This is a genomic window from Arthrobacter sp. ISL-5 (genome assembly GCF_018613835.1).
Classification (GTDB): Bacteria; Actinomycetota; Actinomycetes; order Actinomycetales; family Micrococcaceae; genus Arthrobacter.
The window spans coordinates 1-44695 of the sequence record NZ_JAGGPM010000053.1 but is presented as its reverse complement, the minus strand read 5'-3'; the positions used below and the strand labels follow the sequence as shown (position 1 = coordinate 44695).

The 44695-nt window shown below is 64.0% G+C and carries 36 protein-coding genes and 1 pseudogene; 16 read left to right on the top strand and 21 right to left on the bottom strand.

What is annotated here, in order from left to right:
* Positions 1 to 443 (top strand): alpha/beta hydrolase (locus tag J7I89_RS23800; protein ID WP_214975649.1); only part of this gene is annotated, 443 nt, incomplete at its 5' end.
* Positions 444 to 723: 280 nt separating this feature from the next.
* Here the strand turns inward: J7I89_RS23800 and J7I89_RS23795 are convergent.
* Complete coding sequence (locus J7I89_RS23795; protein WP_214975648.1) at positions 724 to 2091, bottom strand: transposase; 1368 nt, start codon at positions 2089 to 2091, stop codon at positions 724 to 726.
* 341 nt (positions 2092 to 2432) lie between these two features.
* Here J7I89_RS23795 and J7I89_RS23790 point away from each other — a divergent pair.
* The 7 genes and pseudogenes from J7I89_RS23790 to J7I89_RS23760 form a co-directional block, all read left to right on the top strand.
* Positions 2433 to 2656: pseudogene (locus J7I89_RS23790) on the top strand (IS110 family transposase); the annotation flags it as partial.
* Between the two features lie 687 nt (positions 2657 to 3343).
* Complete coding sequence (locus tag J7I89_RS23785) at positions 3344 to 4597, top strand: GAF domain-containing protein (protein ID WP_251045788.1); 1254 nt, start codon at positions 3344 to 3346, stop codon at positions 4595 to 4597.
* 392 nt (positions 4598 to 4989) lie between these two features.
* Entirely contained in the window at positions 4990 to 6000 is a 1011-nt protein-coding gene (adhP, locus tag J7I89_RS23780; protein ID WP_214975651.1) for an alcohol dehydrogenase AdhP, read from the top strand.
* A 280-nt stretch (positions 6001 to 6280) separates the two neighbouring features.
* Positions 6281 to 7597 (top strand): isocitrate lyase, encoded by a 1317-nt coding sequence (aceA, locus tag J7I89_RS23775; protein WP_214975645.1) that lies wholly within the window; start codon positions 6281 to 6283, stop codon positions 7595 to 7597.
* Positions 7598 to 7680: 83 nt separating this feature from the next.
* Entirely contained in the window at positions 7681 to 9330 is a 1650-nt protein-coding gene (gene aceB, locus J7I89_RS23770) for a malate synthase A (RefSeq protein WP_214975643.1), read from the top strand.
* Positions 9331 to 9497: 167 nt separating this feature from the next.
* A complete protein-coding gene (acs, locus tag J7I89_RS23765) occupies positions 9498 to 11492 on the top strand; it encodes an acetate--CoA ligase (RefSeq protein WP_214975641.1) in 1995 nt (664 codons plus the stop codon).
* Positions 11493 to 11626: 134 nt separating this feature from the next.
* A complete protein-coding gene (locus tag J7I89_RS23760) occupies positions 11627 to 11830 on the top strand; it encodes a hypothetical protein (RefSeq protein WP_214975639.1) in 204 nt (67 codons plus the stop codon).
* A gap of 1224 nt (positions 11831 to 13054) precedes the next feature.
* Here the strand turns inward: J7I89_RS23760 and J7I89_RS23755 are convergent.
* The 9 genes from J7I89_RS23755 to J7I89_RS23715 form a co-directional block, all read right to left on the bottom strand.
* Positions 13055 to 13642: an adenylate kinase gene (locus J7I89_RS23755; protein ID WP_214975650.1), complete on the bottom strand. Its 588-nt coding sequence runs from the start codon at positions 13640 to 13642 to the stop codon at positions 13055 to 13057.
* 66 nt (positions 13643 to 13708) lie between these two features.
* Positions 13709 to 15232, bottom strand: a complete 1524-nt coding sequence (locus J7I89_RS23750) for an aldehyde dehydrogenase family protein (protein WP_214975636.1) — start codon at positions 15230 to 15232, stop codon at positions 13709 to 13711.
* A gap of 766 nt (positions 15233 to 15998) precedes the next feature.
* On the bottom strand, positions 15999 to 16430 hold the full coding sequence (locus J7I89_RS23745) for an aldo/keto reductase (protein ID WP_308160023.1): 432 nt from the start codon (positions 16428 to 16430) through the stop codon (positions 15999 to 16001).
* Positions 16431 to 16544: 114 nt separating this feature from the next.
* Positions 16545 to 18347, bottom strand: coding sequence for an FAD-dependent oxidoreductase (locus J7I89_RS23740; RefSeq protein ID WP_214975634.1), 1803 nt, complete (start codon positions 18345 to 18347; stop codon positions 16545 to 16547).
* Positions 18344 to 19198 carry a sugar phosphate isomerase/epimerase gene (locus tag J7I89_RS23735; protein ID WP_214975632.1) on the bottom strand — a complete coding sequence of 285 codons (855 nt, stop codon included), beginning with the start codon at positions 19196 to 19198 and terminating at the stop codon, positions 18344 to 18346. Before J7I89_RS23735 ends, J7I89_RS23740 begins: the two co-directional genes overlap by 4 nt.
* Positions 19195 to 21300 carry an FAD-dependent oxidoreductase gene (locus J7I89_RS23730; RefSeq protein WP_214975630.1) on the bottom strand — a complete coding sequence of 702 codons (2106 nt, stop codon included), beginning with the start codon at positions 21298 to 21300 and terminating at the stop codon, positions 19195 to 19197. The genes J7I89_RS23735 and J7I89_RS23730 overlap by 4 nt, the downstream gene beginning before the upstream one ends.
* Positions 21301 to 21302: 2 nt before the next feature.
* A complete protein-coding gene (locus J7I89_RS23725; RefSeq protein ID WP_214975628.1) occupies positions 21303 to 22442 on the bottom strand; it encodes a Gfo/Idh/MocA family protein in 1140 nt (379 codons plus the stop codon).
* 101 nt (positions 22443 to 22543) lie between these two features.
* Positions 22544 to 23896 carry an MFS transporter gene (locus tag J7I89_RS23720; protein ID WP_214975626.1) on the bottom strand — a complete coding sequence of 451 codons (1353 nt, stop codon included), beginning with the start codon at positions 23894 to 23896 and terminating at the stop codon, positions 22544 to 22546.
* Between the two features lie 239 nt (positions 23897 to 24135).
* Positions 24136 to 24942 carry an IclR family transcriptional regulator gene (locus tag J7I89_RS23715; RefSeq protein WP_214975624.1) on the bottom strand — a complete coding sequence of 269 codons (807 nt, stop codon included), beginning with the start codon at positions 24940 to 24942 and terminating at the stop codon, positions 24136 to 24138.
* A 90-nt stretch (positions 24943 to 25032) separates the two neighbouring features.
* On the opposite strand from J7I89_RS23715, the gene J7I89_RS23710 reads away from it, so the two are divergent.
* The 4 genes from J7I89_RS23710 (at position 25033) to J7I89_RS23695 (ending at position 29159) form a co-directional block, all read left to right on the top strand.
* Positions 25033 to 25941, top strand: a complete 909-nt coding sequence (locus J7I89_RS23710; protein ID WP_214975622.1) for a LysR family transcriptional regulator — start codon at positions 25033 to 25035, stop codon at positions 25939 to 25941.
* A 133-nt stretch (positions 25942 to 26074) separates the two neighbouring features.
* Complete coding sequence (locus J7I89_RS23705; RefSeq protein WP_214975620.1) at positions 26075 to 26401, top strand: YciI family protein; 327 nt, start codon at positions 26075 to 26077, stop codon at positions 26399 to 26401.
* Between the two features lie 8 nt (positions 26402 to 26409).
* Complete coding sequence (locus J7I89_RS23700; RefSeq protein WP_214975618.1) at positions 26410 to 27474, top strand: alcohol dehydrogenase catalytic domain-containing protein; 1065 nt, start codon at positions 26410 to 26412, stop codon at positions 27472 to 27474.
* A complete protein-coding gene (locus J7I89_RS23695; protein WP_214975616.1) occupies positions 27471 to 29159 on the top strand; it encodes an FAD-dependent oxidoreductase in 1689 nt (562 codons plus the stop codon). The genes J7I89_RS23700 and J7I89_RS23695 overlap by 4 nt, the downstream gene beginning before the upstream one ends.
* Positions 29160 to 29386: 227 nt before the next feature.
* Here the strand turns inward: J7I89_RS23695 and J7I89_RS23690 are convergent, their stop codons facing one another.
* The 6 genes from J7I89_RS23690 to J7I89_RS23660 all read right to left on the bottom strand — a co-directional run bounded on the left by J7I89_RS23690 (position 29387) and on the right by J7I89_RS23660 (position 35301).
* Positions 29387 to 30427 (bottom strand): Lrp/AsnC family transcriptional regulator, encoded by a 1041-nt coding sequence (locus J7I89_RS23690; protein WP_214975614.1) that lies wholly within the window; start codon positions 30425 to 30427, stop codon positions 29387 to 29389.
* Positions 30428 to 30503: 76 nt separating this feature from the next.
* Positions 30504 to 31751 carry an amidohydrolase gene (locus J7I89_RS23685; protein ID WP_214975612.1) on the bottom strand — a complete coding sequence of 416 codons (1248 nt, stop codon included), beginning with the start codon at positions 31749 to 31751 and terminating at the stop codon, positions 30504 to 30506.
* A gap of 14 nt (positions 31752 to 31765) precedes the next feature.
* A complete protein-coding gene (locus tag J7I89_RS23680; protein WP_308160020.1) occupies positions 31766 to 32527 on the bottom strand; it encodes a hypothetical protein in 762 nt (253 codons plus the stop codon).
* 27 nt (positions 32528 to 32554) lie between these two features.
* Positions 32555 to 33292, bottom strand: coding sequence for a DUF5058 family protein (locus J7I89_RS23675; protein ID WP_214975609.1), 738 nt, complete (start codon positions 33290 to 33292; stop codon positions 32555 to 32557).
* A gap of 791 nt (positions 33293 to 34083) precedes the next feature.
* Entirely contained in the window at positions 34084 to 34647 is a 564-nt protein-coding gene (locus J7I89_RS23665) for an SDR family oxidoreductase (protein WP_308160022.1), read from the bottom strand.
* A gap of 9 nt (positions 34648 to 34656) precedes the next feature.
* Positions 34657 to 35301: an IclR family transcriptional regulator gene (locus J7I89_RS23660; protein ID WP_214975603.1), complete on the bottom strand. Its 645-nt coding sequence runs from the start codon at positions 35299 to 35301 to the stop codon at positions 34657 to 34659.
* Positions 35302 to 36597: 1296 nt separating this feature from the next.
* On the opposite strand from J7I89_RS23660, the gene J7I89_RS23655 reads away from it, so the two are divergent.
* Both J7I89_RS23655 and J7I89_RS23650 read left to right on the top strand, forming a co-directional pair.
* The gene (locus J7I89_RS23655) at positions 36598 to 37095 is read left to right on the top strand and encodes a hypothetical protein (RefSeq protein WP_214975602.1); all 498 of its coding nucleotides are present in this window, start codon (positions 36598 to 36600) and stop codon (positions 37093 to 37095) included.
* Positions 37074 to 37682: a nucleotidyl transferase AbiEii/AbiGii toxin family protein gene (locus J7I89_RS23650; protein WP_214975600.1), complete on the top strand. Its 609-nt coding sequence runs from the start codon at positions 37074 to 37076 to the stop codon at positions 37680 to 37682. Before J7I89_RS23655 ends, J7I89_RS23650 begins: the two co-directional genes overlap by 22 nt.
* A gap of 268 nt (positions 37683 to 37950) precedes the next feature.
* Here the strand turns inward: J7I89_RS23650 and J7I89_RS26060 are convergent, their stop codons facing one another.
* Positions 37951 to 38280 carry a carboxypeptidase-like regulatory domain-containing protein gene (locus J7I89_RS26060; protein WP_374102044.1) on the bottom strand — a complete coding sequence of 110 codons (330 nt, stop codon included), beginning with the start codon at positions 38278 to 38280 and terminating at the stop codon, positions 37951 to 37953.
* Positions 38281 to 38652: 372 nt separating this feature from the next.
* Complete coding sequence (locus J7I89_RS23640; RefSeq protein ID WP_214975596.1) at positions 38653 to 40377, bottom strand: BTAD domain-containing putative transcriptional regulator; 1725 nt, start codon at positions 40375 to 40377, stop codon at positions 38653 to 38655.
* 109 nt (positions 40378 to 40486) lie between these two features.
* Here J7I89_RS23640 and J7I89_RS23635 point away from each other — a divergent pair, with 109 nt between their 5' ends.
* A complete protein-coding gene (locus J7I89_RS23635) occupies positions 40487 to 41143 on the top strand; it encodes a peroxiredoxin (protein ID WP_214975594.1) in 657 nt (218 codons plus the stop codon).
* A 737-nt stretch (positions 41144 to 41880) separates the two neighbouring features.
* A complete protein-coding gene (locus J7I89_RS25695; protein ID WP_285290273.1) occupies positions 41881 to 42009 on the top strand; it encodes a hypothetical protein in 129 nt (42 codons plus the stop codon).
* A 1345-nt stretch (positions 42010 to 43354) separates the two neighbouring features.
* On the opposite strand, the gene J7I89_RS23630 is transcribed toward J7I89_RS25695, so the two are convergent.
* The 3 genes from J7I89_RS23630 to J7I89_RS23620 all read right to left on the bottom strand — a co-directional run bounded on the left by J7I89_RS23630 (position 43355) and on the right by J7I89_RS23620 (position 44569).
* Entirely contained in the window at positions 43355 to 43660 is a 306-nt protein-coding gene (locus J7I89_RS23630; protein ID WP_137322211.1) for a helix-turn-helix domain-containing protein, read from the bottom strand.
* Positions 43660 to 44013, bottom strand: a complete 354-nt coding sequence (locus J7I89_RS23625) for a type II toxin-antitoxin system RelE/ParE family toxin (RefSeq protein ID WP_214975592.1) — start codon at positions 44011 to 44013, stop codon at positions 43660 to 43662. The genes J7I89_RS23630 and J7I89_RS23625 overlap by 1 nt, the downstream gene beginning before the upstream one ends.
* A gap of 235 nt (positions 44014 to 44248) precedes the next feature.
* Positions 44249 to 44569, bottom strand: coding sequence for a DEAD/DEAH box helicase (locus tag J7I89_RS23620; RefSeq protein ID WP_214975590.1), 321 nt, complete (start codon positions 44567 to 44569; stop codon positions 44249 to 44251).
* Between the last annotated feature and the right edge of the window lie 126 nt (positions 44570 to 44695).

Sequence of the window (44695 nt, the reverse complement as noted above, 5' to 3'; positions counted from 1 at the left end):
GCACCGCGCCCGGCATGCCGGCAATGCCGGAACGGGTCGCCACCATCATGACGAAGCCCGGATCGGGCCTCGAGGACCTTCTGTACCTGTTCTACCCCGAGACCGACGAAGCCCGCGCCAGGGGCCTCGACCACTTCGGACGCATCCAAGCCGAGATGCCCGAGGGCGCCCCGCAGGTCACCCAGGATGCCGCGATGGGTCAGCTCGAGGCCATCACAGCGACGCTGGCCGCGCCCTGGGACGACGTCGCGCGCGACCTGGCGACCATCACCGCCCCGGTGCTGTACGCCGGAGGGGCACACGACGTCATGATCGACGCCTACAGCTCCTACGCCGCGGTACAGGAACTCCCCAACGCAAAACTCGTCCTCTACAGCGACGCCGGCACGCGTTCCTGTTCCAGCACCTCGACGAGTTCGTCCGTGAGGTGCTGGTGTTCCTGACCGACTGAACTTCGTCTCAAACGAGCAAGAAGGGAACGGATCTCCTTCAGTAAGGCAACAGGGCGGTGGCACAACACGGAAGCCTTCGACCGTCCATTCGTGCCACCCCCTCATGCCCTACGCCAAAAACGGCGATCTCCATTCAACGAGTCGCCCCGCATCATCCACTAGGAGCGTGGGGCGGTAGTGGTTTCCGTCATCCAGGAGTGGTCCTGTCTACTGACCGGTGACACGTTGCCATCTTGATGGCCGGGCAGCCGTGGCCGCCTTGGCCCGTGGGTTAGGCTCCGGCCGGCGCGTTGAGACCGGCTTTCCCTTTGAAAGTGAACAATTTCAGCAGGTTATGACAGCCTGCCATCAGTTCCCACTCGTGTTTGGCCTGTTCGAGGCCGCGCAGGAGTACGTGTTTGCCCTGGCGGGTGTGGATTTGCCCGAAGACCGGTTCGATGATCGCCTTGCGCCGCGCGTAAACGGCCCGGCCCTTCTTGGTTTTGAGTTTCCTCGCCATGCGTTCCTTGGATGTGGCATTGACCGGGATCCGTCCCCGAGGCGTCTCGGGAACCTTTTCGCCGAGTTTGAGCCGGCCGGTCGCGATGAAGAACTCGGTCCCGCCCTCGCTGGAGGCCTCGATCTGCCGGACGTGTTCGAGGTTTTCCGCTGAGCAGTATCCGGCGTCGATGGTCCATTGGGCGGGCATCCGGCCCAGGGTTTCGGCGGTGCGTTCGGTCATCGGGACCAGTTGCTGCACGTCCACTGCCATGTTGTTCAGATCGGTGGCGACGATGACCTGATGGTCGGCATCGACCACGGCCTGGGCGTTGTAGCAATAGTGGTACGATCCGTCTGCAGTCTTCATGATCCGGGCATCGGGGTCCGTGAAATTGCGCTGGGCCCTCGGTCTGACCTCCGCTTTGGCCGCGGCTTCCTCACCCTTGGCCGCAGCAGTCCCGTCGTCATCGCCGCGGTCCCGGGCTTTCTGCTCCGCCTCCTTGCGTGCTTTGGCTGCTGCGTCCTCTTCGAGCTGTTTGCGGGCCGCGGCCATCTTCGCCAGCCGTGATTCACGGTCGGCCAGGTCCGGCGGGAGCTCATCGCCGCGCTTGTCCGCCCCGAACCGGGCATCCTCATCCTTGTCAACGGCCTCGGCGTCGGCGAGCATGTCCGAGACCTCCGCGGCGAGGATCCTCTGTTTTTCGGTCAGCCGTCCGTAGCTCATCGCCTTTCGCCGGGACGCGTTGGCCCGCACCTTCGTCCCGTCCAGGGCAACCCGGCCCAACGAGACCATGCCCGCGGCCCGGCAGAGTTCCAGCGCCTGCAGGAACACGTTCCCCAACGCCGCGAGATGGCGTTTGCGGAACCGGCCAATGGACCGGAAATCCGGTGCCTGCTGCCCGGCCAGCCAACGGAACGCGACCACGTCCACGCACGCCCGCTCCAACTCCCGGGACACCAGATCAGCGATGAACCGGGCCAGATGATTCTGCGGCAACCACTCATCCAGCGACGGCGGGACCAGCATCACCGCGTCCGGCTCAAAGGATTTGAACCGCTTGTTCACACCAGCGCCGGCCTCAACGATCCCGTCATCAAAACGCTCCACCCGCTCCACGAGAGCTTCATCAAAAAGGCCATCCTGGGAACCGGAATTCATACTCCCGATTCTTCCAGCCACCCCTCCCGCACCCCGGCAATTCACACGGCGTTTTAAGAACCCGGCCGACTACTGACCCGCGCTCCTAGAGAGCCGGCTAAACAAGATTCGACAATCCCCCTCGGACTCGCGACAGCGACCCCGATACTCCCCAGCCAACGCACGACACTTCAGAGGACACGCCACTTCATGCCGCGACTAACACGCCATCAAGCGTCGCGATCCAGCCATCGCTACCGGAAGCTGGAAGACCGGTTCTGTCGGTGCCGTCGCCAGCGTCATCGCCATGATTCCGCTGGGCCTGGTCCTCATGAAAAGTGTCGCCTTCGCCGTGGGCGCCCTCCGGCAGGATCACCGGCAACCACCACCGCCCCGCAGCTACGACCGCCGCCTCCTCCGGGTCTTCCACCTGGCTTCCCTGTCGGCCCTGAAAAGCTGCCCCTCATCCCGTACCTACTACGACCGCAAACGCGCCGAAGGCAAAACCCACATCCAGGCCATGCTCTCCTTGGCCCGGCGCCGCCTGAACGTCCTCTGGGCCATGCTCCGCGACAGCACCACCTTTACCAAGGTCCCCGCCACAGACAACACCAATTGCCGCATAAGCCAGACACGGGCGCGGTGCATGCGACTGTCCGACGTACCGAAAGCGCCCTGCACGGGACCCTACAGAGGGCGGCCATCCGGCCTGATCCAATGGACCGTCGGTCTCGTCAGGATCAACGTCGATAGGCTTTTTCTTCGAGATTAACTCCTGCATGTTCTTCTCATTTTGCGGGCCTGAGAACCACCCCATCGGACCGCAAAATGAGCGCCAACGGCGATTCCAACGACCAATAGGATGCCCGCCAAGAGGTCGCCGGAACCGGACAGTATCCAGACTGCCACGCCAAAAGGACCGCAGTGCGGGCTTCAAGAAAACAGCTAATGTGCAGGCAGTGCCCATATGGGGTCCGGAACAAGAACGAAAAGGGCCTCGCTGCCTGCACCGCCCTTCCAAACAGAAGGCCGAGAGTCTGAGTGGTGTGCCGTGTGCCCGGCCGGAGTCGGGGCGGGCAACTCATCAACTGGCGCTATGATTGTGAGCGGGGTCACTTTTGACCCTTTTTTGCCTTTCGACTATGGAGTCATCGTGCGTACTTCCCGGTCGCTGTCGCTCCGACTGGAGGCGGCGACAACTGCTCCTGTTGTCCGGCCTCTCCCGGCGTCGAAGCGGCCTGGGGTCAGGCCGGGGCAACGGCCTGTTCGCAGGATGATTGAGGAATCCTGGCAGCGTTCGCTGCATCTGCGGGCTGACCCTGACGCGCCGCCGTCTGGGCTGATCCTTGATGGTGGGGCTCTTGAGGAGTACCGCCGGGGACATCCGTTGGCAGTGATTATGCCCGTAATTCATAAGCTGCTGATTCAGCCCAGTTCCGAGCACGGGCTGCTAGTCGCTGTCGGGGATGAACTGGGCAGGCTGCTGTGGGTCGATGGTGATACTGCCCTTCGGCGCCGCGCCGAGCGCATGATGTTCGTTGAGGGCGCGGTCTGGTCCGAGGCCAGCGTCGGCACGAGCGCACCTGGGACCGCCCTGGCGCTGGGCCGCAGCGTCCAGATTTCCGGTGCAGAACATTTCAACCGGGCTGTTCACCCGTGGAGCTGCACGGCAGTGCCCTTCCACGATCCGGACACGGGGGCCGTGATCGGTGTCCTGGACATCACCGGCACCGAGATGGCTGTCGCTCCGCATACGCTGGCTCTCGTTGAGGCCACCGTGGCAGCGGCACAGGCGCACCTGCGCGTGGAGCGGCTTCAGCTGGCCGCTGCGAAGCGGGACCGCCTCGCGGAGCGGCGAAGACCTGCATCCGCCACTCTCCACAGGACTGTCCGCCGGAGCAGCTCACCGGTCCGGAGTCTGTATCGCAATAGCCTGCAGTTGCTTGGCCGGGACCAGGCGCTGCTAAGCATCGAGGGTAGGACGGTATCGCTGTCTCCAAGGCACAGCGAGATGCTGGCCCTGTTGAGCATTCATCCGGATGGCCTCAGCGCCGAGGAGCTGTGCAACCTGCTGTTCGGGGACGTACCGGCCCTGACGCTTCGGGCGGAGATGGTCCGGCTGCGAAAAGTCCTTCAGCAGTTCAATCCTGTTGCCGTGCCGGAATCCCGGCCCTACAGGCTCACCGTGGATGTCCTGCCGGACGCTGGCCAGGTGCTCAGCTGTCTCCACCGCGGGGCACACCGGGTGGCCTTGAACATCTATCGTGGTCCGGTGCTGCCGCACTCGGAGGCTCCAGGTGTGGTGAGCCTGCGGGAGCGCGTCTCCACCCTCCTGCGGGAAGCTCTCCTCGCGGACGGCAGCGCAGAGGCCCTGCTCCAGTACGCGGACCTTCCTGAAGCGAGTGATGACATGGTCGTCCGCATGGCGGCGCTGAAGTTACTGCCCCTGCGCTCCCCCAAGCGGGCGGCCGTGGTTGCTGACCTGGAGCGTCTGGAATCCGAATTCGGAACACACCAGCGTCCGTGAGCTGACTCACAGGACTGCAACCCTATCGCAACCCTCCCGTCCCTAAGCTGAGGACAACGGCCGTCGTTCCCGCTCACACCAACAGTGGAACGATGCTCGTGTTTCACACGGCAGACCAAGACGGTCCAGGTGACATTGCACGACAAGACGGGACTGGCACGCTGACGGGGTTATCCACGCCCTAACAAATCCGTTCGCCGCACCCGTTTACCCGGCCCTTGAGGTGCCGCTGCAGTCACTGTCCTCCGGCAGGGCGCCCGCTCCGTCCAGGACGTTGAACTACCTGCCCCCGCATGCCAAGGGACATCCGGCTTGGTTACCGCTCCACTTCCTGTCCGTGCAGTCCTTTTCTGCCGGTACAAACGACGAAGGAAAAATCGACAATGACGACGATGCAAGCAGCTGTAGTAACTGAATTCGGCAAGGATCTTCAGATCCAGGCCCTTCCCGTTCCCACCCCGGGGCGCGGCGAGGCACTGGTCAAAGTATTCACCACCGGTGTGTGCCACACCGATCTGCATGCCGCGGAAGGAGATTGGCCGGTCAAGCCGTCGCCGCCCTTCGTCCCCGGCCACGAGGGTGTCGGCGAGGTGGTGGCGCTCGGTGAGGGTGTGACGGACCTGGCCGTGGGCGATCTGGTGGGTAATGCCTGGCTCTGGTCCGCCTGCGGCGACTGCCAGTACTGTCGGACAGGTTGGGAAACGCTGTGTGAAGCGCAAAGGAACGCCGGCTACAGCGTTGACGGTTCCTTCGGCGAGTACATGCTGGTGGACTCGCGCTTCGCCGCCAGGATCCCGGCCGGTTCGGACCCCGTGGAAGTCGCGCCCGTGCTCTGTGCCGGCGTGACGGTCTACAAGGGACTCAAGATGACCGAGGCCCGGCCGGGCCAGTGGGTAACAATCTCTGGGATCGGCGGCCTGGGCCATATTGCCGTCCAGTACGCCGTCGCGATGGGCCTTCGAGTCGCAGCGGTGGATATTGCGGATGACAAGCTGGCCCTCGCGAAGCAGCACGGCGCCGAACTGACCGTCAACGCCCTGCATGAAGACCCGGTCGAGGTCATACAGCGCGAAACGGGCGGCTGCCACGGCGTGTTGGTGACCGCAGTCCATCCCTCCGCGTTCGGGCAGGCGATCGGGATGGCCCGGCGTGGCGGCACCATCGTCTTCAACGGACTGCCGCCGGGGGATTTCCCGGCGCCGATCTTCGAGATCGTGCTCAAGGGCCTGACCGTCCGAGGGTCCATCGTGGGAACCCGGCAGGATCTGGAGGAGGCACTGGACTTCTATGCCCAGGGCAAGATCCACCCCACCGTCTCCACCCGGAAGCTTTCCGAGGTGAACGCCGTCCTTGACGAGATGAAGCACGCCAAGATCGACGGTCGCGTCGTCATCAAGTACTGACCCCATCAAATACTGATCAGTCCCTACAGCAGCAGCCGGCGACCGTGGTGTCTCACCAGGCGCTTTGTGGTATCGCCGCTGTCGGGAGCTGATTGTCCAGCGAAACGAACAGATCAAGAACCACTGGAGTTCGGGCCGGCGGATGCGTCCCGGACGGCCCGCCGGCCCGAACTCAGAACGCCTTGCGGCTGCAAAGCGGTGCAACACAGCCCCGGATCCGCTGACCAGAACTGCCACGAGGCAGGAAGACGCGGTCCGGGGCACAATCAAGGAGACAATGATGACTGCAGCATATGAGCCCACCCAGCAGACGCCCGAACAGCAGGCCGCCGCCCTGGAGAGCGAGTGGGCTGCCAACCCGCGCTGGGAAGGCGTGACCCGGGACTACCAGGCTTCGGATGTCGTCCGCCTCCGGGGCCGTGTCTCCGAAGAACACACGCTGGCACGCCGCGGCTCCGAGAAGCTGTGGAAGCAGCTCACCGAGGAGCACAAGACCGGCGGGTACACCAACGCCCTGGGCGCCCTCACCGGCAACCAGGCGGTGCAGCAGGTCAAGGCCGGTCTCCGCGCCATCTACCTTTCCGGCTGGCAGGTTGCCGCTGACGCGAACAACTCCGGCCACACCTACCCGGACCAGTCGCTCTACCCGGCCAACTCGGTTCCCACGGTGGTCCGCCGCATCAACAACGCCCTGCTCCGCGCAGACCAGATCGAATTCTCCGAGGGCATCCAGACCGTTGAAGACTGGCTGGTGCCGATCGTCGCCGACGCCGAGGCAGGCTTCGGCGGCCCGCTCAACGCCTACGAGCTGATGAAGTCCATGATCCAGGCTGGCGCGTCGGGCGTTCACTGGGAGGACCAGCTCGCCTCGGAGAAGAAGTGCGGCCACCTCGGCGGCAAGGTGCTCATCCCCACCCAGCAGCACGTCCGCACCCTGAACGCCGCCCGCCTGGCCGCCGACGTCGCCGGCACCCCGTCGGTGGTCATCGCCCGCACCGACGCCGAGGCAGCAACCCTGATCACCTCAGACGTGGACGAGCGGGATCAGGAATTCGTTACCGGTGAACGTACGGCGGAAGGCTTCTACAAGGTCCGCAACGGCATCGAACCCTGCATCGCCCGCGCCAAGGCCTACGCCCCGTACTCCGACCTCATCTGGATGGAAACGGGCACCCCGGACCTCGAACTGGCCCGCAAGTTCGCCGAGTCCGTCAAGGCCGAGTTCCCGGACCAGATGCTCTCCTACAACTGCTCGCCGTCGTTCAACTGGCGCAAGCACCTGGACGACGCCACCATCGCCAAGTTCCAGCGTGAACTCGGCGCCATGGGCTTCACGTTCCAGTTCATCACCCTGGCCGGCTTCCACGCCCTGAACTACTCGATGTTCGACCTCGCCCACGGCTACGCCCGTGAAGGCATGAGCGCCTACGTCGAGCTGCAGGAAAAGGAATTCGCCTCCGAGTCCCGCGGCTACACCGCGACCAAGCACCAGCGCGAAGTCGGCACCGGCTACTTCGACGACATCGCCACTGCGCTCAACCCGAACGCATCCACCCTGGCCCTGGTGGGATCCACCGAAGAAGGCCAGTTCCACTAACACCCCGGCGGAAGAGCAGCGGGCCAGGTCCTCCCCAGGACCCGGCCCGCTGCACCCCGCCACTCCCTGAGGAGAATTTTCCAATGAACAGCTTCCCTGACAACTTTTCGATCAACGGGATCACCCTGACCGCCCGGCCGATCCAGCGTCAGAACGAGGTCCTGACCCCTGATGCGCTGGAGTTTGTGGCGCGGCTGCATGCGGCAATGGCGCCGCGCCTCCAGGAGCTGATGCAGATCCGCCGTGACCGGAGGATCCAAATCGGTCAGGGCCAGGATCCGGGCTTCCTTCCCGAGACCGAGTCCGTTCGGGAAGATCCGAACTGGCGTGTCGCTCCCCCCGCCCCGGGCCTGGAGGACCGCCGCGTCGAAATCACCGGTCCGGTGGACAAGAAGATGACCATCAACGCGCTGAACTCCGGTGCCAAGGTGTGGCTCGCGGACATGGAGGACTCCTCCACGCCGTCGTGGCGCAACGTCATCCAGGGCCAGCTGAACCTGACCGATGCCCTGGAGCGCCGGATCGACTTCAGCTCAACCGCCGACGGACGCAGCAAGGAGTACAAGCTCCGCCCCGCAGAGGAGCTGCCCACCATCGTGGTCCGTCCCCGCGGCTGGCACCTGCCCGAGAAGCACATGCTCATCAACGCGACACCGGTCGCGGGCGGCATCGTGGACTTCGGCCTGTACTTCTTCCACAACGCCCGCCGCCTGCTGGCCCAGGGCAAAGGCCCCTACTTCTACCTGCCGAAGATCGAAAACCACCTCGAAGCACGCCTGTGGAACGACATCTTCATCCTCGCCCAGGACCTGCTCGGCATCCCGCAGGGCACCATCCGCGCCACGGTGCTGATCGAGACCATCACGGCCTCCTTCGAGATGGAAGAGATCCTCTACGAACTCCGCGACCACGCCTCGGGCCTGAACGCCGGACGCTGGGACTACATCTTCTCCATGATCAAGAACTTCCGTACCCGCGGCCCCCGCTTCGTCCTCCCGGACCGTGTACAGGTGACCATGACCCAGCCCTTCATGCGCGCCTACACCGAGCAGCTGGTCCGTGCCTGCCACAAGCGCGGCGCCATGGCGATCGGCGGCATGGCCGCAGCCGTCCCCAACCGCAGGGACGAAACCGCCAACCGGACTGCGTTCCAGAAGGTCCGCGCCGACAAGACCCGCGAAGCCAACGACGGCTTCGACGGCTCCTGGGTGGCCCACCCGGACCTGGTTCCGGTCTGCCGCGAAGTGTTCGACGGCGTCCTCGGCGACCGCCCGAACCAGCTGGACCGCCTCCGCGAAGATGTGACGCCGGATGCCCGTGCGCTGCTGGACATCGCCGCCACCACCGGCACCATCACCGAACAGGGCATCCGGAACAACATCGAAGTGGGCATCCGCTACATCGAATCCTGGCTGCGCGGCAACGGCGCGGTGGCCATCCACAATCTGATGGAGGACGCCGCCACCGCGGAGATCTCCCGCTCGCAGCTGTGGCAGTGGATCTACTCCCACGCCATCACCGACCACGGCGAAATCATCACCCGCGAGTGGGTGGAGGACCTGCTGGACAAGGAGTTCACCCGGCTGGAACGCTTCGAAGGGGACCGCTTCGCCGATGCCCGGGACATCTTCGAAGAAGTCACCCTGGACCCTGCCTTCCAGGCCTTCCTGACGGTTCCCGCCTACGCCCGTTACATCAACGGGTCCCGGGAATCGGAGATCCTCGCCGTTTGAACGACCGTCCGTGCTCCATGATGCTCCCGCCCATGGCGGGCCCGCGGACGTGAGTATTCCCGGCCCGGCTGTGCAGGTCCGGAAGTGGCTGTCGTGCCGGCGGGGCGCGGCGGCCGCAAAGCCCGCTTTTTCACTACAGAGCACATTTAGAGGAAGGACAGTCATTCATGTCCAACGCACCCACCTCGGCATCATTCGGGCCGATCCAGCAGGGCGATGCCCTTGAGAACCTGCTGCATGAGAACCGCAGGTTCGTTCCCTCGGAAGTCTTCGCCGCGAACGCGGTTGTCACCGCCGGGGATTACGCGGAGGCCGACGCCGACCGGCCGGCCTTCTGGGCCAGGCAGGCCCGTGAACTGCTCACCTGGAGCAAAGACTTCACGGAAACCCTGGACTGGTCCAACCCTCCCTTCGCCAAATGGTTCGTTGGCGGCGAGGTCAACGCCGCATACAACGCCCTGGACCGCCACGTCGAGGCCGGCAACGGGGACCGGGTGGCCATCTACTTCGAAGGCGAACCCGGTGACAGCCGCAGCTACACGTACGCGCAGCTCACCGAAGAGGTCAAGAAGGCTGCCAACGCCTTCGAGTCACTCGGCGTGGCCAAGGGCGACCGCGTCGCCGTATACCTGCCCATGATTCCCGAGGCCGTCATCACGCTGCTTGCCTGCGCCCGGATCGGCGCCGTGCACTCCGTGGTGTTCGGCGGCTTCTCCGCCGATGCCCTCCGCTCCCGGATCGACGATGCCGAAGCCAAACTGGTGGTCACTGCCGACGGCACCTACCGCCGCGGCAAGCCCAGCGCCCTGAAGCCCGCCGTGGACCAGGCCCTTGCCACGGACGGGCACAGCGTGCAGAACGTTGTGGTGGTCAAGCGCAACGGCCAGGACGTCGACTGGCACGAGGGCCGGGACCACTGGTGGGCCGACACCGTTGGCGCCGCATCCCCGGAGCACACGGCCGTGGGCCACGACTCCGAACACCCGCTGTTCATCCTCTACACCTCCGGCACCACCGGCAAGCCCAAGGGGATCCTGCACACCACCGGCGGCTACCTGGCCCAAGGCGCCTACACCCACAAGGCGGTCTTCGATCTCCACCCCGAGACCGACGTGTACTGGTGCACGGCCGACGTCGGCTGGGTCACCGGCCACTCCTACGTCGCCTACGCCCCGCTCATCAACGGCGCCACCCAGGTCATGTACGAAGGCACCCCGGACTCCCCGCACCAGGGCCGCTGGTGGGAGATCGTTGAGAAGTACAAGGTCTCCATCCTCTACACAGCGCCCACCGCGATCCGGACGTTCATGAAGTGGGGCAAGGACATCCCGGACAAGTACGATCTGTCCTCGATCCGGGTCCTCGGTTCGGTGGGCGAACCCATCAACCCGGAAGCCTGGATGTGGTACCGGGAAGTCATCGGCGGCGGCAAGGCACCCATCGTGGACACGTGGTGGCAGACCGAAACCGGCGCCCAGATGATCGCCCCGCTGCCCGGCGTCACTGCCACGAAGCCGGGTTCAGCCCAGGTTCCCCTGCCCGGCATCGCCGTGGACGTCGTGGATGAACTCGGCGAGTCAGTGCCCAACGGACACGGCGGCTTCCTGGTGATCCGCGAACCCTGGCCCGCGATGCTGCGCGGCATCTGGGGCGACCCGGAACGGTTCAAGGAAACCTACTGGTCCCGGTTCGAGACCATGTACTTCGCCGGTGACGGCGCCAAGAAGGACGAGGACGGCGACATCTGGCTCCTGGGCCGCGTGGACGACGTCATGAACATCTCCGGGCACCGGCTCTCCACCACGGAGATCGAGTCCGCCCTGGTGAGCCACCCGGCGGTGGCGGAAGCCGCCGTCGTGGGTGCCGCGGACGAAACCACCGGCCAGGCCGTGGTGGCGTTCGTGATCCTTCGCGGCGGCGCAGTGGACTCCGGCGACGAGATCGTCCAGGACCTCCGCAACCATGTGAGCAGGGAGATCGGGCCCATTGCCAAGCCCAAGACCATCCTGGTGGTGCCCGAACTGCCCAAGACCCGCTCCGGGAAGATCATGCGCCGCCTGCTCAAGGACGTCGCGGAAGGCCGCGAAGTGGGCGACGCGACCACCCTGGCCGACAACACCATCATGCAAACCATCACCGATTCCCTTCAGGTGCGCAAGTGAGGCCAGCCGCCCGGAGCGCGGCAGGGGCTTCGCTGCTCTCACCGGAGACGATCCGCGCAGCGGCGGTACCTGCCAAATTCAGACCGACCTACCCGGAGGTATTTGTGAGTGAAGGACACGCCTCAGATCCAGGAATGGTCTGCACCGGAGAGTTCGTTGGTCTCGCCGGAGCGCTCGTGGACGTCTATCTCCACGATGACTTTCACCGGCGGGGCATCGTTGAAGACGTCATGCCCGACTCTTCCGGCCTGTGGATCGCCGCCCAGAGTCCCTATTCCCGCGAGTTCATCGACAAGGCGAGCGGATATACCGTGTGGACCGGTCACTGGACCTGCTGAATCCTGCCGCTATGGCAGCGCCCGGGTGAACTATCAGGAGATACCCCGCGCGACCCTTGCCGCGTCAACATGAGGCCAGCCTGAAGAAGCACCGGCAGGCTCTGTTCGCCGCCGTGGGTGGGCGCCCGCGACAGCCTTTCGCGGAAGCTGCACCCAACCCCGAGCTTCTGTGGATGGCGGCCGGGCGTCCGGCGGCCAGGTGGGGGCGTGTTCGGACAATCCCACGCTGTCCGCCCGCCCTGCCGATGCCTGCGCCACTCGCGCCGTTCTCGCGTCTGCCCGTGGAGGACATAGCCGCTGGCGGCGACGGTATAGCTGGCATGGCCGTGTTGGGTGACCAGGATGCCGTGGCGGCGTTCCGTCATGGAGTGTTCGCGGGCGATCTCCACCGCAGTGTTCAGGTCGTTTTCGACGGTGGTCGGGTCGTGGGCGGGCGGTGATTTCCAGGACGAGGTCCGAGTGGCGCTTGATCATCGTGGTCTCTTCCCGATGGGATCTACCGGGCCTCTCAGCGGCACGGGCTTCCAGAGCCCGGGCAAACCCGGAGGGCGGAAAGCGGTGGTTCGTGCCCGGCATTCTCTGATGGGGCGGGTGGCCGGCCGTAGTGATCGGTGGGCTGATCGGCTGAACCATTCTCCTGCGGATCTATAGCCAGAGTGTGGATGATCGGTGCCCGGGAGGCAAGAGGACGAAGTCCGAAAAAGTCGGTTGTATTGGCGACACGCGGTTGTTCGCAGCATCGGTGGATCAGGCCCGGGGGCGGGCAACAGTAACAGCCCGCCGGCCGCGGCGGGCGCGGATTTCCCGGGCCGCCCGGTATGCTACGTTGCCGGACACCGAAGTCGAGGACTTACCGGAGTCATTGGCCATGATGCTGACGGCGTCGTGTTACCCGCTGAACCCTGCTACGGGACCACGCGGCCGAAGATTTCCGCCTGGAAGATCCGCATTCTGTTATAGCCTTCAACAATGGTCGACTGGAGGCAGAGGTCGCCGGCGAAGACTGGGGCGCCCTGCCTTGAAGGACTGCGGTGGACACCGATTCCTCTCGATTCGAACTCAGGGGATCCTTGTTTGAAGAACAGGCGCTGTTCAGGCTGTGGCCGGTGCGCACTGTGGCGCCGGAAGTAGGGGCCGCCAGTAGTCGAGCCTGTCGGATTCCTCTGGTGATATCCGACAGGCTCGATCACCGTTGCCTGATCACCGGTGCAGGCGGCTGAAGTACTACCGTCCGTTTACGACGGGGACCTTGAGGAGCTCTTCTAGGATGCTCATCACTCTGTCGGTGACCTCGCCGATCCCGCCGATCCCATCAACCCTGACCAGGATTCCGCGCTCTGCGTACTTGGCAACCACGGTTTCGGTCTGCCCGTGGTAGAGGTCCAGGCGGTGGCGGATGACAGCTTCGTTGTCATCGCTGCGCCTGGTCTCCTTGGCACGTCCCAGAAGGCGGGCCACGAGTTCCTCGTCGTCGGCCGTGAGCTGCAGGACGACGTCGAGCTTGTCATCCTTGCCGGCGATGATGTAGTCCAGGTAATCGACCTGGCCGGTGGTGCGCGGGTAACCATCGAGCAGGAAGCCGTCTTGGACGTCGGCTTCGCTGAGGCGGTCCCGGACCATTTTGTTGGTCACGCTGTCCGGAACGAAGTCCCCGGCGTCCATGTACTTCTTGGCTTCGATTCCCAGCGGGGTCTCGCCTTTGACGTTGGCACGGAAGATGTCGCCGGTGGAAATCGCGGCAACGTCGAGGCGCTCCGAGATCCGTTCGGCCTGCGTTCCCTTGCCCGAACCGGGAGGTCCGATAATCAACATTCTCGTCATTCAAAAGCCCCTTCGTGGTACCTGGTTGTTGAACTCTTTCGGTGGTCCTCGACCGGGCTAGAAGAAGCCGAGTTTGTTTTCGGAGTGACTGACCAGGAGGTTTTTGGTCTGCTGGTAGTGGTCCAGCATCATGGCGTGGTTTTCACGTCCGATGCCTGAGGACTTGTAACCGCCGAACGCGGCGCCGGCGGGGTAGGCGTGGTAGTTGTTGACCCAGACACGGCCTGCCTGGATTTCGCGTCCGGCGCGGTAGGCGACGTTGCCGTTGCGGGACCAGACGCCGGCGCCGAGGCCGTAGAGGGTGTCGTTGGCGATGCTGATGGCGTCGTTGTAGTCCGTGAACCGTGCAACGGAGACCACGGGGCCGAAGATTTCCTCCTGGAAGATCCGCATCCTGTTCTGGCCTTCAAAAATGGTCGGCTGGACGTAGAAGCCCCCGGCTAGGTCACCGGGCAGTTCGGCGCGGGCGCCGCCGGCAAGGAGCGTGGCGCCTTCCTGCTTGCCGATGTCGATGTAGGAAAGGATCTTTTCCAGCTGGTCGTTGGATGCCTGGGCGCCGATCTGGGTTTCCGTGTCCAGCGGGTTGCCCTGCATAATCTTCTCGGTACGGGCCACGGCGTCGGCCATGAAGGAATCGTAGATCCCGTCCTGGACCAGGGCACGGGACGGGCTGCTGCAGACCTCGCCTTGGTTGAAGGCATAAAGGGTGAAGCCCTCGAGTGCCTTGTCATAGAACGCGTCGTTGGCGTCGGCAACATCGTTGAAGAAGATGTTCGGGCTCTTGCCGCCAAGTTCCAGGGTGACCGGAATCAGGTTCTGGCTGGCATACTGGCTGATCAGCCTTCCGGTGGTGGTTTCCCCGGTGAAGGCGATCTTTCGGATCCGCGGGCTGGAGGCCAACGGCTTTCCGACCTCCGCACCGAATCCGTTTACGATGTTCAACAGTCCCGGCGGCAGCAGGTCCGCGATGAGTTCGGCCAGGACAAGGATGGAGGCCGGGGTGTTGGAAGCCGGTTTGAGCACTACGGCGTTACCGGCGGCCAGTGCCGGGGCGAGCTTCCAGACGGCCATCAGGATCGGGAAGTTCCACGGGATGATCTGGCCCACCACGCCCAGCGGCTCATGGAAGTGGTAGGCGGTGGTGTCCTCATCGAGCTGTGACAGCCGACCCTCCTGGGCGCGGATAGCGGAGGCGAAGTACCGGAAGTGGTCCGCTGCCAGCGGGATGTCGGCGTTGAGGGTCTCGCGGATCGGCTTGCCGTTATCCCACGATTCGGCGACAGCCAGCATCTCGAGGTTCGCATCGATCCGGTCTGCGATCTTGTTCAACACCGCAGCCCGCTCTGTGACCGAAGCCTTGCCCCAGGACGGCGCCGCCCTGTGGGCAGCATCCAATGCCAACTCAACATCCGCAGCGGCGCCACGGGCCACCTCCGTGAACTGCTTACCATTTACTGGCGATACATTCTCAATGTATTGGCCGGTTGTCGGGGCCACCCATTCGCCGCCGATCCAGTTCTCGTAGCGGTCCTTGAACTGGACCTTCGATCCTTCTTGGCCGGGCTGTACATAAACAGTCATGGTTACTCCTCTGGAAAACAGACGTCTTCGTCCTGGCCCCATGCTAGAACTTCAAAGGTTGCGACCAGGCTGCAACGGAACCGACAGCTGCTGACCTCGGGAACGGGGAACTGTTCGGCTACGGCACCTACGTCGACGGCGACACAACGACCTACTGGGTCCGGTCCCAGGACGCCTGCTTTGAAGCGATCACCGCCGAGGTGTTCTTCCACCGCGCCTCCGGGCAGTCCTACGGCCCCGACAACCTCCCCGCCACCGCCGCCGGGCTGCCCGACCAGGACCGCAAACGCTACCCCGGCTGGACCAGCTAAGAGCTGCTGGGGTGTCCCGGCCGGGACACGGGATGGCACCCAAGAATCCTAAGGGGCCCGTACGTGAACATTTGTCCACGCTCAGAGGCCCACAAGCCCCTGACCAGGGAAAACACGTGCCCGAGGTGGGACTCGAACCGGACTCCAGCCCTTGAAAATACTGGGAAGTCCCGAAAACCTGGCCAATCCGAAGCAGTCCGGCACCGGTGCGACCGAGTCCGACGACCGGGGTGTGCACATTGTGCACACCCACTTCATGTCCATTTTGCTGCCGCTACCCGTGCGACTGCCGCGGTCCTCCGAAAGCGCGGCAGTTCTGTGTTGTGCCGAACACGATTCCGGTCCGGATCGCCGGTCACGCCGGTCTGGAGCGAGAGCCTCCGAGCTGGAGGTCGGCCGGGCACCGCGCAACACAGACGTGGACTCAAAATCTCTCACGGAGGTTCCTTCTCGATTCAGCCTCTTTCGGGGTCAATCTGCACTTGGTTGACGGGAATCTCGAGTCCGGCGGCCCGGACTTGGCGGAGGTGCTCTGGTTTGAAGTTGGAGACGCACCAGGAACGGATGGCACCTTCATCGGCTAACTGCTGCAGCCCCTCGCAGTCCACGAATTTCGCCTGCCCCGGGTTGGGCCAGCGCATCAGGAACAGGTCCACATAGTCGGCACCCAACCGTTTCAGCGCACCACCCAGCGCGGTGGGGACGCCGTCGTTGCTGTGCCGTTCCTTCGCGAAGTTGGTGGTCAGGAAAAAGTCTTCGCGGTCAATACGACTGCGCCGGATCCCTTCGCCCACGGCTCCCTCGTTGCCGTACGCCTCCGCCGTGTCGATGTGTCGGTAGCCGTTGCCGATGGCATGGGCCACCGCGTCCGTGGTGGCCCCGTCCACCAGGGCCAAGTGCCGCCCAAACCGATGAGCAGGATCTGCACGCCCGAGGCGAGATCCGCGGTCGTACTGGACGCTTTAGTGCTGGCCGCCAGCGCGCCACCACCATGAAGCACCTCACTCATGACCGGCTCCCGTGGTCGCTCCCGCAGATGATTCGGCGGAGGCGGGCACGATGCTGACAGAGTCGTCATCCTCATACCTCTCCGCGCCGGCGAGGTCGCGGCCGGCGATGTAACCGAACGTCAGGGCGGGTCCAAGGTTGATGCCCCCTGCCGGATAGTGGCCACCCATGACACTGGCTTGGTCATTGCCGGCGACGTACAAGCCTTGGATGGGGCCGCCGTCGTTGTTCAGCGCCCGGCCGCGGCCGTCCGTGTCCACGCCGGCGAACGTCCCGAAACTGCCCGGCACCAGACGGACCGCGTAGAACGGACCTTTCTGGATCGGACCCAGCGATGGGTTGCGCTGGTTCCCGGCGTCCCCGCCGTAGCGGTTGAAGGCCGTCCCTCCCCTGCCGAAATCAGGGTCGACGCCGGCCCTTGCGTTCGCGTTGAACCGCGCCACTGTCCGGCAGAGCCCCGCGGGATCAATGCCGCACTTCTCCGCCAGTTCCTCCAGCGTCCGCCCCTTGATGAGGTATCCGGACCGCAGAAACGGGAACAGCGGCACCGGCAGCGGCTTGGCCATTCCCAGCGGATACCTCCGGACGAACCGGCTGTCCGCAATCTGCCAGGACTGCACGGTTTCACCCTCCGGCGTTGCAGCCAGGAGTGCCTCGACGTAGTCGTAGTAGCCGTTCGCCTCGTTGACGAAGCGCTTCCCGTCCGCGCGAACGCCGATACTCCCCGGCTTGGCGCGGTCCATGATGTGCGGGAAAACGCCGGTCCGGCCATTGCGGTACGGCACCAGCGAAACCGGGCACCACGCTGCGGGCGACTTCACGTCTGTCTTGAAGCGGGCGCCCACGGACTCCGCCAAGTTGATGCCGTCGCCTGTGGTTTCACCCGGCGCCAGCGTCCAGTGCTCCCGGCCGGTGGGCGTCTTGGGGAACAGCTCCTTGCGCCGCTGGACGTCGTTAGGGAACCGGCCGGAGGCCAGGACGACGCCGCGTGTCGCGTTGATCTGAAGCTCACCTTCCGGAGAACGTACGACGGCGCCTGTCACCCTGCCGCTGTTGTCGCTAAGGAGCGCTGTGGCCGGTGTGGAGACGCGGAGGTCCACTCCCAGGTCGTCAGCGGATTTCATGAGCCTGCCGGTCAGGGCCGTGCCGTTGACCAACTGCATGTTGCGGCGATGCGTGAGTAGGTCCAGGAGGTGGAAACCGAACCGCCAGCCCGCGTGGAACAGGCCCTTCGGACTGCCGTGGGAAGCGGAGAGGAACTTGCTCAGGTCAGGGCCCGCCATGATTCCCATGCCCAGGAACGAGGTTTCGTAGAGTTGGTGGCGCATCTTGGCCCGGAGGCAGGGCTTGATGTTCCGGGCGTTGAAGGGCTTGGGTCCTACTGAGCGGTTGCCAGTGCCGGCACCGGGCAGCGTGCCGTAGATGTCGTTGATCCTGCTGCCGGGGACAAATTGCAGGGACGTTTTTTCGTGGAAGAAGCCGACCATGTGCGGGGACGCTTCGAGGAAGGAGTCTACTTTCCCGCTTTGGTAGTGATCGCCAAGTACCTCCCGCAGGTAGGTACGGAAGGTTTCCTTGTCCTCGTTCACGCGCTCGGCTTTCGCCAGCGGGTTCCCGGGCGCCCAGGCCCAGCCTCCTGACCATGACGTTGCCCCTCCGCAGACTCCGGCCTTTTCCACCACAACGACTTTGAGTCCGTGGTATGCGGCTGTCACAGCTGCGGACAGCCCTCCGGCGCCTGATCCGATGACAAGGACGTCGCAGTCCAAGGTGCCTGCTTCATGGCTGGTGTTCATTTCTTGCTCCGAGTAAGTGCTGTGGTGTCGAGGGGTGCCAGGACGGAATCGGCGGCCGCTTTGAGGGTTTTAGCCCATGCGAGTTCTCCCTGTGCGGCGACCCTGCTGTCCGAGGGGGTTTCCACGCTGACGGGGACAGTCTCCGGCAGTGCTGAGAGCATTGCCGCGAGGTCAAAGTCGCCCTCCCCCGGAACTCCTCGCTCGGAGCGGGATTCGGTCACCAGGCCCGCGCGGTCCGCCGCCCCAACCGCGGGTCCATCACACAGTTGCACCAAGGGAACTGTGTCCGCCGCTGCGGCGAGTTCATCCAGGGTGCCGCCGAAGCGGTTGAAGTGGAGTGCATCCACGACGATCTGGCAGCCCGCCCGGCGTGCAAGTCCGGCAGCCTGCGGGATCGAACGAACGGCTTGGTACGCGATGGGCTCCAGGGTGGGCACGATTCCATAGGCCCTGCCGTCGTGCGTCATCTGCGCGAGGTGGTCGCCGAAACGGTCCACATCCGGATCCGCGCAGGCAACGGTCAGGCTGGAAGCGCCCAATGCCTGCCCGGCCTCCATCATCTGCAGCCAGGCTTCGCGTTGATCCATGCCGTTCTGCAGTCCTGTGCCGTCCAGGAGCAGGAACTCAATGTCTTCTACGGTGACGCCTGTGTCCGCCATCCGGGCCAGTGTCTCCTTGAGCATCGGAGATCCTGGTTGGAGGTTGTAGGGGCGCTCCGTTGCCGTGACGGGCCGGACGCGTGCTCCGATGAAATCGAATCCTGCCTGGGCTGCGATCGTCACCAGATCCGGTGGTGCGGTGCCCACCAGTGATAGCTGGGCGAGTCCAAGTCGGCGGGCTTGTCCTTTCACGAGTGGGCTCCATTCAGGCTGAGGTGGTTCCTTGTGCTTGCGTTGCGCTGAGCTGACAGTGCGGCGGCAACCCGGTGGGCTGCGTCGTAGCCGCTCTTGACGGCGTTGGAAACGATGGCCGGGGTCTTGTCCACGACGGTTCCGGCGATCGCCACCGGGACACCGGCTGTCAACGACAAGGAAGTTTCAAGCTCCTCCGCAGGCGTCTCCAACGGCACAACCGACCGCGAAACCAACAGATCACCGGGAGCATCGATCCACTCGTCCGGAGCGCCCGGCCTGCTGATGCGTACCCGACTGCCATCGAATTCTTCGATGCTGCTGGACAGGAAGATGCGTACCCGTGGGTTGGCCTCCAGGCGCGGCACGGCCAGGATCTTGGCGCGGCGCCCGGATTCCGGTGCCAGTGTTTCCTGCGGACCAACGATCAGCACAGCCGTGCCTTTTGACGCGAGCGTGTCGGCCACCGACATGGCGACGGAATCAGCACCCCAGATGGTCACGGCCGTCGGCATGGAACCGCCAGTTCCGCCGTCGGGGACAGTCCCGCCCTCGAGAACGCCCGGATGGGCGATCAGCCAATCACGGATGTCGGACACGCGAGGTGAGCCACCGCCGTCGAGGTCTGAAGAAGCGAACTCAGGCACCGCGAACTCCGCCACTGGCCGGCGGCCGCCGGTGGCGATGACGACGGCGTCGGCGCCGTACTCGCGCGCCAGCGTGCCGACGTCGGAAGTGTCAACGTGCGCTCCCAGGCGAACCTTCACGCCGAGGCGACGGTTCTCCTCACCCGACCACTCGGCGAACCGGTGGAAGTCCGGCGTGGACCTCATGCGTTCGGCAAGCGCGAACTGGCCGCCGGCCCTAGGGCCGTCGTCAACCAGCGTGACCTTGGCGCCAGCCTCGGCGAGTTCGCGTGCGGCGGTGAGCCCGGCCGGACCCGCGCCGACTACCAGCACACTGGAGGCGTCGCGGAAAGCAGGAGTGGGGACGGGCACGCGGGAACGGCCGACGGCCGGGTTGACCGTGCAGGTGACCTGCCCGAGGCCGAGGTTGTCGATGCAGACGTTGCACGCGATGCAGGGCCGGTACCGTTGGCCGCGCAGCACACCGCCAACGAACGCGGGGTCCGCGTGGATGGCGCGGGCCAGGCTGACGAAATCGCAGGTTCCTTCGGCGAGGACTTCCTCGATGATCTCCGGCGAATTCAGGCGGCCGGCCATGCCCAGTGGCAGGCCGAAGCGCCGGTAGGCGTTGGCGTAGTCGCCGAGTACACCCGGCTTCCACTCCCCCGATTGCACAATCCATTCGCCGGCGTCGTAGCTGCCTGCTGAAATGTCCAGGAAGTCCAGCTTGTCCAGGTGGGCCTTGCCGATGATGGCGACCTGCCGCTCGGCACTGATGCCGTCGGCCGGGCCTTCCACCACGGAGACGCGGCTGCCGACGATGGTGTCCGGGACTGCCTGGCGAACGGCGTCGATCACCAGGTTCATGAAGCGCTCCGGTGCTGCGAACTCGTCCGTGCGGTGGTTTGAAATCGGTGACATGAACTGGTGGATCAGGTATCCGTGGGCACCGTGGAGGTTGATGACGTCGAAGCCGGCCGCGACGGCGCGGCGGGCCGCCTCCGCATAAGCATCCACCAGTTCGTAGCACTCGGCAGCGGTGAGTTCGCGCGGAACTTCACCACCCGCCGTCGGGCATGCCACCGGTGACGGCGCCACGTTCTTGAACCCGGACACCGCGGACTGCGCGGTGCGGCCGCCATGATTAAGTTCGACGGCGGCCAGCGTGCCTTCAGCGTGCAGGGCGTCGGTGAGGCGGCGCAATCCAGGGATCATGTCATCCGTGTGGAGGCCTAGTTGGTGGGTCCGGCCCTTGCCATCGGCGCGGACGTATGTTGCCTCGGTGGTCACCATGCCCAGGCCGGCCTTGGCGCGCGTCACCAGATAGTCGATGTACTGGTCCGTGATGTAGCCGTCGGTTGTGCCGTAGTTGCGTTCCATGGGCGCCGAAGCCAGGCGGTTGCGGAGGGTCTTGGGGGTGCGCCCGTTGCGTCCCAGGGTGAGGGGGCGGGCGGCGAGTCGATCAGTGGCAACCATGGCTAGCCCGCCACCTTCTCTGCCAGCCGTGCTGCCGGGATGCCGGCGTGAGCCGGGTGGACGGCTGCGAAGCGGACGGGTTCGCCGGTCCGCGAGGATTCGTAGACGGCCAAGAGGATCCGTAGGGATTTGAGGGCGTCCTTGCCAGTGATGGCGGGCTCGGTTCCCGTTTCCAGGGCGTGCACGAAGTCCCTGACCTGGAGTTTGTGGAACGGAATGAGCTGACCGTTGATGGCGGAAAGGTCGATGTTGGGTTCCGCACCTTCCGGGTGGACAGGCTCGACGACGATCTTCTCGCCCACCGCCCACAGGTCCAGGCGCCCGTCGCTGCCTTCCGGGAACTCGGTCAATGAAGCCGAAGCTCCCGTTTCACCCGTGATCCGCAGCTGGATACCCAGGTTGGGCGAGACCGCCGTCGACGCTTCCAGCGTTGCCATGGCCCCCGAGGTAAAGGTGATGACCGCCGTCGCGGAGTCTTCCACCTCGATGTAGTCGCCGTGCCGGTACGTGTTGACCTTGCCGTAGACCTCGGCGACATCGCCCAAATACCACTGCAGCAGGTCGATCTGATGGACAGCTTGGGACATCAGCACCCCGCCGCCATCGTTCTCCCACGTACCGCGCCAGGCATCGCGGGAATAGTACTCGGGTGCACGGTGGAGCATGACGGAACACTGGGCCATGATGGCCCGGCCCAGCGTTCCGTCATCGATAGCCGCCCGGATCTTCTGGGAAGCAGGCCAGAAGCGACGCTGGAACAGGACGCCGAGTTGAACCCCGGCTTCCCCGCAGGCCGCAACCATGCGTTCGGCCGACTCCAGCTTGGTGGCGATGGGCTTTTCGCACAGGGCGTGAACGCCGGCCGCGGCCGCCTTCAGCACCACGTCCTCGTGAGTGGGGTGGGGCGTGCACACCGAGATGATGTCCAGGCCCAGCCCCAACAGCTCCTCCACGCTGGTGACCGAGGCTGGAATTCCCCAGGCTTCAGCTGTGGCACGTGCCCGCTCCGGGTCTACGTCGCAAACGCCGACGATGTCCACGTTGTCCAGGGCCTTGAAGGCCTCCAGGTGGTTGCGGGAGATGGCGCCACAACCCGCGATTCCTACGCGGAAGGTGCGGGGGGCTGCTGCTGACGACGTCATTAGGGTATCCAACTTTCGAGGCTTGAGTCGTTGTTTCGTGTTGTAGCGGCTGGCGCCGGCCGGGCTCGAAGCCACGGCCGACGCCAGTCGGGTGGCTGCTGTTAGCGCCGCGGTTGTCCGAGCTCTTCGAGGGGTACTTTGTAGGTTTCGCGGGCCGTCATGATGGCGATGGACGAGGCGACCAGGCAGAGGATGGTGAAGCCTGCCACGGGCATCCAGCCGTTGTGCCCGGGCTGTGCCAGGAGCGTGGCGATGGTGGGTGCAAAACCAGCCAGGATCAGGCCTACCTGGCTTCCGATCGCCATGCCCGAGTAGCGGACCGCGGCCGGGAACATCTCGGGGAAGAAGACCGTCCAGACCCCGTTCCAGCAGGAGTAGAAGATGGTCATGTTCAGGAAGCCGAACAGGAAAACCAGTGCAATGTTGTGCTCGCTGATGGCCCAGAAGTAGCCGATAGTGGTGGCAGCGCAACCGAGGGCTCCCACCAGGAGGACCTTCTTGCGGCCGATGCGGTCGGAGATCACGCCGGCGATCGGAATGGTGATCATGGACAGGCCCACGGTCACGGCGTTGACGGTGAGCATCAGGGTGCGGTCAAGCCCAACGGCGGGGCCTGTGGCGTAGGCCAGTGCGTAGACGGTGAAGGTGGTCTGCATGACCGAGAACAACATCACGACGGCCACCCGCAGGACGTCGCGCCACTGCGTCTTGAGGACCACGGCGGCCGGGACGGACTTCGGCTGGTCGTGCTCCACGATTTCTTCGAAGACAGGAGGTTCGTCCAACCGGGTGCGGATCCAGTACGCGACTGCCAGGACCACAACCGACAACCAGAACGGGATGCGCCAGCCCCAGGTCAGCAGTTGCTCCTCGGGCAGGGCTGCAAGGGGGATGAACACGATGGTGGACAGCACCATGCCGGAGGCGTAACCGGTCATCACGAAGCTCGTGAAGAAGGCGCGGCGGCCGTCCGGTGAGTGCTCCATGGTGAGCGTTGATGCACCCGCGGCCTCGGCGCCGGCGGAGAACCCCTGGGCCAGGCGGCCGACGAGCAACAGTGCGGTGGCCCAGTAGCCAATCTGGCCGTAGGTGGGCAGGAACCCGATGCCGGTGGAAGCTACACCCATGATGACCAGCGTGATCAGGAGCGCCTGCTTGCGTCCGACCTTGTCTCCGAAGTGGCTCATCACCAGGCCACCCAAGGGCCTGGCCAGGTAGCCCACGCCGAACGTGGCCATGGCTCCCAGGAGAGCGACCACCGGGTCACCCGACGGGAAGAAGATCTTGGGGAATATCAGTGCGGCAGCGGTGCCGTAAATGAAGAAGTCGTAGTACTCCAGGGTGGAGCCCAGAAAGGAGGCGAGGGCCGCCTTCTTTGGCATTTTGATGTGTTCCACCGGCGCTGCCGGATGGTTGTGAACGTCTGAGGGCGAGTGCTGCTGCACGTGTCCCATGGTGTCTCCTCGTTGAGTGCCGCCGGCCGTGCCACCGCCATGGTGACCTGCCCGGCCAAGAATTGGGTGAGTCGCTCGTCGCCGGCTGCTGCTTTGGTGCGTAGCCCTTGCAGTGTCCGTTGATAACGGCACTGGAGTGTGTGCTCCAGATCACAAGCGTTTTGTTTCCTCTGGGTACGACTGTAGGACCGCGCTCACACGGCGTGGGGAAACTTCCCGTTCAACGGGACGGGCGTGCTTTAGCGGGGCGAGCTACTCTCCAGCCAAGGGCGGGAACCGTACGGACGCCGCTCCGCACCCATGGTGCGGGACAGGCCGCGCCCGGCCGCCACGAGTACAGGCAGGATTAGTCCGGGGTCCTCTTCAGTGGACGGTACGACGACGGAAATCGCACCGATGACTGCTTGCCCCTGGCCGAAGACCGGGACAGCGTAGGCGGTGTTCTCGGCGACGAGGACACCGGCCAAGCGTGCGTAGCCGCGTTCGCGGATCAACGCCAGATGGCTGCGGATGCGGGCGGGATCTGTCTCTGTGGCCACGGTCGTCTTTTCCAGTTTCCCGGCAAGGAATCTGTCCTGCACGTAGCCGGGCATGTGCGCCATCATCGCCAGTCCCGACGAGGTGCTGTGGATGTCCAGCCGTCCGGCCACCTCCGCGAGGTTCATGACGGTCCCGTGCCTGTCCAAGCGCTCCAGATAGAGCACACTGCCGGTTTCGACGTCCGGAATGGATAGGGAGACATGCTCCCTCACGGCTGCATGGACACCTTCAAGGAACGGCAGTCCGCGTCGCCTGAACTCTTCGAGCGGGTTGCTTCGGGAGGCCAGCTCCCACATCTTCATGCCAACTCCAAACTCACCGGCCTCGTTGCGCTCAAGCAACCCATTCGCGGCCAGGTCCACGGCAAGGCGATGGACGGTGCTGCTGGACATCCCCGTGATGCGGACCAACTCCCGCAGCGGAAGGTGCGGGTGCCCCTTGGAGAAGGCATCCATGATTTTTACAACGCGCTCGATGACGGATTCCCCGGATGACGAATTGGCCATCATGCCTCCTGCCAGCTTCCCGAACCAATATAGCCTTGCACTCACGAGCCCGGACCAACAGATCCGGACCCATACTTCCCAGGAGGCAATGTGGAATTGCGGCAGATCGAGGCGTTCCTGGCCGTGGCCGAGGAATTGCATTTCGGCAGGGCGGCCGAGCGGCTCCGGATGGCCCAGTCGCCCCTGAGCCAGACCATCCGGAAACTGGAGAAGAACCTTGGCGCACCGCTGTTCCAGCGCAACACGCGGTCCGTCACGTTGACCTCGGCGGGCCACTCGCTGCTTCCCCATGCGCGGAAGATCCTGGACGAAGTGGACCTGGCCCAGCGGGCTGTTCAGTCGGAAGGCGGGACGGTCTACGGCAAGCTCGCCATCGGCTTCTCCGGAGCCCTGAACCACACCACCCTTCCCCCGCTGACCCGTGCGCTGCGGCAGCGCCACCCCCAACTCGCTGTAACGCTGCACGGTGGGTTGCTGACCCAGGAAGCGCTGCAGCAACTGGTCAGCGGTTCGCTGGACCTTGCCTTCATCGGGCTCCCCATCGATGCGCCTTCGCTGGCCACCCGGAGGATTGCCACTGAACGCCTTGGCGCCACAGTGCCGTCGGACCATCGGCTCGCCGGGCGGGAGTCGGTGGGTGTGGCGGAGCTTGCCGCGGATGCATTCATCACCATGCCGGCGGCACAGGGTTCCACCCTCCGGGAGGTCACCATCGCTGCCTGCAGCGCAGCCGGGTTCCGGCCACGGATCAGCCAGGAAGTCGCGGATCCCTATACGGCGCTCTCCTTGGTTGCCGGCGGAGTTGGTATCAGTCTCATGCCCGAATCCATTGCGGGAATCATGCCCGTGGGCACAGTCTTCCTTCCACTTTCCGACGAGGACGTACTTCTCTACTCGGGCCTCGCCTGGAACCCCGGGGCAATGACACCGGCCCTGAGGACTGCCCTGGAACTCGCCGATGACGTGCTGCCAACGCCAGGGCCTGACCGGCCAGCCTAGGAAGCCGACCGAAGCAAGCATAAGACTATGTGCATCTGCTACTTAGTCCCTGACGTATTAAGTATTGGACACGGGCTAATCTGTCGCCGAGCATTGAGGAAGCCCACCACCAACTCAATGAAGAGGACAGCCCATGCCCACCTTTGCCGTGACCTACGCATACTCTGACTCCAGCTCGGCGGCGCGGGATGCTGCCCGCCCCAGGCACGTCGAATTCCTCAAGACACAGTTCGAGAGCGGCCGACTCATCAAAAGCGGTCCTTTCGGTCCGGAAGAAGCTCCCGGCGCCCTGCTGATCTTCGCCGGCGATTCCAAGGCCGATGTCGAAGCGCTCATGAACCAGGACCCGTTCCACCAGGCTGGCCTCATCGATGAACGCACGGTCCGCCTGTGGAACATCTTCTTTGGCGCTGAACAGACAGCCGATCAAGCCGCCGAACGAACCGCCGGACAGAACTGAGGCTCCGGATGCTGTCCGCCCGCACCACCGCACGCGAAACCATCAACTTCCAAGAATCGCCGGAACCGAACCTCGAACCCGGGCATGCCTTGGTTCGCGTCCACAACGTCACGCTCTGCGGCACCGACCTCCACATCTGGGAGGACGACTACCCCACGGAGCTTCCCATCGTCCAAGGCCACGAGTTCTCCGGGATCGTGCAAGCCGTTGCACCCAACGACGCGGTGGCACCTAACGGAGAAGGCATCCGCGTCGGCGACAAGGTTGCCGTCAATCCCATGATCTATTGCGGCGAGTGCAGGCCATGCCGTACAGGCCGATACAACGTGTGCCAGAACATCGGCTGCATGGGCTGCTACTCCGATGGTGCGCTGACGGAGGTTGTCAGTGTTCCCATAGAGAAGCTCTGCGTCGTCCCGGAAAGCCTGCCCTTGGAGCTGGCCGCCATGGGCGAACCAGTGTCCATTGCCATGCAGGCCGTCAATCGTGGCCGGCCGGTTGCCGGTGAAGTAGCACTGGTTTTGGGCAGCGGCCCCATAGGACTGCTGGCCACTCTTTATCTGACGGAGCTGGGTGTCCACGTAGTGTGCGCGGACACCGAGCAGCACCGCCTTGACCTTGCCGTCGGGTTCGGCGCGGTGGATACCCTGTTGGTAACGCCCGGCAGCGAGTTCCCCGACGAAGCGCAGGCCCTGCGCCTGGACGCGCTGACTGACGGGTTTGGCCCGGAACTGGTGATCGAAGCGACGGGTGTGCCCTCTTCCCTTGAGAACGCCATCCGGCTGGTTGCCAGTGCGGGCAGGATCGTCCAAGTGGGCATTTCCCCGCGGCAGGCCGCCATGTCCATGAAGGACCTTCCCTTCAAGGAACTGGACCTGTTGGGCAGCCGCATGAGCCTCAACCTGATCCCAGATGGCCTGGCAATGCTGGCCCGCCACCAGGATCAAGCCCGTGCGTTGATGACCCACCGCTTCGACTTCCATGATCTGCAGCAGGCGTACCGGCTCATGCAGGGCCGCACGGAAAAGATCGGCAAAATCCTGATTCAGATGCCGGCAGGGGTTGCAGCATGAGCACCATCCTTACCGCACCGGAAAAACTCGCCCGCAGCTACGACGTCGTGGTTATTGGCAGCGGCGCCGCCGGCCTGGTTGCAGCTGTTCGCGCAGCCGACGCAGGCCTCAGCGTCCTGGTGGTTGAGAAGGCCGCCCTGTTGGGCGGAACCACGGCCGCCGGGGGCGGTGTGATGTGGGCCCCGAACAACCATCTCGCCCAGGCTGCGGGCTACCAGGACAGCCATGCCGACGGCGTCGCTTACCTTTCCGAGGCAGCTGGCCACGTGATGACGGCTGGGGAAATTGACTGGTACGTCAATACCGCGCCCCGGGCCGTCGCCTACCTTAACAATCAAACCCGGGTGTCCATGACGCCGATTGCCCGGCCGGACTATCACATGGAGTGGAAGGGTGCAGCAAACGGCGGGCGCGGCCTGGACAACAACGCGTTCGATCCCCAGGATTATCCGGGCTTGTCGAGCCTGATTCGCCCGTCGTCCTACTTCCCGCTGCTCACCATGACTGAACGTGACGAGCTCAACGGCCGCGCCGCAGATCCCGCCCTCCTTGAACATCGCGCATCCACAGGAGTCCGGACCATGGGTGGCGCTTTGGTGGGAAGCCTGCTGGCGAGCGCCCTCGACCGTGGCGTCGAGATCGTTGCCTCTGCCCCTGTGGAGGACCTGTCGCCGGTGAAGGACTCGTCTCCTGCGCAGGACTTGACGCATCAGCAGGGCTTGAAGTCACCGGCAACCGGCTGGTCGGTGACCCTGGGCGGGGCTGCCACCGGCGCGCAGATTGCGGCGACCGCCGTCGTACTGGCCTCCGGCGGGTTCGAATGGAACCCTCGGCTCCGCCAAGCGTTCCTGCCTTTCTCCGTGACGCCCATCAGCGCGCCGTCGAATGAGGGCGATGGTTTGGAGCTGGGGCTGAAGGCCGGCGCCGCTGTGGAGGACATGTCTGCTGTGTGGGGCGTTCCCGTTATCTCAACGGCGGCCCACCAGTACGACGGCCGGCAGTCCGGCCGTATGGGCAACGTCGAGATGACACTTCCCGGGTCCGTTACGGTGAACAGCGACGGCAAGCGCTTCGTGAACGAGGCCCTCAACTATCACGATGCCAGCAGGGTTTTCGCGTCGATCAATCCGCACACGGGCCGTCAGCAGAACAATCCGGCATGGCTGGTTTTCGATGCCAACTACCTGGCCAAATATCCGGTGGGCGGATCGACGCCGGGGCAGCCGGCTGAATGGATGGTGTCCGCACCGAGCCTGGAACTCTTGGCTGCGGAGCTCGGCATCGACCCCGCGGGCCTTGGCTCCACGGTCCACCGGTTCAATGCGGACGCGGCCCTTGGTGTGGACTCCGAATTTGGGCGGGGCGCCGCTCCCCAGGACCGCTTCCTGGGCGACGCCGGCCACACGCCCAACCCCTGCCTGGCACCCTTGGACAAGGCCCCGTTCTACGCGGTGCGCATCCATGCCGGGGTCTTGGGGACCTCTGGCGGGCTCGCCGCGGATTTCAACGGACGGGTTCTGGATCACCATCAACGTCCGATTCCGGGACTTTACGCCGCCGGCAACGTCTCGGCGGGTGTCTTCCGGAACAACTATCCGGGTGGCGGCGCCACCCTCGGGTCCGCCATCACCCGTGCTTTCGCGGTGGGTGAGGAACTGGCGGCGCGTCTGTCACAGTACAGCTAGAAAGTGCGGAGCCGTACCGCCATACGACGCTTTGCCAGCTGGGTCTGTCCTCGAAAGTCGACCCAGCTGCTCCGCCTTCTGGGCTGAAGTCAGTCGAGTGGTGCCGCGAGCACGCGGAATTCCCCAGGGTTCCGTGTGGATCCGCCACAGCGAGCTTGCAGACGACCAAGGTATCGCCGGCGCGAGATCTGTAGGGGCGAGCGGACGGTGCCGTAGTGTTCAAGCGGTTAGGCGCTGAGTACCGAGGGCGGATCAGCCGCCAACGGGGGCTTTTCCGGTTCACCGTTCCGGTAGATGACGGTGCTTCGTTTGAAGATTTCTGCGTAGATGGAAGGACGGACGGAGTGGATGTCCTTCCGTAGCCTCAGGTCGTCCAAGAGCACTCGCAGGTCGTTCAGTGTTGATAGTGCAACTTGTGCCAGCATCTGTTCACCCGAGGCGGCGGCCCAGCGGGTTACAGGAAGGTCGGCGAGGTGTTGCCCGAGCTGGTCTGCGGCCGTGTTGGCGCGGGTGAGGGACAGGATGGCCTCCACAGGAAATCCCAATGCGGCCGGATCTACCACTGCCCTGATGAACAGGACGCCGGACGTCATCATCGCTTCCAGGCGCCGGCTGACGGTGGCCTTGGAGATGGAGAGCTCAGAGGCCAAATCGTCCACGGTGGCCCGACCGTTGCGGTGGAGAAGTTCAGCCAGCGACGCGTTGATCTCGTCCAGTGGTTCGGCGGCGTGGCCGCTGCGGATGCCTGTGAGCCGTTCGTCCTCGCCCGGATGGAGCGCGGCATACTGGGCCCTGTCCAGGACGTCGGGCGTCCAGCCGGTAGGTGTCCGGAAATACTCCAGCAGCGGCGTCATCGTGAACGACTGCACTCCCTTCACCTCCGCGAGCCGGCGGTACAGGAAGTTGCCGAGTTCATCGGGCGAGAGGAACAGTTCCGCCACTGCCTCGTTCGCGCCGGAAAGCGCACTCACCCAGGACGATTCTTCCCGCTGGGCCAGCCAGGCGCAGACCGAACGAAGCTCCCTTGGGGCGGCCGTCACGCGCAACAGGAAGGCCGAGCGGGAGCTCACCGATGACGGGTTGACAAAGGAGTTTGTGCGCACGACCCCGGAATCAAGCAGCTTGTTCCCACGGCGTGCCACCGTCCGCTCCTGTTGTCCCAAGACCTCGGCGATCAGGCGCCAAGGTGCCCGGCCGTTGCGGATCAGGGCGGCCACGATCTGCCGGTCCAACGCATCAAGCTGCTCCACGTCCCGGGTCCTTTCCATGCCGCCGCCATTAACGATGCCGGGTCCGGCATCCCGGTAACCGAGGCCGGGGCGGTGACCCACCGCCCCGGCGATCTCAGTTCCGGCCCAGATAGGCTAGCACCCCGGAGAGAGCGGCCCCTGTTCCACCCAGCACGGCGGCCCGTGCGTCCGGTGCGAAGAACGGTGAGTGGTTGCCGGCCGGTGACGCGCCGTCCTCGAAGAACTCCGGATCGAAGGCGCCAAAGGCCCAGAACACGCCGGGAACACCGATGGCGTCGCTGAGCCACCCCGCATCCTCCGAGCCCATGCCGAGCGGTGCGTCGATCAGGGCATCCGCGCCGAAGTCCGCCGTGAACGCTTCGATCACGCGGTCTGCGGAGGCGGGATCGTTGTAGCAACGGGGAAAGTTGTTTAGCTCGGTGATGGTGGGTTCCGGCGCGGCGGATGCCGCCGCTTCGGCAGAAATGATCCGCCGGATGGCAGCGAGGACGGTGGTCCGGGTCTCCTCGTCGGGGGTGCGGACGTTGACGGAGAACTCTGCCGATTCCGGGATGATGTTTTCCTTCAGGCCCGCGTGGAAGGTGCCCACCGTGACAACGGCCGGTGTGGAGGGCGCCAGTTCCCGGGACACGATGGTCTGCAGGCGAAGCACCATGGAGGACGCGGCTACGATCGGGTCTATGGACTTTTCCGGCTGGGAGCCGTGTGCCTGCCGGCCGTGGACGGTGATCTTCCATGAGTCGGCCAGGCTGGCCATGTGGCCGCCGCGGATCAGCAGCCTGTCCCGGCCCAGCGGCATGACATGCTGGGCGAGCACTACCTCAGGCCGTGGCGCCCTGTCCCACAGTCCGTCGTTAATCATGGCTCTGGCGCCATAAGCCGTCTCTTCCCCGGGCTGGAAAATCAGGACGAGGGTTCCCGCCCAGAGGTCCGTGCGTTCCGTCAGCAGGGACGCGAGGGCCAGGGCTGCGGCAATGTGGGTGTCGTGCCCGCAGCCGTGCATCACCGGAGCGGTGCTCCCGTCCGGAAGGGTGCCGGTGGCTTCGCTCGCGTAATCCAGACCCGTCTGCTCGGCAATGGGCAGCCCGTCAGTGTCGGCACGGAACCCGATGACTGGACCGTCGCCATTCTTCAGGATGCCCACGACGCCCGTCCCGCCGCACCGGAAGGACTCAATGCCCAGCCCGGCAAGGTGGGCTTCGATGTACTCGGCGGTGCGGAATTCCCGGGCGGAGAGTTCCGGGTTGGCGTGCAGGTGCTTATAGACCGCGACGTAGTCGTCCACAAATGATTCAGGAACGTCTACGGCGGGAGTCAGGCGGATGCCTGTGGTGATGGTCATGTCCGGTTTTCCTTTCAGTGGGTGGCTGTGGCGGTCGGGGCGGGCGCGCTGGTTTCCTCGGACGGCGTACCGGCCGGCGGCGCCGCTTTGGCCCGCGCGAACCAGGAAACGGCGATGGTGAGGATGACGGCGAGGGCCGTGGCGAAGTAGGTCAGTCCCGGCGCCAGCGGGACTGCGACGAAGACAATGGCCGCGGCCACCACAATGGCAACGATGGTGGTGCGGCGGCTCTTCATGGCCAAGACACTTTGCAGCACCACGGCACCGAAAATTGCCGGCAGGATGTAGCTGCGCGCTGTCGCGATGAGGGGGGCGGGCAGCATTCCCACGAGCCAGGTCCCGAGGACGCCGACGAAGAGGATGAGCGTGGTGATGTGGACCAGTACGGCCCCGATGATCGCGCTGCCGGCAATCAGTTCGGCGCGGCGGGTTCCGGGCTTTTCCCCGAGGTTGGCCTGGGCCACGATGGCCGCCGGGAGCAGCTTGTTGGCGATGTTGCCGATCAGGAAGGCCTGGTACATGGCCGACCGCCCCAGGATGGGGAAATAGGAGACAGGTTCGATCACGGCGATGATGCCGAAGGTCGCCAGGACAGCTCCGACGGCGGTGACCAGTTCCAGCGGTGTCACTCCCATGCCGGTGCCGAAGGCTGCGTAGAGGGCGGCGGCCAGGGAAATGAGAAGTCCTGCACCGAGGGTGATAGGGCCCCAGATGGACGTGGTGCGGTCGAAGGCTGAGAACCCTCCGGAAATATCAGTGGATGGCTTAGTTGACATCGTCATTGGCTCCTTTCAAGGGTGGTTTCAGGCCGCGGAGGTCATGAAGTAGGCGCTGGCGAGGGCCACGATGATGGAGACGCCCAGCCCCCACTCGCGCAGCCAGGGGAGTCGGAGCCTGTGCGCAAACAGGAGGCAGGCGCCCATTGCTGCCGCCGAGGCAAGCATCGTGACCAGGTGCACCGGCGATTTGAGGACCTCCTGGAAGGCCAGGGTGAAGAAGGCTCCCAGCAGGGCCGCCGTCGGGACAATGGCCATAACGGCGGGATTGACCTTGCGGAGCTTAGCGTCGCCCTTGCTCAGGATGGGGGTAAGGATCAGGGCGGTCAGCATCCACGCGAGCCCGCCGATGGTCATCGCCGCGAAAGCGATGGCGAAGATTTTCTGGGTGTACGTCGGGCCGCCGAGCTGGGCGCCCTGGGTACCCGCCGAGATACCGGCTGCCGCGACGTCGAAAGCGGCCGATCCGACCAGGCCGATGCGGGTCAGCACGGCGGGCGTCCCGAAGAGCGGCAGCAGGGAGATGGCGATAAGCGCCACCGCGAGTGAGGGCCCGATCGCCGCTACCGCTCCGGAGCGGACCGAGCCGCTGACCTGCGCCGGGCTGAGGTCAGCGGCTGGAGCCGCCTTCCTGATGGCCTTGAAATAGATGGCGGACTGGAGGATGACCACGGCGAAAACGCCGACGGCGGAGGCCCAGAGGACAGGATGGTGGATCAGTGGGGTGATGTCCGTGGAACCAGGATCGACGGCTGCTTGGATCATTGGCGCTCCTATGAGGATGACTGGACCCACCTCGCTGTGTGTCCAAAAGCTGACTTTAATTACTATTCAATGCCGCTTTGTTTCATTTGTACCGCACCGAATGTCGATAAGTAAATACTCTCCAGGTTTCCAATGCGTCACGACCGTGACGCGGACAGGTAAACTCCGGGCATATTCCGCTTGCACTGCGACGCCGAAATCGCCGGGGTATCGCAGCTAGAACGTTCCCGAACAAGCTTTGCCTTCCGCTATGCATCGCGCTCGACGAGGCAGTGTCCGCGCCCAGAGCCCTTGGATGAGGCCTGCAATCAACTTCTTTGATGCGTCGGGCGGCGAGATGCAGGACGACAGTAGTCTTGCTGAGGATCATGGCCTGCGTGCCGCGCTCCGATCGCGTGGTGGCCGCATCACACGAGTGCTTGAAATCCCCGCCTCGTGTTCCGTCGCCAACGGGTGTGGACCGCCTTCGTCTGCGAGTTCAACGCGGAGGTTCCATATTTCCATAGGCGCCGCCGAGTCGGGCGTGTTCCCAGCCCGCGAGACGGCGTCCAGTCAGGCTGCTTCTTCTCTGCGTCGGAACCATTGACTACAACAGAGCTGTTCGCGCATGAAGCCGGCGCGTTTTGTTGCACGACGGAAGCCGAGTCGGCCACTCGTAGAGCCACGCCTCGACGTTCTTGTAGACAGAGGCCGATGGCTGCAGCGGGGGCTCCGGGTTCGATTACTCTCCGGGCTTGAACTGCTCGCGGACTGCCGCCATGGCTTCATCTTTCAGCGGTGCCAGCCCGGTGCTAGCTTGGCATGAATGCTCCGCCGTTGATGTGAATGACCTGGCCGGTGATGAAGCTCGCCCCGTCACTGCAGAGAAAGGACACGACGGCGGCGACTTCCCGGGGCTGTCCCATACGCTGCAGCGGTGTTTGGGCGATGGTTTTTCGGCCGCCTTCGGAGTCGCGATGTTCGGCGGTCATCGGTGTGTCGATCATGCCGGGAGCAACGGCATTGACGCGGATCCTGGGGGCCAATGATGTTGCCAGGCTTTTCGTAAGAGCGATGACGGCTCCCTTTGTGGCGGCATAATGCGGATATGTTGCCATACCCCTGCTGCCGGCGATGGAAGAGAGTACTGTACCGATTCGCGGACCGTAGTGAATGCGGCAGTGACGTTGACGGTGAAGGCGCGCTGCCAATTGTCGTCGGAGACCTCCATTCCGTCCCCTTCGCCCATGATCCCCGCGCAGGGGACAATGAAATCGATTCCTCCGAATTTTTCCGCGCCCTTTGCTGCTGTTTCGCGCAGGGCTTCCGTATGGGAGACGTCTATGGCGGTTGTGAGCACCCTTTCGGGCATGAATCCACGCCGCTCACATAGTGCTTGGAGGGAGGAGCCCGATTTGAACGCTGAGGCCGGTAACCCCCTCGTCAACCCACCCGTCGGCGCGAGCATACCCTTGGCGTCGAATTTCGGCGTACATTCGGCGAAAGTCTGACGTGCTGGTCGGGGTCAGGTCGGTATACTTTGGCGGAGTGGTGGACATAATCAAATCCTGGGCCTTCCGGTCGCCAAAGGCAGCCAGCACAAGGCCCGGAGATGTAATGAGCGCAGGCATCCGCCCCGCTACGCGGGTGATGTTGACAACGGCTTCCGGCGCAGAAAGCCGTTCGAGATAGAGGATCTCGGTCCCGTCAAGAATGGACAGCTGCGTGTGTTGCCGGATGACGTTCTGCAGGTCCTCCATGAAGGGCAAAGCCGTATTGCGAAGGCTCAGGGTTCTCGATTCACGGGACGCCAGCTCCCACAGACGCACGCCCGTCTGAACGCCCCCTTCGGTTCGATCGAGGAATCCTGCCTGCACCAGTTCGTTGATCAATCGATATGTACTCGCGTGCGGGAGCCCTGTCCGGCGAACGATCTCAGCAGGAGTCAGAACCGACTTTCCCAAGTCAAAGGACTCAAGGACCTTCACTATCCTGCTCAAACCCGTTTCACCGGGATGTACTCGCTTCATGGCCCCATAGTGGCACGGCCACAGCAGACACTCCCAGCAGCTGTGGCCGTTCGGCCCCGCCGCCGGGAAATCGGGGCCGGAAGACTCGTGGGAGGAGAACCGCCAGAGTCTCGCGGCAAGCGGAAACGCCACAACGGTATTCCCACAGGATTTCTGCGCGTCATGCCGCGCGCCTCCGTGGACTTCATGAATGACCATTAGCATCTTCGCTGTTTGTCATTCTGATCGTCCATCATCGCTGGGCGGGTCCTCCGCGCAACCAAGGCGCGATGCGCCGCTCACGACCCAAAATTTCGTTCGGCGCTCCTCCGTCACTTATTTCCTCGCAAAATTTTGGACCGCTCCCGGTTCCCCAAGTTGCACTGCGGCCCCTCAAACCCAGCGGTGACTCCGCTACCAGAACGACGCCGAAATCTGACAGACACACCCGGTGCCCGCCAGCCGCTAAAGGAGAAGGAACATGGAACCACTCACCATCAAAACCCCAGCCCGTCTTGCGGTGATCAAGCAGTAGACCCTACGTCCCACGCTTAACGCATTGCGCGCGTCCCGCCAGTCCATTCCTAAAGTCATGACACTACTGACACACGGCTGCATGAACTCGTGTCAGCAGAATCAGCCAAGCAGGAGCCCGCCGATGAGCCATGGAATCACCCATAGACGCCGTGGACACTGTCCACACCGCCTTTGGACGGACAAATGGACGGCTATCCATCCCCAAGGCCCGCGACGGACGCGGACCAAGGGGACAAATCATGAAGAAACTTTCCCCAAGTCATGTCATCACCACAACCCCAAGCCATGAATAAGTGAAAGACCAGCCAATGCCACAAGAACGATCCGAGAGGAGGTCCGGATGACCCCACATCCCAGCAGGAGGAGAGCCCACCAGCCAGGGCTCTGAACTCTCCACCCACACAACTTCACAGGCGACAGCGGCGCCAGGCACCAACCGCGGCGAGAGTCAGAGGGATCCGCGGAGGGTCAATGTCCACACATTAAAGCAAAAAGCCCTCTGACCAGGGAAAACACTGTGCCCGAGGTGGGACTCGAACCGGACTCCAGCCCTTGCAAACACTGGCCTCCCGCGGAAACATGCGGAATCCGGCCCAGTCCGGCACCGATATGGCTCAGTCCGACGGCACTGGTGTGCACAATGTGCACACCAGTTTTGGCACTTCCGAGCACCGCTGAACAGCCGCGCTTTGCGGCGCCACAACGCACCACTTTCGTGGTGTCATGACACCACGTAGACTTGGCTGTCAAGGTCAACCCTCTGAAAGTCAGGAGCGCGCCATGTCGGCAGGGACGCCACGGCACACGATCCGCGTCAGTGACGAACTGTGGAACGAAGCCCACCGCAAAGCAGTGCGGGAGGGTACATCCGTGTCCGAACTCATCCGCACCCGGCTCCGCGACTATGTCTCAGTGCCCGTCGAGCACCGTCACACCGTCGCCGACTCCCTCGTGTACCTCGTCCCGGACGCTTTCGAAGACCTGCAAGGCCCCGCCACCGGGTCCGTGGAACTCCCGCTCCACCTGGATTGGGGCCCGGAGAGAACCTACAACGTGGACGATGACGGCAGCTGCACAGTGCTGTACCAACTCACACTTCAAAATTCCGGGTCCCTCGAGGAAATCTGTAGCATCGTCCAGGCAGGACGGTTGACCGCCGTGTGGCCCACCATGATCTTGCCCGCACGGTGCAGACAGCTCTGGGAAACATCCTTCCCCCAGCTCCCCGCCCGCCGCGAAGCGAAGGAACACCCATCGTGGACCACTCTCAGCGGCTAGCGGCCAAGACCGCCCTTGCTGTTCTGGCAGCTGACGGCTTCATCCTCGCCGGAGGCCAAGCCCTGATCGAACACGGCATCACCGACCGCCCTTCGGAGGACATTGACCTCTTCGCCCTGCACCGCCGGCATACACCGGCAACCTTCGCCGCATCGGTGCAGAAAATGACGGGCGCACTCCAAGCCTCCGGCTACGCGGTCGAGATCACCCGACAGTACGACGAGTTCGCCAGAGTCACCGTAGGGCACGATGAGGAAGCCGTCGTCATCGACCTTGGCCTGGACTGGTGGGAGAACTCACCCGCCATCATCGACATCGGACCGATACTCTCCCTGAACGACTCGGTAGCGTCCAAGCTGCTCGCCGGGTACGGCCGCGGATACGCCCGCGACTACCTCGACGCCTACTCCATCTTCACCAGCAGACGCTTCACGCACCAGCAGCTACTCAGACTATGCCAACGTCGAGACCCGAACTGGGACCTGCCAACGTTCGCAACATCCATCACCAGACACTCCCAACCACGGAATACACCAAATACGGTCTGCCACCCCATGAACCCCCCATTCTCAGCTCCACCCTCCTGAGCTTCGCCGAGACAATTCACAAAACCATCCAAAACCCCAGCGAGGCCTACGACGCAACCGACCTGACCGGGCCCGGAAACGCAGGACCAGGTCCGGAACTGCTCTGAGGTTTGAGAGCAATGGGATTCCGGGCGGAGGCGTATGCAGCAACAAGCGGAGGACGTCCAAGGCGTTGCTGCGGCCGTCACCTCGGAACCCTCAGTCACTCTCGGCACGCCCGGTCCGTAACCAAGTCGCCGACTCTCGGGCCCGCCTGTCCCCTGCTGGCTTAGCGAATCCCGCTGTCAACAACCAACGTGACATGAACGGGGGCGTCCGAGATCACCACTGGCTCGATAGCCGTCGAAGCGTAACCGCCGACGTTGCTCGCTCTGATCACGTAACGATCGTCAGGCAACGTGAGGTGGAAGGCACCGGTGCTATCGGTCAGTGTTGAACCCCGAACAGCTTCCCCATCCAAGGCGACAACGGCTGCCCCTGAGACGGGGCGCGGCCGACACTCCTGACCATACGTTCGACAGGACAGACCGGGGCGGTCAGGACGAATCCGGTAGCAACCCCGGAATGCCCAGTGACCGGCCCGGTTTGACCGGCGCACCCGCACAATCACAGGACTGCGGCCAGTAAGGCGCAGACGAAGCGCTTCACTTCACCCACCAACATTCCAGCACAACGTGGCCGCCGGACGGTTCAACAACTGGTGCACAACACCGGGTATCCACCCCCTCCGGACAGGCGGGGCTCCCTTCCAGCAGGCTCCTGCCATACGCCCGCCTTCGCCAGCGCGGCCCGCATTTCCACCGCGCCTGGGTAAGGGCCCCGAGCATGGCGTAGTACGCCTGCCGTGCAGGATCATCGGCGGCTGCTTTGAGAGTGCCCATTCCTGTTCGAATGGTGTCCAAGCGGGAAAGATCCAAGGTCGTCCTGCCCGGTCGAAGGCGTTGATGCATTTGTCGAAGTTGAATACCGCCTAGCCGGCAAGAGACTTTCCGATCGTCATTGGCGAACTTTGTGCTGCTCGAGCTAGGCAGCGCTGCTCATCTTGGCGCCTGCCGAGCTCGGCAAAACTAGCTGCTGCCTCCCGCAACAGGGCGATGGCTTGATCCTCGTGACCCTCTGCGCGGCGCAGGATGGCTCGTGCTTCCCAGAGGGCGGCGTGCCATGGTCCGCCGGGCCACATGCCAGCGAGCTGCTCGGCGTTGGCGAGCCGGCGGCGGGCGGCGTCCAGCTTCCCTGCCAGTGCGTAATTCGTCGCTGCGGCGACTTGATAGCCCATCGAGCACGGCGGACAGACGCTCCTACCGGCCAGTGCGGCGTCGGCTCGCTCGGTGATGCGGACCGCTTGCGCCGGAGATCTGGCTGCCTGAGCGAGCACCCCGTATAGGCGCACGACGAGGTGCGGCTCAAGCCATGTGGACGCGGCGGCAGCCAGTGCGCGACTGGCTGCCCGGGCAGCCTCCTCGGGCCGATCCTGCGCGAGGTCAACCTCGGCCAGTCGTTGCAGTGTCACGATCTCGCCGGCCGGTGCCCCGGCCCGCCGGTGTAGCTCGAGCGCGGACTGGAGCAGACTGCGCGCGTCGCCGAGCTCGCCGGAGAACAGTGCCGCCTCCCCCAGCAACAGGTCGGCGATGGCCTGGCCACGCACCGAGCCTGCTCGCTCGGCGATCGTGCGGAGACGCGCTACTCGCCGCGCAATGTTCCGGTGCCCGTCCGGCCCGCACAGGCAGAACTCGGCGAGGCATAACTGTGCGTCAAGAATGTAGCCGGAGCGCGCGGAGTCGTGCCGTGTGAACTCCACGAACTCGGCCTCGAACACCTCGGGCCAGCGGTTCTGCATGTTCGCCGCGATCGCCAACACCGCGCTGGCCTCGCCGATCTCTCGGCCCAGGTTCGCTTCCATGGCAAGCTCGCGTGCACGCCGGGCGTATGAGGCGGCTTCGATGAGGTCGCCGCTGTTGAGGGCGATGAGTGCTCGCGCCAACGTGGCCCGCGTGCTGTTCTCCGCGCGCCGGCTATCCTCGGCGATGGCCTCCTCGTAGACCGCGACCGTCGCCGCCCCTGGGCCGACGCCCAAGTCGGCCCGCAACCGCCGGCGGAGTCGCTCGAACTGGCGGATCGCGCCCTGGCGATCGCCGGCGTCGAGCGCGCGAACCATGATCGCCCGGTGGGCGTCCTCGTCCGTTGGCTCGACCTTGACCACGTCGTCCCACCGAGCCGCGGCCTTGAGCAGACGCAGGTACAGCGTGCGCAGCCGATCGCGGGGGTCCTCGGCCCACACGGCGAATCGATCATCAGGAAGCAGGTCGCCTCGATACAGGGCGAGCGCCTCGGCCGCCCCTGCCGATGAGGAGAGCGCGGCGCGCCCGTCCGCTTCGAACCGCTCCGCGTCAATGGAGACCTCGGCGTCGGGCAGCAGCACCAGGAGGTCGCCGCGCGCCTGCACGGCGTCTGACGAGCCGAGGGCGGAGCGCGCGAAATGCATTGCCTTGCGTAGGTTCGAAGCGGCAGCTTGCGCGCTGAGATCGGGCCAGAGCAGATCGGCGAGGACGTCCCTATGCAGCCGGCGCCCTTCCGCGAGGGCGAGGATCTTGACGAGCCCGGCCGCCTTGGTCCGTTTCCACGCGTCGCCCGGAACCGGCCGGCCGTCAACCACGACACGGAACGCGCCCAACATGACGACGGCGCACTTCTCCACGCCCTTATGGTAGCTGGGGGAACGGTCGGGGAACAGGGTCGCCCTACCGTTAGAAGTGACGGCGAGCCAATTGGCTCCGTCATCACATCACAACGCCCAGGAGGATAAAATGGGACTGCAACTCGGTGAGATCACACCCGATTTCTCCGCCAAGACAACCGCAGGCGACATCCGCTTCCATGACTGGCTCGGAGACTCATGGGGAGTGCTGTTCTCGCACCCGAAGGACTTCACCCCGGTCTGCACGACCGAGCTCGGCTACATGGCCAAGATCAAGCCCGAGTTCGACCGACGCGGAGTCAAGATCATCGGCCTGTCCGTGGACTCGACAGCTGATCACGAGCGGTGGGCCGCCGATATCGAAGAGACGCAGGGGGCCCGCCCCAATTACCCCGTGATCGGCGACGACGACTACACCGTGGCGAAGCTCTACGGCATGCTCCCGGCAGCCACGTCCGGGGACGCCAAGGGCCGCACGCCCGCGGACAACCAGACCGTCCGCAACGTGTTCGTAATTGGGCCGGACAAGAAGATCAAGCTGATCCTCGTCTACCCCATGACGACCGGACGCAACTTCGACGAAGTGCTTCGCGTCGTCGACTCGCTACAGCTCACCGCGAAGCACCGGGTGGCCACGCCGGTCAACTGGAAGCAAGGCGAGGACGTCATCATCGCCGGCTCCGTCCCGAACAGCGAGGCCCGCGAGATCTTTGGCGATTGGAAGGAGCCCAAGCCGTACATTCGGATCGTCCCGCAACCGGCGTAATCGCGCATGAGAGCGGACACTGACATGGCCCTGAACCAGCCTGCTCCCGCTAGCCTGTCGCATGCCGAAGCGGACCCTGTGGCGGCGCACCGCGGCGCGCTGTGGGAAGGCATGGTGGTCCACCGCGCGTACCGCTCAACTGGTGGTGAACCACACTCGCCATCACTAGGTGCAGTACTCTGCTACTCCCCGGGGAGGACAATTACCTGAGGAAGGTCCTAACCGCGATCCGGCGGCTGTACCCGGATCCTAGGTGGAGGAAACTTCACGATGCTCCCCGACCAAGACGTCGCTGCCACCTTAGACCGAAAGGATCTCCGTTAGCAGGAACCGTCTCGATAGCTCAGCTGGACGGAGCGGCCCCCCACTAGGGCAGGTCGCAGGTTCAAATCCCGCTCGACGCACCATGTTTATGACGGCAGAGCTCACGGAGTACCGGCTTCCAGGACGTCATGCCGCACGCTCCGAGGACTTCATGAATGACCAGAAGCATCTTCGCTGTTTGTCATTCTGATCCCCATCATCGCTGGGCGGGTCCTCCGTGCAACCAGGGCGCTACGCGCCGATCACGACCCACAATTTCGTTCGGCGCTCCTCCGTCGCTTACTTCCTCACGAAATTCCAGACCGCTCCCGGTACCCCAAGTTGCACTCCGGACCCTCAAACCCAGCGGTGACTCCGTTACCAGAACGACGCCGAACCCTGACAGACAAGACGCCAGCCGACGTCTCAGTCCCATGTCCTTAAGCACGGACCACACCACAGATGCCACGAAGAAAAGCGTTAACGAATGGGCGGCAGTCCTCCTTCTCCCCCAGTCCGTTCAGGTCATGCTGCCCGCAGCCTACAAGACCATGAAGGAGTAACAAGCCCCGACAAGCTGAAAACCCTGAGGAGGGCCGCCCGTCCACAGAAACGGGCACCGAACAAGAAATGGCCCCCGGAGGAGCCATTAGAAGATTATTTGTCCACAGTCAGAGGCCCAAAGGGCCCCTGACCTGCGGAAACACTGTGCCCGAGGTGGGACTCGAACCGGGTTCCAAGCCCCGGAAACACTGGAAACTCCCGCAAACATCCCCAATCCGGGCCAGTCCGACCGATGTACGACCCAGTCCGAAGCCGAAAGTGTGGACAGTAATGATGGAACCAATTCCATCATTACTGTCCACACTTCTTTTTTGCCCGCTTCGCTTCCGATTGCGTCGTCTGAAAAAACCGGTCCCGAATCCCGAAGTGCCGGCGGATGCTTGATGATGGTGGGCAGCTCGGCGTCTTGACCATGGAGAAGTGCTTTTTTCTTCGTAGGTCCCTTTGATTGCCTGGCAGAAAAAGTCCGCTCCCTGAAACAAATGCGCTGACTACGATGTGTGCTCCATCCAGATGGCTCCGGACTAGTGCTTGGGCCATCCTAGGAACCTGCCGGCCCGACCTTCGAAGGGATGCTGTACTAACGACTCCGTCCGACGCGCTTAATGAGACCGCGACAGACGAAGCCTTCGAGAAGGTCCAAGAGTTCGGCGCGATTGAGGTTCGCCGAGACTCGTTCTGCATGCGCTCTCCGGAGCTTATGAATTGCTGGCATGTCCTCTAGTGTGGACGCGGCTTCTTCAGTGAGGGTGCCGTGCAGGGAGAGCAAATGTCTGACGTCGTGCCGGTTGAGTCCGGGTGTACGGCCGGTATGGTTGCGGTGGTTCAGTTTAACGAATACATCCTCGAGCGTTGGCTCAGAGCGGTTCTCCGGGTAGCGACAGCCTCGGCAGACCCAGGGGTTTAGAGTGGAACGGCGCGGTTCAGGCAACTTGAAGATCCTGTCACCTGGGATCCAGCTCGCTCCACAAATTCCGCAGACACCTGAGTACTTGGAAACGACACCGAACCTCTCCTCATAGTTTCCTCCTGCCTGCTTCCCAACCTTCTGGCGTCGAGATTGCGGCAAGCTCTCCGTGTTTGTCATGGCACTAACCTACTGCGTCACCAGCAGGGATCTCCCCTGACCTGCGGAGACAGTGAGCACGTGGTATTCGACCGGCTTCCGGGGCCCTGAAGATACCTGAACTACGCAGGAAACATGCGGAGCTCAGGTCAGTTTGGCAGCGGCGCGGGCGAGACGGGGAGGTCAGAGGGTCACATTGCGACACCCATCCTCCTGCATTTCACCCCATTGTCGGTAAGGGCAAGACGACTGCCGAAGCGGCCCTGCCGGTCGCTTCGTCAGGCGATTTGGATTCGTTCGTCGCCGAGTTCAACCTCAACACGAAGTCGGCCGCCGAGCGCCTCAACGTATTTCCGCAAGGTGTCTACCTGGGCGCGATCAATGTCACCATGTTCGATGCGGGATACCCGGTTCTGGCTGACGTGCAAACGCCCAGCCAGCTCGACCTGCGTCAGCTCCGATGCCTCACGGAGCTCGCGCAGCCGATAGGCCCGGACTTCATCGAGCATGCGCTTCTTGTGGGTATCCACAGCAGTCCGGTCAACCGGACGCTCAGCCAGCAGTTCCTCCATGGACTTCGCCATTATGCCTCTCCTTTCAGAATCCTCAGATGCTCGTCAAACAGGTCATCCGCAACCGGAATATTCGCCTTGTACCACTTGGTCCAGCTACCCGCCTTGTCCCCCGCGACAAGCAGAATCGCCCGCCGCTCCGGATCAAAAGCAAATAGGATTCGCAGTTCCGACCGCCCGCTCGATCCCGGGCGCAGCTCCTTCATGTTCTTATGCCGTGAACGAACCACCGTATCGACCAATGGACGACCAAGTTGAGGTCCGCGCTCGGCGAGAAGCTCCAGCGCAGCAACAATCTGCTCATACGAATCTTGGTCAAGACCTATCAGCCACGGCTCCACGAGTCCCACGTCAACATTCCACATCGAGTCCATCATACAACTCACAGGTGATACAACTCAAGTGTTATATTGCCCCGTCGAAAAGAAGGCCCCCAAGAAAACTATCTCGTCGTATTCGAGGTGGGACTCACGCATCCTCAAGACGCTTCAGCAGCCCAGCATCACGGCTCATAACGAAGTTCATACCGGCCACGATACATAGGACGGGGCGATGATCGGCGCCTCGATGAAGAGGCCCCGGCTCGGACGTTGGTCGCTGTCATCTGATGTTGATCTTCCGCGGATCAGGGAATCCGAGTGAGACGTACCCTGGCGCCCGTTTGCTCAGGGACGCTGCGAGCACGGGCGTGGATTCGTCGTAGTAGTCGTGAACGGTTGCTACAGTTTTCCCCGGGTATGGCCGGATAACCCGGCCGACGTACTGGACCAGTCTGCCTTTGAACGACACAGGCGCTGCAAGGAACAGGGTATCCAGTTTGGGGCAATCAAAGCCTTCTCCAATGTATGAGCCGGTGCCCAGGACCAGCAGCGGCTGCGCATCATCGGTGGTAGCAAGAAGGTCGACGGCGGAATTTTTCAAGCTGAACGGTACCAACGGGAGTTAGGCGGCTAACTGTTCGGTGATTTCCTTGGGTTGGTTGATCCACGCTGGTCCGGGGAGCGCGAGGATTTTGGGGTCGGTGGTTTTGTTGAAGCGTTCGGGGTG

What these genes read in the sequence shown, in the direction of transcription:
- J7I89_RS23795 (WP_214975648.1), bottom strand. Translation starts at nt 2,091, where the DNA reads ATGAATTCCGGTTCCCAGGATGGCCTTTTTGATGAAGCTCTCGTGGAG.
- J7I89_RS23785 (WP_251045788.1), top strand. Translation starts at nt 3,344, where the DNA reads ATGATTGAGGAATCCTGGCAGCGTTCGCTGCATCTGCGGGCTGACCCT.
- adhP (WP_214975651.1), top strand. Translation starts at nt 4,990, where the DNA reads ATGCAAGCAGCTGTAGTAACTGAATTCGGCAAGGATCTTCAGATCCAG.
- aceA (WP_214975645.1), top strand. Translation starts at nt 6,281, where the DNA reads ATGACTGCAGCATATGAGCCCACCCAGCAGACGCCCGAACAGCAGGCC.
- aceB (WP_214975643.1), top strand. Translation starts at nt 7,681, where the DNA reads ATGAACAGCTTCCCTGACAACTTTTCGATCAACGGGATCACCCTGACC.
- acs (WP_214975641.1), top strand. Translation starts at nt 9,498, where the DNA reads ATGTCCAACGCACCCACCTCGGCATCATTCGGGCCGATCCAGCAGGGC.
- J7I89_RS23760 (WP_214975639.1), top strand. Translation starts at nt 11,627, where the DNA reads ATGGTCTGCACCGGAGAGTTCGTTGGTCTCGCCGGAGCGCTCGTGGAC.
- J7I89_RS23755 (WP_214975650.1), bottom strand. Translation starts at nt 13,642, where the DNA reads ATGTTGATTATCGGACCTCCCGGTTCGGGCAAGGGAACGCAGGCCGAA.
- J7I89_RS23750 (WP_214975636.1), bottom strand. Translation starts at nt 15,232, where the DNA reads ATGACTGTTTATGTACAGCCCGGCCAAGAAGGATCGAAGGTCCAGTTC.
- J7I89_RS23740 (WP_214975634.1), bottom strand. Translation starts at nt 18,347, where the DNA reads ATGAACACCAGCCATGAAGCAGGCACCTTGGACTGCGACGTCCTTGTC.
- J7I89_RS23730 (WP_214975630.1), bottom strand. Translation starts at nt 21,300, where the DNA reads ATGGTTGCCACTGATCGACTCGCCGCCCGCCCCCTCACCCTGGGACGC.
- J7I89_RS23725 (WP_214975628.1), bottom strand. Translation starts at nt 22,442, where the DNA reads ATGACGTCGTCAGCAGCAGCCCCCCGCACCTTCCGCGTAGGAATCGCG.
- J7I89_RS23720 (WP_214975626.1), bottom strand. Translation starts at nt 23,896, where the DNA reads ATGGGACACGTGCAGCAGCACTCGCCCTCAGACGTTCACAACCATCCG.
- J7I89_RS23715 (WP_214975624.1), bottom strand. Translation starts at nt 24,942, where the DNA reads ATGGCCAATTCGTCATCCGGGGAATCCGTCATCGAGCGCGTTGTAAAA.
- J7I89_RS23705 (WP_214975620.1), top strand. Translation starts at nt 26,075, where the DNA reads ATGCCCACCTTTGCCGTGACCTACGCATACTCTGACTCCAGCTCGGCG.
- J7I89_RS23700 (WP_214975618.1), top strand. Translation starts at nt 26,410, where the DNA reads ATGCTGTCCGCCCGCACCACCGCACGCGAAACCATCAACTTCCAAGAA.
- J7I89_RS23695 (WP_214975616.1), top strand. Translation starts at nt 27,471, where the DNA reads ATGAGCACCATCCTTACCGCACCGGAAAAACTCGCCCGCAGCTACGAC.
- J7I89_RS23690 (WP_214975614.1), bottom strand. Translation starts at nt 30,427, where the DNA reads ATGGAAAGGACCCGGGACGTGGAGCAGCTTGATGCGTTGGACCGGCAG.
- J7I89_RS23685 (WP_214975612.1), bottom strand. Translation starts at nt 31,751, where the DNA reads ATGACCATCACCACAGGCATCCGCCTGACTCCCGCCGTAGACGTTCCT.
- J7I89_RS23680 (WP_308160020.1), bottom strand. Translation starts at nt 32,527, where the DNA reads ATGTCAACTAAGCCATCCACTGATATTTCCGGAGGGTTCTCAGCCTTC.
- J7I89_RS23675 (WP_214975609.1), bottom strand. Translation starts at nt 33,292, where the DNA reads ATGATCCAAGCAGCCGTCGATCCTGGTTCCACGGACATCACCCCACTG.
- J7I89_RS23660 (WP_214975603.1), bottom strand. Translation starts at nt 35,301, where the DNA reads ATGAAGCGAGTACATCCCGGTGAAACGGGTTTGAGCAGGATAGTGAAG.
- J7I89_RS23655 (WP_214975602.1), top strand. Translation starts at nt 36,598, where the DNA reads ATGTCGGCAGGGACGCCACGGCACACGATCCGCGTCAGTGACGAACTG.
- J7I89_RS23635 (WP_214975594.1), top strand. Translation starts at nt 40,487, where the DNA reads ATGGGACTGCAACTCGGTGAGATCACACCCGATTTCTCCGCCAAGACA.
- J7I89_RS25695 (WP_285290273.1), top strand. Translation starts at nt 41,881, where the DNA reads ATGTCCTTAAGCACGGACCACACCACAGATGCCACGAAGAAAAGCGTT.
- J7I89_RS23630 (WP_137322211.1), bottom strand. Translation starts at nt 43,660, where the DNA reads ATGGCGAAGTCCATGGAGGAACTGCTGGCTGAGCGTCCGGTTGACCGG.
- J7I89_RS23625 (WP_214975592.1), bottom strand. Translation starts at nt 44,013, where the DNA reads ATGTGGAATGTTGACGTGGGACTCGTGGAGCCGTGGCTGATAGGTCTT.